The sequence below is a fragment of the Marinomonas sp. genome (assembly GCF_039940335.1).
Lineage (GTDB): Bacteria > Pseudomonadota > Gammaproteobacteria > Pseudomonadales > Marinomonadaceae > Marinomonas.
This window is the reverse complement of the sequence record NZ_JBDVGW010000012.1, coordinates 288,203-345,873: the sequence shown is the minus strand read 5'-3', so window position 1 is coordinate 345,873 and position 57,671 is coordinate 288,203. Positions and strand designations below refer to the sequence as shown.

Sequence of the window (57,671 nt, the reverse complement as noted above, 5' to 3'; positions counted from 1 at the left end):
GACCAGAAGTGTAAAAGGCAACCTGATCGGGATCCTCTTGCTGTTTCAGAGTGGTAGCGATAAGTTCGTAAGCTTTATCCCAGCGGATAGCTTCATAGTGATCAGTGTGGGCGTTGTACCACATAGGTTCAGTGAGTCGTCCTTGGTATTCTAAGAAATAGTCACTTTGGGTACGCAACCAAGACACACTGTGTTGTTCAAAAAATGCTTTGTCTACCCGTCGAGAAGTCGCTTCCCAGTTCACCGCTTTGGCGCCGTTTTCACAGAAACGGATTTTTGATGGGTCGTGTTTTTCCCCCCAAGCACAGCCTGGGCAGTCAAAACCGTGGGGCTGGTTAGTCTTGAGTAGAGTATTAATATTACGCACCGCATTATCACTTTTAAGCCAATGCTTGGTGGTACTTTGCAACGCCCCCCAGCCGCCAGCGGGTCCTTTATAAGGGCTAAAAAAGTCTAATTTTTTGCTCATGGTGATGCGTCCTTGAATGGGTCAATGGGGGCGTATAAACGCGGGCTGTCTTGCTTGGGTAAATGGATTAACACCAACCCATAATGTCGAGCCATGGTCACAGCTTGATGGCTAGGGGAGGCTAGATGAATAAGCCTTGAAAGCTTAGCCTTGACGGCTTTTTGTACCAGCTCAGTACTGCAACGGCTAGACATAATAACACTGTGATCATGGAGTTGAAGCCCATTTTCAAGAGCATAACCTATAACTTTATCCAGCGCGTTATGACGGCCAATATCTTCCATACAGACAATGACTTCACCTTGGGGAGAAAGTAACAAGGCCGCATGGATCGCACCAGTTTTATGGGCTAGCTCTTGGTGCTGATTTAGCAATGATCTTGCTTGCGATAAATCGCTCGGTGCAATGTCAGTACAAGCGCTAAGGGTGGGTAATTTAGGAAAAGCTTGCGCTAAAGATTCCGTACCGCATAGACCACAACCTGAAGCCCCCAGTCTTACCTGTTGGGATTGTTTAAACTGACGAAACATTCTCGGGCTGATGGTTAACTCAATGGTCAACTGTGTGACGAGAGCATCGTTATCGGGGGAGTGAATTTCAAGATCCCGAACATCTGTAGCGTGTTCGATAAAGCCTTCACTGAGAGCAAAGCCTAGGGCAAAAGGTTTGAGGTCATTTGGGCTGACCATCATCACCGCCGTGGCAATGCCATTAATGCTGATGGCGGCAGCGATTTCGTCAACAAGCTCGATATTAACCGCTGGCGTGCCTTGCCATGATCTCTTGTCACAGGCCAATAATTGATAAGAGTTTGTTTTGGAAGCGCTCATGTATTACCGCCAATAGAGAATTTTTGGTCAAGCTATCAACCTGAAGAAGGAAACAACAGGCTGTTATTTCGTTCAAAAAGCCGTTATTTCGTTCAAAAAACAGGGGGCTATGTTACTTGATTATTACCTTGGCAAACAAATCCGTTTGCCAAGTCTTGACGTTATTGTTTAACCCTTGGTCGTATCTGTCACTAAACAGCAAAGAAAATAGATTTACCTTTTATTGTACTATTTCGCGTAGTCAGAACGAGATATTCCTGTAAAATTGCCAGCTTTTATTAAATGAGCAAAAGTGTAAAAAGCGCCAGTAAGGGCTAGACTTTTGCGTCGAGAGATTAGTGAATGCCAAGCAAGAAAAAACATAAGCCGAAAAAGCAAAAGCCACAAAAACAGTCGAGCCCTTTGATTGGCTGGGGGCTGATTCTGACCACCTTCCTATTAATGATGGTGATTTATCAAGCCACAGTGCCCACAAGTGAGCCGCTAGAGTCTTTCCATTTGCCGCAAGTGGATACGCTAGAGAACCAAAGCGCACCAGCGGAAGATGACCGCTCTGTTGCTGAACGTGATTCTGCCAGTTTAGATGACCAAACCTTGGAAGATATTCCCTTAACCGCACCTATCGAACCGAGCCAAGCGCTTATTTCTCCAGAGGTTTCCGTTGTTGAGTACAAGATAAAATCGGGCGACACACTGGCCAAAATTTTCAAACAACAAGGCTTGTCCCTAGGTGTCATGTACCAAGTGCTGGAAGCCGACCAAGAATATTTGGCGCTGGAGCCTATCATCACGGGTAACTCTTTATTCTTTGTGATTGATGCCAACGGAGAATTGCAAAAAATCTCCCGTCAAATTGATGCCAGTAAAACCATTTCTTATCAGCGACATGAAAGTGGTGGCTACAGCTACCAAGAAGATATTAAGCCCATTACTTATTATCAAACCGCTTTCCATACCAAGATAAAGAGTAGCTTTTATCTAACGGCGAAAAAAATCGGCTTATCGGATGCTAATATTCTATCGATTCATGGCTTACTAAAAGGCTATATAAATTTCAGCAAAGACCTGCAAGCTGGAGATGCCTTCGATGTGGTCATTCAGCAAGGCGAAGTGAATGGTGAAAAGGTTGGTGGAAGTCAAATAGAGGCCATTCAGATCACAGTAAAGGGCCATACCTATCAAGCTTTTCGACACTCGGATGGGCATTATTATGATAGCCAAGGGTTAGGTTTAACCCCTTCTTTACGACGCTGGCCAACGGCCAAACATTACCGGGTTAGCTCACCGTTTAATAGCAACAGATTACACCCAATAACAGGCCGACCAGCCCCCCATAACGGGGTTGATCTAGCGACACCAATCGGTACTAAAATCTTAGCTACCGGCAATGGTGTGGTGACTCGCGTAGCGGATCATAAGTATGCGGGTAAGTATCTGGTGATAGACAACCCAGGTCCCTATAGTTCACGTTATCTTCATTTGAACAAAGTGTTGGTGAAAAAAGGTGATAAGGTTCAGAAAGGCCAAGTGATTGCTTTGTCTGGTAACACAGGGAGAACCACAGGGGCACACTTACATTATGAATTGCACATTAAGGGTAAGCCTGTGAACCCAATGACAGCCACCATACCGACATCTCAAAGTATCAAGGATGATCAGCGTGCGGTCTTCAGTGAACAGGTTGCCAAATGGCGAGCTATGCTAGAGGCCAGTTAGGGGAATGGTAGACAAAAAAAATGGCGCACCTTTAAGGTTGCGCCATTTTTGTTTGTGCTGAGATGTCGCTATTTTATGCTTGGTTCAATTCGCTCTTGTATGAACGGTTGCCGATCATAAATTGGGCTAGGAACATAGCCAAGCCTATGGCTTGTATCCATAGATCTAGCCCTGGCCATAGCATCAAGCCAGAAGCGATTACCATTGCCAGACGAGACAGAATGTTTAGCTTATTCTCAAGGTAGCCTTCCATTGCAGCCACGAGAGCATACATACCGAAGATGGCAAAAATGGTCAGCCTTAGCAGGGTTTCTGCATCGCCACCGATCAGTGGTGTATAAGCCATAAGCAAGGGCACTATATATAGACCTTTTGCTAGTTTCCACGCCATCATACCGGTTCGCATCGGCGGCGTTTTGGCAATGGCAGCGGCCGCAAACGCGGTTAAACATACTGGCGGTGTCACGTTACTGTCTTGAGATAGCCAGAAAATGATCATATGGGCTGTCACTAGGATCATGGCAACGCTTTGAGCGCCTAGAGCTTGATCCATCAACATGCCTTTAAAGTCTGCAGGCACTTGTGCTAACAAAGCCGCGGCATCGGCACTGGACATACCTTGTGCTAAGGCACCTATGGCAGCAGGATCAACCAGCATAAAGACCGCACTGGCTGCTTCAGGTAGATTGCCAGCCGCCATCATTTCGATCAGTTGGCTTTCTGCAATTAAGTTGAAAATTGCGGGTGCCGACAAGGTTCCCAAAACAATGTAGGAAGCTGTAACAGGTAAGCCCATCCCCAATACTAAAGAAGCAATCGCCACTAAAATAATGGTGAAGAATAAGCTACCGCCCGCCCAATCGGTAATTAAAAGAGAGAAGGTATTACCCACACCAGTGGTACTGATTACATTGACGACCAAACCGATACCGATCAAGAGTACCGCAGTTGTGGACATGTTTTTCGCCCCTTGCACCATGGCATCTAGGATCGCCAATGGACCCATGCGATGGCCTTTTGATAACCAAGAAGAAACGATCACCGCAATGATGCTTAAACCTGCCGCGTAGGTAGGAGTGAACCCTTGAATCAGCAGCGCCACGAGAACACCTAAAGGAATAATATGGTGCCAACCCTCTTTAAAAACTTGGGAAACGGCGATGCTATCCTCTTCGGTCGCAATTACTTTACTGCGTTTGGCTTCAACACGAACAAAGAAGCCAACAGATAGAAAGTAAAGTAGGGCTGGAATCGCAGCCACACTGATAATAGTCACGTACGAAACCTGTGTGTAGGAAGCCATGATGAAGGCACCAGCCCCCATTACCGGAGGCATTAACTGACCACCTGTAGAAGCCGCGGCTTCAATACCCGCCGCAAAACGTGCAGGGAAGCCCGCTTTACGCATCAAAGGAATGGTGATTACGCCAGTAGATACCGTGTTGGCGACCGAAGAGCCAGATACTGAACCCATTAGGCCAGAACCTAAAACAGCCACAAAGCCCGGGCCACCAATCATTTTGCTGGCTAGAGATCGAGACAGGGCGATGATGAAGTCACCCGCGCCAGATTTTACTAAGAAGGCGCCAAATAGAATGAACATGAAGACGAAGCTCCATGAAATTCGCGAGATGGAGCCAAACATACCGTCAGTACTAAAAAAGCTGCGGTAAAGTAAGGTTTCGACACTTAAGCCTGGGAAGGCGAATGCGCCCCCAAGCCAGCTGCCCCAAAGGACAACATAAGTCAGCGCCACAACGATCAAGAAAGGAATAAACCAACCACTAGTACGGCGGATCAGTTCTAAGGCTAGTAATACCGCGACACTGGATACTATCCAATCGCCAGTATTAAAAGTAACCCCTCGAGCGTAGAGAGCGTCTTCAAAGAAAACAATGTACAGCACCATAGCGATTAAGGCCGCTACAATGACGCCATCCATAATAATCGCCAGCTTACTATCACGCCATTTGGGGTGAGCAGGAATAAGGAGTGCACATAATGTACCGAAGCCTGCGAAATGGAAGGCTGAGACCCATAATTCAGGCAGCGTGCCTATGGTGTTGATGTAAATATGGGCAACCGCCAAAAAGATGGAAAGGGCAAAAACGATACGATTTAGCATTGGGCTGGAGCGATGTTTAGTCTCAAATTCTTCAAGATTAATATCGTTATCTTCAGCAGGCGTTGCTGGGGATGAAGCAGTCATAAAACAGCTACCTTACGTTGAACAGTAGAGAGTTATAGCAAAATACAGACACCGAGGAATGACGGTGCCTGTATTGGTTCGTTCTAATGCAAAGAACGAGAGGATATTATTCTGCAATCAAGTGCGCAGGAATTGTCACACCTTGCTCACGATAGTAGCGAGCAGCACCTGGGTGCAATGGTACAGGCAAGCCTGAAATCGCTTTTTCTAAAGACATAACCGCTGTCGCTTTATGGATCGCACTTAAGTAACTAAGGTTCTCATAAATAGATTTGGTTAATTGGTATACATCTTCTTCAGAAAGGTCGGCACGTGACGCTAGGAAGTTAGGCTGAGCAACCGTGTTGATCGGCTTAGTTTGGCCTGGGTAAGTGTTTGCAGGAATCACATAGCGAGTCCATAGCTTGTAGTTACCGTTAGCCGCTTTCATTTGCTCATCAGTGAAGTCCAGTACTTGTACTTTATCCCCCATAGAAGCGTATAGGCGCGTAACGGCACTCACAGGTACACCTGCAGGCGTGTTCATGCCATCGATGTTACCGTTTTGCATGGCATCTGCACTGGCACCATAGCCCATGTAAGCGAGAGTGAAGTCATCGGTTTGTACGCCAAGACCTTTAAGTAACTGACGGCCTGAGCCTTCAGTACCAGAGTTCTTTTTACCGATAGAGAACTTGTGGTTAGTGCCTTCGATGTCTTTTAAATCTTCAACTGTACCCGTTTTAGCCAGGTCAGTTTTTAACACAAAGTGCTCAACATTTTGCCAAAGCATAGAGATAGAACGTAGTTCGGTTTGCTTACCAGAACTTTCTAGAGGGCCTTCGCCGTTCCATGCCCAAGCACCGTACAAACCTTGCAAAATAGCAAGTTGCGCTTGGTTTTCACGCAATAGTTTGATGTTTTCACCAGACCCTGCTGAGCTGATCGCAGACAGTGAAAGACCAAATTTTGGCTCTAATTTCACTTTACTCAACGTTGCAATGGCTACCCCTACTGGGTAATAAGTACCACCAGTAGAAGCTGTCGCTAGAATGTAATTGCGGTTATCTGCTGCACTGGCTTGAGTGGCAGATAGTGCGATGGCTGCTGCGGTAGCAGTGGTAAGAATAGTTTTGCTGACAAATCCCAATTTCATATTATTTTTCTCCGTTAGAGGGTTTTTGATTCACAAACCTAAATAGCGAAAATCGTGCCAAAATATTAAGATATTGATTAATATAAGTTTTTTATAAAAACAAAAGATATTGCAAGAAATAAGCATGTCTATGGGCGGTTTATTGCTGATAGTGGGAAAAATGCTATCGGCAAAAAATAGCTCATGATGTAAGCTAGCAAATCTAGACCTCTATTGGGTTATTTAGAGGAAGACGGTTTTTAAATGAGCAATAATTTGCCGATAGGGCGCTAAGGGACCAGAGGAAAACAATGCAAGTAGATTCGCAGATCAGCGTGGTGTTATTCGATTTAGGAAATGTGTTGGTGGACCTTGGTGGTATCGAAGAAATGCACGCCATGCTTAACACCCAAGGGGAAGAGGCAGAGGTCTGGCTGAAATGGCTGAACTCTCCTTCCGTGGCGGCATTTGATACCGGACGTATTTCTTTTGATGAATTCGCTCAGCGTTTACCCGCAGAGGCGGGCAGTCAGTCGGACAAAGACACCTTTAAAAAAGCCTTCAAAGCTTGGCCTTTAGGGCTATTCGATGGTGCATTAGCATTAGTGGATGCCATTAAGCCTCAATACCATAGAGCCATTTTATCCAATACCAATGCGGCTCATTGGCCTCGTATCATGGGCGAAATGGGATTAGCGGGTCACTTCCATAGCTATTTTGCTTCTCACTTAATTGGCGAGGTCAAACCTGAGCCAGCCATTTATCAACATGTGTTAGACAAGCTACAAGTAGCACCAGAGTGTATTGTCTTCATTGATGATAATCAGGTGAATGTGGATGCTGCCATAGCGCTTGGCATGAAGGCTCACAGGGTAAAAGGTGTGAGCCAAGCCAGAGAGGTATTAGAGGCTTATCAGGTGTTGGCTGATAAGCCTTAGTTGATTAATAGCAACGAGGTAGGCTATTCGCCTTGAGGCTTTGATAAACGGCCAAAGGTTGGGGCATGCTTGCCCCTAATGACTCAATTCGTGTCTCGTTGGAAGGGTGAGTCGAAAGGAATTCTGGCGTATCTGAACTTCCCAGTTTGGCCATATTTTGCCAAAGGTAAGTGTCAGATGGCTAAGTCAATATTGTTTAGCTCGAAGCCCTCATTCAGTCTTTGCCGATAACGTCACGATTTTTTCAATGGCGTCTTTTACTTTGTTCATATGGGTCATGTGAATGATGTGACCTGCCTCTTCTAACCATACTACCTCCGTATGATTATTCTTAAAGAGCGTCTGAGCTACCTCAGCATTGGCAGGCTCTACCAGAGTATCTTGTTTGCCTTGCAGTATGATCAATGGGCTGTTCAATTGCATGAATTTAGAGCGAATGTCTTTTAGGCTGGCAGAGAGTTGCAGTACTTCATCATTTGAATGTTGCCATTTTTGCGACACCAGTGCATTGGGTAGCCAATCAAGCAGGGTGTTATACCAGCGTGGTGCGGCAAATTTAGGGCTGACATCGCCTGCTAACATGATGGTGCCAGCGACGATTTTAGCGTAATCCACTGCTAACAAGGGCGCTAAAGAAGCCCCCAGCGAGTGACCAATCAAGTAGATTTTTTGCTCACCGCTCTGATTCCAGATGTGCTTGAGAAGCGGGCCAATTTCATTGGATTGCAACTGTAAATGCGTGGGTAAAATTTGGCCGCTATAGCCAGACTCTCCCCAACTTGGTCTATCAATAGAAATAAGACGATATTTTTGGTTGAGTTCTGGGTCTAAAAAGTAGCGAGAGAAAGAAGACCAACTGCCTGGGGTGCCATGAATAAACACCAGTACAGGGCGTGGCTCTGCTTGGCGTTTATTACTGACGTAATGCAGCTTATGTGTACCGTCTATGCTGTCGACATAATGGTGTTCGATCAATCCTGGCGTATTGTTCACATGTTCGGTGATCGCTGTGTTTTGTTTTAGCTCATCAGGGCGGCCACAGGCGGACAATACTAGGGCCAGAAAGCTCAGCAATAGCAACTTCATCATTAGAAAACGTCTCTATACAAGGAATGATCTTATGACTGCTGCTGCTGTGCAAAGTTCCCAGATTCTTTGAGGCTTTACACAAGCTCGTGGATGGCATTGGCAAAGTTTTTCACACTTTGCCAATCGGTAAATTCAGTGTCGGAGTTAAGATCGGTCGGGCCTTTCGTCATCCACATAATGAAACGTATCATGTGGCGATCAATCAAACCGTATTTAGGGTAATTTAAACGCCCTGCAAACACCCCTTGCAAACTAGGTTGCCAAGCCAATTCCTGTAGGAATTTAATAATGTAAGGGTTGGTGTCTGGTTGGTTTTTTTCGCTTTTTCGAGCGACCAAGTTAACGGTATAGAAAACTGTCTGTTTCGATTCCAACAAGGCTTTATTTGCCTTGATCAAATCTGCCACCACGGCCTGATGTTTACCATAGCGAATACTGGCACCAATGACGATGCAGTCAAACGCTTGCAGGGTTGCTGAACTAACCTCTTCAATGGGCATCAGAGTCACATCTTGCAAGGCTTGGGTTAGGTGTTCGACCAAGGTTTGACTGATTTTTAGAGTATGACCATCAGTGGTGGAATAAATAATAAGTGTGCGTGTCATACAAGTATCAGTAAAACTGCCTCATGATAGGGATAAAAAACAGCCCTGTTATAAACACTCAAAGGGAACATGTAAAGCTTACCTCACACATAGAGCCAAGAGGCTCATATGTGTGAGGCGGATTAGCGGGGTTAGATTTGGGAGATTTTTTGCGGAACTTGTTGGGTAATACAGTGAATATTACCACCGCCCAGCAATATGTTACGGGTCGGCACACCAATCACTTTATAGTCCACAAACGCCTCTTGTAAAATAGCCAATGCTTGGGAATCTGTGCTTGAATCTAGCAAGGGTACAATCACATTTTGATTGGTGATTAAGAAGTTCGCATAGGAGGCCGCTAAACGTTCCCCTGCCTGTCGATCCATAAATTCACTGGCCTGCACACTTTGCGCTTCATCTGGCTGCACAAAAAGCGGCCCAGGCATAGGTAATTTTATGATCTCAAGTTGGCGGCCTTGGGCATCCTGACTGTTTTGCAGCACATCATAGGCTTGTTGGGAAATCTCAAATTGTGGATCACTAGGGTCTTCACAATAGGTTAACGCCACCACACCGGGTCGAATCACATGTAAAATATTATCAATATGACCGTTAGTCTCATCGTTATATAAGCCGTTCTTTAGCCAGATGATTGTGCTGACATTCAAATATTCTTTAAGTAGGTCTTCTATCTGAGCTTTGCTAAGGTTCGGGTTGCGACTTGGGTGTAATAAGCATTCTTCTGTGGTGTACAGAGTGCCTTCACCATCCACATGGATCGAACCACCTTCTAGGATAAGTGGTGCGTGATAACAGCTATCGTCAGTGATGGCTGTCATGTGGCTAGCCACTTCGTTATCCAGCTCCCAGTTATCATAAAGACCATCGAGTTCTCCGCCCCAAGCGTTAAACTGCCAACTCACCCCACGGCGTAGCCCCTTATCATTCACCACATAGGTGGCGCCGATATCACGCATCCAACTATCGTTTGATGAAATCTCCAATACTCGGATGTGATCTGGTATAGCGTGACGAGCCTGCTTGATGTGTTCAGGGCCAACGATAAAGGTTATCGGTGTTGTTTGTGCAATGGCTTTTGCGACAGCGACAAACTCATTTTGCGCAGGAATGCCTTGTTCGCGCCAATTGTCTTCACGCACCGGCCAAGCCATCCACACCTGTTCTTGTGGCTCATGTTCACCGGGCATGCGAAAGGCATCACGTTTAGGGGTAGTGCTCAATTGGGTCGTCACACTGTAATCCTCTGTGAAAGCGTTGAAGTCATAAGATTAGCCCAGCATAACTGGGCTAATGGTTTTAAGAACGAGCGGGAGTTTTGCCGTCTAGAGTCATGATTGGATCATATAAGCTAGGACGACGATCACGGTATAAGCCCCAAGCCTGACGTTGGAAAGCAATGTCCGCTAGATCAAATTCATGCACCAATACGCCTTGGCTAGTACGATCCGCTTTGGCCACTAATTGACCTGTGCTGTCAGCAATGAATGAGTTGCCGAAAAAGGTTAGGGACAAATCTCGGAATTGCGCTTGCTCAGTACCAATACGGTTAGAAGCAATTACTGGAATCTGATTCGCCGCCGCATGACCACGCATGACAGTTTCCCAATGAGGTTGGCTATCCAACTCTGGCTGGCTTGGCTCGCTACCAATAGCCGTTGGGAAGAACAACAACTCAGCGCCTTGTAAGGCCATGCTACGAGCGGTTTCTGGGAACCATTGGTCCCAACAAATGCCCACACCAATTTTCGCGTAACGCGTTTGGAAAACCTTGAACCCTGTGTCCCCAGGGCTGAAGTAGTATTTTTCTAAATAGCCGTCACTGTCTGGAATGTGGGTTTTACGATAAGTGCCCAGCAAACTGCCGTCCGCATCAATGATGGCTACAGAGTTATAACGCACGTTGCCCGCTTTTTCGAACCAACTAAACGGCAATACAACCTCTAGCTCTTTTGCCAAGGCAGAGAAGCGTTTAAAAGCGCCATTTTCTTCCAGTGTGGTCGCCATAGCATGGTAAGACTCACTGATTTCGATACAGAAATAGGGGGCTTCAAACAGCTCTTGCAACAAGATAATTTGCGCGCCTTGTTCAGCGGCTTGTCGAACGAGAGTTTCTGCCTTGTCTAGGTTTTCTTCTAGGTTCCAAGTGCAGGCCATTTGGGTCGCAGCAACGGTGACTTTTTTCACAGTAAAGGCCTCATTAAGGTCAATTTGTTGGTGATTTGCTAGTTGTAACGCGAATTAGGTTATTATGGAAATGTTAAATTCCGTTTTCAGTATGAGAAAAGCGAATAACCTATGGACATTGATATCAGTCAACTGCGATTACTGGTGGTGTTGGATAAAGAGCGCAGTTTGTCTCGAGCAGCAAAATCTTTGCACATGAGTCAATCTGCCGCAAGCCATATCCTAGCGAAGCTAAGGTTAAGATTTGATGACCCTTTATTTGTCAAAACCAAAACCGGCATGGAGCCTACGCCTACAGCCCAAGCGTTAGTGCCCGATTTACGCAAAGGTCTTAGTACTTTAGAAATAGCGTTTAATCGAATTAAGCCTTTTGATCCGAAAAAAGAGGCTAAAACCTTTTACATTGGCGCCATTGATTACTTTGAATTCTTCGCCTTACCCAAGTTGGCGGAGCGTTTTCAGCACGAGGCGCCGAATATCCGCATCGGTATTGAAATACTGCCGGAGAATCTGCGGATCGATAAAATAGAGGAAGGTCGATTAGACTTATTTGTAGGGGTGGATGACGTGCATTCCATTCCTCGCTATTACCAACGACATCATTGGTTGACAGATAGCTATGTGGCCATAGTGCGCGAATCCAGTCCATTGCCCGATACACTAGATTTTCAGCGTTTTGTCCGTACCTCACAAATTCACTTGCCCTTGGCCAATTCGGGGGCCGATTTGATTGATGCTTGGTTGTTAGAGCGACATCAATCACGACAAATCGCCATGATAGTGCAGAGTTACGCTATCGGTGGCATGGTGACAGCGAAATCCGATTATCTCATGTGTGTGCCCCGCAATATCGCTGAAAAGCTGGTGACCATGTTGCCGGTTAAAATGTTGGCGCTGCCTGAGGGCTTTCCAGATTTATCACTGAGTTTATTTTCCCACCAACTGTACGATAGCCAAGAAAGTGTGCAATGGTTGATACAGCAAATCCTCGATTGTCGCCCCGCTCATAAGGTCAGTGTTTAAGCGGCTACCCCTTAGGGGATATGGCTATTTTCATGGTTTTTTAATAGCGTGGATGTCAGTTAGATAGAATTTAAAGAAGGGCTGAGCCCAAGGGAGTTTCTATGAAAACCTACGATCAATGGCAGCAGCTCGCTGACACTGTGACAATACCCAACAACGCCTACATTAATGGACAATTTGTACCTGCGCTGAGCGGTGAAACCTTCGATTGTGTGAACCCGACAACAGAGCAATGTTTGGCGAAAGTTGCCAGTACAGATGCGGCGGATGTGGACGTTGCTGTGAGTGCCGCGAAAAAAGCCTTTAAGTCTGGGGTTTGGTCGCAAATGGCCCCCCGTGATCGCAAAAACATCATGCTGAAATGGGCCGATTTAGTCAGCCAGCACCAAGATGAGTTTGCCGTGCTGGATACCTTAGATATGGGCAAGTCCATTTCTGAAATGCTGACCATTGATGTGCCAGATTCCATTGATTGTATGCGTTGGACAGCAGAGGGCATCGATAAGCTTTATGGCGAAATCGCCCCAACGGGCGGGCCAAATTTAGCCTTGATAAGCCACGAGCCAATTGGTGTAGTAGCGGCCATTACCCCGTGGAATTACCCCCTAATGATGGCCTCTTGGAAAATTATGCCAGCTTTAGCGGCGGGTAATAGCGTCATTCTCAAGCCTTCTGAAAAGTCGCCTTTGAGTGTGCTGCGCTTAGCTGAGTTAGCGACCCAAGCGGGCATGCCGGATGGCGTGTTCAATGTCTTACCAGGATTTGGTCATACGGCAGGTAAGGCATTAGCACTGCATAACGATGTGCAAGTACTGGCGTTCACTGGCTCGACAAGGGTGGCAGGCATGCTGATGCAATACTCAGGACAATCCAATTTAAAACGAGTGTGGATTGAAGCCGGCGGTAAATCCCCTTGCTTAGTTTTTGATGACTACGAAGACATAGAAAAAGCGGCTCAAGGTGCCGCCGCTGCAATATTTACCAACCAAGGAGAAGTCTGTATTGCTTGTTCGCGTTTGTATGTACAAAGCAGTATTAAAGACGTCTTCATGGAAGCGCTTCTAAAAGCCGCTAAGAAATATGTGCCGGGCAATCCGTTGGACCCAAATACCAATATGGGACCACTGGTGGATAAAAACCAAATGGATACCATGAGTCGTTTTGTAAACAGTGCCAAACAAGAGGGCGCCCGTTTAGTGTTAGGGGGAGCGCCTAGTTATCAGGCTGGGCAGGGATTTTTTGTCGAACCGACGATTTTCGTCGATGCCGAGAATCGTATGGAGTTTGTCCGTGAGGAAATATTTGGTCCAGTACTTGCTGTATCTACCTTTGATACGGAAGAACAGGCCATTGCCTTAGCAAATGACTCCCAGTACGGCTTAGGTGCTGCTATTTGGACCAGTAACTTGTCCCGTGCGCACCGAGTTAGCCGCCGTTTAGAAAGCGGCATGGTATGGGTGAACACTTGGGGCGATGGAGATACCACTGTGCCGTTTGGTGGGGTGAAAGCTTCTGGTAATGGTCGTGATAAATCTTTGCACGCCATGGAAAAGTACACAGAATTGAAGAACGTTTGGATACGTTTATAAAAACTACCGAGTAACTGTTTGATAAAAATGCCGTTCTACCCCCTTAAGGGTATATCCCTTGATAGGGGGGAATTTTTAGAATGGCGCTCTGAATACAAAGTGGTGTTCGAAGTGCTGGGCAAACCCGAGGCTTGCCTTTTTTATTATGGCCACAAGCACCTTTCATTAGGTGTGATTGATGAGGTTGTTTATGTCAATTCCTACTCATACTAATTCCTATTATGCAGCGTCTGCAAACGACACTGTGCTCCGCCCTGAGCTAAGCGGTGAGCATAGCTGTGATGTTTGTATCGTAGGAGCAGGATTTACCGGCATTTCTTCTGCTTTACATCTGGCGGAAGCCGGCTATAAGGTCATTGTTGTTGAAGCAAGCCGGATTGGTTTTGGTGCTTCGGGTCGTAATGGCGGTCAGTTGGTAAACAGCTACAGCCGAGACATCGATTTCATCAAACGCCACTATGGCGAACAAGTGGGTGAGCAGATGGCGGCCATGGCCTTTGAAGGGCAAGCGGTGATTCGTCAGCAAGTGTCCAAATACCAAATTTCTTGTGATTTAAAACAAGGCGGTATCTTTGCCGCTTGCAATGCCAAGCAATTCGAAGAATTGAAAGCAAAAAAAGCCCTATGGGAAGCCCATGGCAACGACCAACTAGAGTTATTAAACGCAGATGACATTCAAAAACACATAGGTACCGACCGTTACGTGGGCGGTCTATTAGACGGTTTAAATGGTCATGTACACCCCTTAAATTTGGTGTTGGGAGAAGCGGCTGCCTTTGAATCTTTAGGCGGCGTGATATACGAAGCCAGCCCAGTGACAAAGGTTCAAGAAGCTAAGATTGAAGGCGAGCTTGCCACGGTAACCACAGCAAAAGGTTCCGTGAAAGCCAAGCACGTGATCGTAGCGGGCAACGCTTATATCACTGGCATTATTCCAGAGGTAGAGAAAAACTCCATGCCTTGTGGTACACAGATCATTGCCACAGAGCCTTTAAGTGAAGCAATGCAGAAGGCGATTATACCCAATGATGTCTGTGTGGAAGATTGTAACTACCTATTGGACTATTTCCGTTTATCGGGTGATGGTCGCTTATTGTATGGTGGCGGTACGACCTATGGTGCTCGTGAGCCTGAGAAAGTCGAAGCTTTGATTGTGCCAAAAATGCTTAAAACTTTCCCTATGCTCAAAGACGTAAAAATTGATCATGCGTGGACAGGAAACTTCCTGTTAACACTGATGCGTTTGCCGCAAGTGGGACGTATTGGTGCTAATGTTTATTACTCTCAAGGTTACAGTGGCCATGGGGTAACCAGTACCCACTTACTAGGTAAAGTATTGGCAGAAGCTATCCAAGGGGATACCAAACGCTTTGATGTCTTTGCTGGTTTACCTCAATATCCATTCCCTGGTGGGCGTGCATTGCGTGTGCCCTACACGGCTGTGGGAGCGGCTTACTATGCCCTTAGAGACAAACTAGGTATCTAATTGAATTTAGTTTTACTCACCCTAAAGCCGCTCTGATAGAGCGGCTTTTTTATTGGTCAGAGCTAAGGTTTGTTTTGATCGAGAGATTCTAAGTGATCCAGAAACAGGGTAAAAATCTCCGATTGGGTGGATGTGTCGAGGCGGGCATGGATGTTTTTTCTATGAACTTTAACCGTTCCTGCACTGATACCAAGGCTATCGGCTACCGCTTTCGATGAATGGCCACGAAGAATCAAACCAAGCACTTCTTGTTCTCTTTGCGTGAGTACGCCACTGGCAAAGGTTTTAAGAGCATGCTTGATTGGCCCCATAGAGGGCTGATAATCCAAATAGCCTCTAGATTGAGACAACCAAAACTGCTGGAACAAGGACTCTATCAGCGGGAAGACTTCTTTTAGCTTGTTCATTTCAACCCGCTTAATTGACCCCATCTGGCTTTTTCTACCCAATGAAATGGCGCAAGTGGTTTCACCGTCTAGCGGGATGATTAGATTTATTTCATCCACCAAATCAAATTTTCGATAACAGGTTTGATAATACTCAGTGTCTTTAAACGAGTCTGGGGCAAGGTCAATGAGACGACTAATGCCACAGGTCATGCCTTGCTGAATGCTGTTAAATAAAGGGTCTAACAGATAGGCAGAGTTCAAATAGAGATTGAGAGTAGGGCTGTGAGCAGACTTGTCTTTAGGGTGAATAATGATGGGCTTAAAGGATTTTTTATAGGTCACTATGATGAGGGTATCGAAGTGACAAAGCCGCGCCAAAAAAGTCTCTAAAACCGTTGGAAAGCTCGGTACACGTAGGTGATTCACCAGGACTGCCAGCTCCTTCAATGTGTCGGAAGAAATTCCGTCATGAGTGGGTTTGCTTGGCAACATGGAAAAGCCTCTTAAAGGGTTATCAGTAAATTTCTACCATAAGGGATAATGAGTAAATAGTAAATATTGTGATCACAAAAATGAGTGGTTAATGATGTATAAAAAATATTTTTTATTTTTTATACAAATTATTTTTGCGCAGATTGCTGAATAAATTCATGCAAAAGTTCCGATGTGCCAATAAAGGCAAAGCCTTCACGAATGTCCGCCGCGATGGCAATTTGCAGGGCGACAGCGTCCTGATTTTTTATCGCTTTTAGGGCTTCTTGATGGCGATCAATGACGTAATGTTCCCGTACTTTTTCATTTGAAAGGCGTAGAAAAGGGCCAAGCTGTAACCATAAACTTTCAATTAAAGGCATACCAATTTGGTGCGGGTTAGCCGTATAGAGTAAGCGATGGAAGGCTTGGTTGTAGGTAATGGTTGCTTCAAACTGCTGGAGTTTCATGGCCTGATCTATGTTTTTATCGAGGGATTCTAGTTGCTCTAAAATGGTGCCATTTATGTAAGGGAGCGCCCTAATAGCGGCATGAGACTCAAGCGCTATGCGTGTTTCACATAATTCTTGGAATTTCATAGCACTCATGGTTGGCACAATGATACGTCGATTTTCTTTCACTTCTAACGCCCGTTCCGCACACAATCTTTTGATGGCTTCACGAACCGGCATCGGGCTCACCCCTAAAATTTTTGCCAACTCCCGAAGCGATAAACTGCGCCCCGGTAAGATCTGACCACACATGACAGCGTGTCTTAAAACCTCATATACCCACTCGGTGATAGTTACACCGTCATTTCGGTCGGTTAATGTTATGTTTAAAGGAGCAGGCTTACTCAATTACTTATCCTTTTCGAGTTTTTTATTGTATAAAGATTCAATCTAATTCAATACAAAGTTCGGATCGGTTTACCAAAGATCGTAGTCTGATCATAGAGTGATATAAAAACATTACAACAATATAATTCTTTAAGTTGTGATCACAAAGTAAAGAATTATATTGTTTGCTTAACAACCTAAACAGCAATGCATATAAAGAGAGAGCAGGTTATGCCAGGACAGGTAATGGGTGACAAAGAGTTCGATCTGTTTATAACGGACTTGAATGGTAATCTGCGCGGTAAACGCATTCCCGCATCGGGGCTCAAAGGCGTCATGCGCGATGGCGTTAAGCTTCCACAATCCGTGATCGGTTTTGATCACTGGGGTGATGATGTTGTAGAAAATGGTTTGGTTTTTGAAACCGGTGACAGTGATGGTATCTGCATGCCTGTCCACGCCACACCTATCCCTGTGCCGTGGTCCGAAACCCCACGAGATCAAATCCTAGCCATGATGTACAACCCAGATGGCAGTGCTTTCTACCCAGACCCGCGCCAGTTGTTGGCCAGTGTGGTGGAGCGCTTTAAAGCCCTTGGCTACACCCCTGTTGTTGCAACGGAACTCGAATTTTACTTGTTAGATGGCGAGTCAGAAGCCAAACAACGTCCGCAAGAACCTTTAATGACAGAAGGCAATGGACGTCGTTTAACCGATACTGATTGTTATTCCATTGAAGAAATGGACGGTTTATCTAATTTCTTTGCGGATGTAAGAGCGGCGTGTGAAGTTCAGGGTATTCCAGCAGATACGATTATTTCTGAACTCGGCCCTGGGCAGTTCGAAATCAACATGAAGCATGTAGATGACGCTTTGTTGGCCGCAGATCACGCCAATATGTTTAAGCGTTTGGTGAAAGGCGTGGCACGTAACTATGAATACGGCGCTACCTTTATGGCCAAACCTTATGCACAAAAAAGCGGTAATGGCTTCCATGTACATTTTAGCTTGCTCGATAAAGACGGTGTGAATGTGTTTGACGATGGTGGCGAAGAAGGAACGCCGTTATTGAAACACGCGGTGGCGGGTCTGCTCGACAACATGGCCGACAGCATGCTGATTTTTGCGCCGCACCTTAATTCTTATCGTCGCTTTCAGAATGGTGCTCATGCACCGACGTTCGCAAGCTGGGGATATGAAAACCGTACCGTCGCGGTGCGCATACCTGAAAGCCCAACTGTGGCTCGTCGAATCGAGCACCGTGTGGCGGGAGCGGATGCTAACCCTTATTTAGTATTAGCGGCAGTACTTGGGGCGGCACTAGATGGCATCGAGCGACAGCTTGAGCCGACCGCACCGATTGAAGGCGACGCTTATGCAGTAAGTGATGACTTCCCTATTTTGCCTAATCGTTGGGAATATGCCACTAAAGTGTTTAAGGAAAGTGCCTTTATGCAGGAGTGTTTCGGTGAGTCTTTTGTACGAGTGCTGAATGCTGTCAAAGAGCAGGAACAAGAAAGGATCTACAGTCGTATTTCTGATGTGGAATACGAAGCCTATTTATAGCGTGTTTTGGTTATCTAAATTTTTATTTATCTGGAGAATTAATAATGCAATTGAATAAAAAACTGTTATCTGTGATGTGTTCTTTGCTGGTGTCTGGCGCAGCAGTGGCAGAAGACAAGGTGCTGAATATTTACAACTGGTCTGACTATGTCGCGCCAGATGCCATCGCGAACTTTGAAAAAGAGACTGGCATCAAGGTTAACTATGATGTCTACGACAGTAACGAAGTGCTTGAAGCTAAGTTGATGGCCGGTGGTTCAGGCTACGATCTAGTTATGCCTTCTAACTCTTTCTTTGAGCGTCAGGTACAAGCAGGCATTTATCAAGAGATTGATAAATCTAAGCTAACCAATATTGCTAACTTAGATACGCAATTAGCGGATCAATTGGCTAAACATGATGCGGGCAATAAACATAACATTCCATACGCTTGGGGTACTGTGGGCATTGGCTATAACGTAGATTTGGTAAAGGAGCGTTTGGGTGATGTGGAGATCAACTCTCTAGATATGTTGTTTAAACCTGAAATAGCCGCGAAACTGGCGGATTGTGGTATTGCAGTATTGGATTCACCGGCTGAGGTGATGGCCACTGCGAATAATTATTTGGGTGAAGACCCTAATTCAGAAAAAACGGATGTCTTGAACGCCAGTGCGAAAATGCTTTCTGAAGCGCGTCCTTACTACAAATATTTTCATTCAAGCCAATATATTTCTGACCTAGCGAATGGCGAAATTTGTGTGGCATTGGGCTATAACGGCGACATTCTTCAGGCACAGGATCGCGCTGCTGAAGCCGGTCAGGGTGTAAATGTTGGCTACGTGATTCCAAAAGAAGGTGCTTTGGTGTGGTTTGATGTGATGGCGATTCCAAAGGATGCCCCACACGCAGATGCCGCCATGAAATACATAGATTACATCTTGCGCGCAGACATTGCGGCAGGCTTATCTAATTATGTTTTCTACGCAGTACCAAATACCGCTGCTGAGCCTTTGCTCGATGCTGAAGTCGTTGAAAATAAAGGTATTTATCCAACTCAAGCGGTGAAGGATAAACTCTTTATTCAGGTCGCACATACTAAGCGATTTGATCGCTCGCTAACACGTGCTTGGTCAAACATCAAAACTGGTCGTTAATGACAAGGCCCTTCGGGAGAAATCCTGAAGGGTTGCTCATTTGCCCTTGGTTATTTTAAACCCAGTAAAAAATTTGAAGCGATCGAATTCGAGCTTATAAAAAATTAAAGGTAAACCATGTCTATATCCTCAGAAACTGAAAAAGCACATCCACAAATCATTCAATCTTGGCGTGACACCAAGGCAAAGCCTTTTGTGCAAATTGAGCAGATTACCAAGAAATTTGGCGAATTTACTGCGGTGGATTCAGTGTCATTGGATATATACAAAAATGAGCTTTTCTGTCTTTTAGGTGGTTCAGGTTCAGGTAAAAGTACCTTGTTGCGTATGCTGGCAGGGTTTGAAAAACCGACCAGTGGGCGCATCCTCATTGATGGTGTCGATATGGCCAATATCGAACCATGGGAACGTCCAGTAAACATGATGTTCCAATCCTATGCTTTGTTCCCCCATTTAAATGTTGAAGCCAACGTAGCCTTTGGTTTGCGTCGCGAAGGGGTTAAGAGTCAAGAAGTGGCACAACGCGTACAGAAGATGCTGGACATGGTGCAGTTGGGCCATTTGGCAAAACGTAAACCGCACATGCTATCCGGAGGTCAACGCCAACGTGTGGCATTAGCCCGAGCCTTAATTAAACGTCCTAAGCTTTTATTGTTAGATGAGCCGTTAGGCGCGTTGGATAAAAAGTTACGGGAAGAAACACAGTTTGAATTGATTAATCTGCAAGATGAGTTAGGCATCACCTTCGTGGTGGTAACCCATGACCAAGAAGAGGCCATGACGCTTGCGACTCGCATCGGGGTAATGGATCAGGGCAATATCGCTCAGATTGCGGAGCCTCATGAAATGTACGAATACCCAGCGAACCGTTTTGTCGCTCAGTTTATTGGTAATGTGAACCTTTTTGAAGGTTCTGTGATAACCAGCGAAAAGGACAGCGTTACCATACACTCTCCAGATATGGATCAATTGATAAAAGCTCATCATGGCATTAGTTGTGTGCCGAACCAGAGTGTTTCTGTCGCTATTCGCCCGGAAAAAATGCGCATTAGCCGCGAACGCCCTGATGCTGAGTTTAACAGTCTGCCGGGGATCATCACCGATTACGCCTACATGGGCAGTCAGTCGGTCTTCAAAGTGCGTTTGACCAGTGGTAAAGAAGTTCGTGTGACCTTGCCAAACAATGCGCGAGATATGGGGGATAGACTTACTTGGGACGAGTCGGTTTATTTGTCTTGGGACATGCCTAGCAGCGTGGTATTAACGTCATGAATCTCGCTTCTTCCAATGTTGAGACGCAGTCCTTTTTGCGTCGTCAATTAAGTCGATTGCTGGCGTTTAATATAGGTCGTTTGGCCGTTATATTGACGCCAACCCTGTGGTTAGCCGTGTTTTTCTTTATCCCATTTTTGGTGGTATTTAAAATATCCCTAGCGGAATCCATGATTGCTGTACCGCCGTATTCTCCACTAGTGGAATGGAACAGTGATGAAGCTTACGCCACCCTAAAAATCACCTTGGGTAATTATTTATTTTTATTTGAGAGCCGTTTTTATCTTGATGCTTACTTGAGTTCGATTCGCATTGCGGGCATCTCAACCTTTTTCACCTTGCTGCTGGGCTTTCCGATCGCTTACTTGATCGCAAGAAGCAGTCCAATGCAACGTACTATTTTATTATCGTTAGTTATTTTGCCTTTCTGGACGTCTTTTTTGTTGCGTGTTTACGCTTGGATGGGACTGCTTAAGAAGAATGGTGTGGTGAATGAATTCCTCATGGGGTTGGGCATTATTGATCAGCCCTTGATCATGTTACAAACCGATTTTGCGGTGTACATAGGCATCGTATATACCTATTTGCCTTTCATGATCTTGCCACTTTACACCGCGCTAGAAAAAATGGATTTAACCCTACTGGAAGCCGCTAAAGATTTAGGCGCTAAGCCTTACCAAGCGTTCTTCCTAGTGACCATTCCTCAGGCCATGCCAGGTATTATTGCGGGCTGTTTGTTAGTGTTTATTCCTGCGGTAGGGGAGTTTATTATTCCAGCGCTACTAGGGGGTTCAGATACCCTTATGATAGGACGTGTTTTGTGGGATGAGTTCTTCTTGAACCGAGATTGGCCAATGGCTTCTGCCGTGGCAACCATAATGCTGATCGTGTTGGTGGGGCCAATTATGTTTATTCGTAGCCGTAGCAAGCAGGAGGAAGTGTAATGAAAAGTGGATCTCTGTTTTTAAATGGCTCAGCTTTATTTGGTTTTGTGTTTTTATACGCGCCGATCATCTCATTGATCATTTACAGCTTTAACGAGTCCAAACTAGTGACGGTGTGGAGTGGTTGGTCAATTAAGTGGTATATCGCGCTATTTGAAAACGAACAGATTATTAATGCCGCATTATTAAGTTTTAAAATCGCCGCTATCAGTGCCACCCTTGCGGCGGTGTTGGGAACCATGGCAGGGTTTGTGCTGAGTCGAATGGGGCGCTTTCGTGGTAAGACAATTTTATCCGGCTGGGTAACGGCTCCCTTGGTGATGCCAGACGTGATTACCGGTTTGTCGCTTTTGCTGTTGTTCGTTGCCATGGAATCTATGTTTGGTTGGCCAGCTGGTCGTGGTACAGGAACAATTGTTATCGCGCATACGACTTTTTGTCTTGCCTACGTAGCGGTCGTCGTGCAGTCGCGCTTATCTTCGATGGACGAAACCTTGGAAGAAGCGGCGATGGATCTGGGTGCTAAACCTTCTTCCTTGTTTTTCTTGGTGACCTTGCCCTTGATTGCTCCAGCGATTATCTCTGGGTGGTTGTTGTCCTTTACTCTATCTTTGGATGACTTGGTTATCGCCAGCTTCGTATCTGGGCCGGGTAATAGCACTCTGCCTATGGTTATTTTTTCTAAGGTACGTTTAGGGGTGTCTCCTGAAGTCAACGCGTTGGCCAGTTTAATGATATTAGTGGTCGCCATTGCGGTCATCGCTGCGATAGTGATTATGCGTCGACAAGACAAATACAAGATGCCCTAGCAACTCAAATTAAATGATTATTTAGGCAACATGGCCACTTCCCGTTAGTAGTGGTGGCCGATTTGAATAAGGTGAAATGAATGAAAGTTGGAATCTTAGCGGCGGGTATTACACCGGATAGCTTATTGCCAGAATTTGGTTCTTATGCAGGAATGTTTGTGACCTTGTTAGGGCAACAAGCGGCAGATTTTGAATTTGAAATCTTTGATGTACGTGAAGGTGTTTTCCCAACCAGTGCGGATGTTTGTGATGCGTGGTTGATTACCGGTTCTCGGTCAAATGTGTATGAAGCATTACCTTGGATGCTAACACTCAATGACCTGATCCGTGAAATTGACGCCAACAAACAACCCTTGGTGGGCATTTGTTTTGGTCATCAAATTATTGCCGATGCGCTTGGCGGTAAAGTCGCTAAGTTCGACGGGGGCTGGGGCGTCGGCATTCATCAATATCAGACAATGCCGGGCATTGCTTCGGTAGCTGGGTTAACGGAAAAGCTTACTGAATTTTCCATCTGTGCCATGCATCAAGACCAAGTGGTAGATAAGCCAAGCAGAGCGACAAGATTTGCTCAATCGAGATTTTGTGAAAACGCTGGGCTGGTTTACGATCAGCACATTGTGACCTTGCAAGGCCACCCAGAGTTTAGCAAAGCCTACGAATCGGTTTTGATCGATACCCTTAAGGGACAAAGTTTCTCAGCTCATATTGCTGAGCAAGGAGCTGAAAGTGTGGCAAGCTGTGAGCTAGATTCTCCTGTGGTAATTGCCATGTTAGCTGACTTTATTAAAGCCGCACATCAGGCTCGTATCGCCTAGCTCTCAATACCCTAGTGAATGCTGGACATAAAAATGCCCGCTAACGTTGACGTTGCGGGCATTTTTGATGGCGCATGAAAAAGTTTAAGGCGTGATAATACGATAGCCAAGTTTGCCAGTTACTTGGCCTTGCTGATCTACTGTGTTTACCGTAAAACTGGCATCGCTCTTTTCTCGATTCGGGTCGATGGAAACAATGAGTTGGCCATTAAGTAAGACTTGGTAGCTTTCACTAAAGGTCACACTGAGTGTTTCAGACAAAGGAGGATCGATAAGAAAGTTGTTATTCAAGCGAATACTTCGTTGCTCGCCCCGCACCCATTGACCGACTAAAGGTTGGGCATTGAAACCATTGTCAGGGTGCTGAATACTAATCTCTGAAAAGAAAATCTGTACATGATCGCCTTTTACCTCACTGCTTTTACGTTGTTTGGCTCGTTCAGTGAGTGCGCCTAAGGTTGCTTTGGCTTGGCTGTTGAAGGTTTGCAATTCTAGTATTTTTTGCTGTACCAAACTGTCCGTTAGTTGCTCAGTGGTTAGGTTTCTTGGTAATTCCGGTGCTTTTTCAGGGCCCATGGCGTGGAGCAATGTTTGGTGGTTTTCTACCGCAAGCTGATGCTCAGTGTTCATTTCACTGATGAGCTTTTTATCCACTAAAAGGGCTGGAGTGGTGATTAAATTGTCAGGATTTATTTGTGACGGTGTGGTGTGTATGTGATCAGCTTCAGTTGTTGGTAGTACAACCTTAGTGTCATCTACATCAGTTTGTGTGTTCTCTGTAAAAGAGCCAGAAGTAGAGTGGTCTGCTTGATTTGTGGACTGCTGCGAAGACGGGGTGGAACAGGCAGCCAGCAAAAGAGTTAACAGCAAAAGGCCAAAACGATATGACAGCATGAAATAATCCTGAGATTAATAATAAATAATACAAACGCTAAGTATGAGGTATGCGCCTTGGCATGTCGAGGTACGACACAGGGAGATAGCCCTTATTTGTTGTAAAGCTTAGAACAAATAAAGATTCATAATTGGGCTTACTAGGTTTGTTCGAAAAGAATCTATTCGTCTAGCTTTGAAACTAGGACAGGCACCCTTACCAGCCAGATATCATGCAAGGTAAGGGGTATTGGAAAAGATGCTTAGCGAAGCTGGGTTTGGTTGAATAGAATACATTCGTCTAGAGTGACGCCGGCACCACCAAAAATATCCAATGCACTGCCAATGGTAAGATCCACTCTCCCTTGGGATAGAGTATGGACTTTATTTAGATCAGCAAGGGATCGTGCACCTCCTGCGTAAGTTACTGGGACTGGGCAGTCTTGACCAAGCAAACTGACAAGCTCTTCATCGATTCCTGCTTGTAGGCCTTCTACGTCTGCAGCATGAATTAAAAATTCATCACAGTGGTTGGCCAGCTCAACTAGATTTTCTTGGTTTACCTGTGTCGAGGTAATGGTTTGCCAGCGGTCTGTAGCGATGTACCAACCATCTTGGGTACGTCGACAGCTTAGATCTAAAACGAGACGGTCAACACCAGTTTCTCGTTTAATCTTGTCGAGCCTATCCCAAGAAAACTCACCATCTTTAAATAAGTAGGAAGTAACAATGACGTGCGAAGCGCCTGCTTGTAAGTAACTCGCGGCATTATTGGCTTTTACACCACCGCCAAATTGTAGGCCGTTAGGGTAAGTACGCAATGCGCTAATGGCTTCGTCTTGGTTACCTTTGCCTAGGGCGATAACATGACCACCGGTCAAATTATGCTCGCGATACAAAGCGGCGTAATAAGCCGCATCATAATCGCTGATAAAATTTTCTTTGGCACCTTTATCATTAAGGCTGCCACCTACAATTTGTTTTACCTTGCCTTGGTGAAGATCGATACAAGGGCGAAACTGAGTCACTAAACGCTCCAAAAAAAGATGAATACAAGAGAGTCAGTGTAACCGATCCTGATGGCTTTAACGATATCTGCAAGGTGAGAAAAAGCTGTCTAAGTCGAGAATTCAAACAATGCAAGCTCCGAATGCCCGTACTAAGGAGCTCTTTGATGGTTTACTTTGTCTTGGTGATATTCAGGTGGATTATGTATTGGATGAAAGTGTTCTTAATGATCAAGTATTTATCTATAAAGCGACAGAACGGGTAAGAATGATTGGTGGACGGGTGGAAACCATATTTATGGCATTGCTTGCACCGCCAGAGCTCTAAAGAAACAAAGCCCCGAGCCTTGGCATAATTTGTTATCATAAGGGTTGATTATTATTGGCAGCCCTTATGTTACAAATCTCCAACAACGTTTCCATCCCCGAGCATGAAATCGAACTGACGGCTATTCGTGCCCAGGGCGCTGGTGGTCAGAACGTTAATAAAGTCTCTTCGGCGATACATCTAAGATTTAATGTTCATGCCTCCAGCTTGCCTGTTTTCTATAAAGAACGACTGTTGTCGTTAAAAGATACACGCCTCACTAAAGAAGGTGACATTGTTTTAAAAGCGCAACAGCACCGGACGCAAGAGCTTAATCGAGAAGATGCTTTGAATCGTTTAAAAGACTTAATTCAAGAAGCTACTAAAATGCAAAAAGCCCGTCGTGCAACTAGGCCGACTAAATCTTCTCAGCGAAAGCGCATCGAAAAGAAAAAACAAAAAGGTCAAACCAAAAACCTACGCCAAAAAGTCAGTTACTAACTCCCTCTTATTTAACAGACAGGCACCATTCCAGCCCAGGTATGATCAACGCTCTAAACTTTACCATGATTATTTCCAAATCTTTTCTATAATTAATTGCTATTCCAAGGAAGGAGAGAGTTATGGCCGTTTCAAGGAGCAAGAAAGTCTGTTTGAAAGATACCCCTTATTATCATTGTGTCTCACGTTGTGTACGACGAGCCTTTTTATGCGGAGAGGATTCGACCACCGGAGTAAGTTACGAACATCGACGTGCTTGGGTCGAAAAGCGTTTATTGTTCCTAGCAGGTATCTTTTCTATCGATGTTTGTGCCTATGCAGTGATGAGCAACCATTTACATGTTGTTCTCCATGTAGACGAAGACGCTGTTACTAACTGGTCCACATTAGAAGTACTTAACCGTTGGCATAGGTTGCATAGAGGGACTTTCTTTACACAACAATATGTTAAGGGCGAGGTATTACCAGAGCATACACTTAAACTTGTTGAAAACCTGGCAGATACTTATCGAGCTCGTCTAATGAGTATTAGTTGGTTCATGAAAGAATTGAATGAACCCATTGCTCGCAAAGCAAATAGTGAAGACAACTGCACAGGTCATTTTTGGGAAGGTCGATTCAAATCGCAAGCTTTGTTAGACGAAGCTGCCTTAATAGCTTGCATGGCTTATGTGGATTTAAACCCAGTCCGATCTAATCTCTGTCAAACTCCTGAAGACTCAGATTATACCAGTGTAAAACAACGTGCAGGCTGTGCACAAAAGTGCTATCAGCCTAAAGTCCTTTATCCTTTTGTGGGTAATTCCAGGCAAGACATGCCCAGTGGTTTGCCTTTTAGTTTACTGGATTATCTAGAGCTTCTAGATATGACAGGGAGGATATTGAAAGATGGGAAGGCTGGATCTATCAATATTGAACTCATGCCAATTTTGACGCGACTCAACATATCATCAGAAAACTGGCTGTCGATCGCCACAAAGTTTGAAGAACGAACAGGGAGTGTGGTCGGTCAAGAAAGATCAGTTAATCATTATTGCCAATGTCACCATAAACGACGAAAGGCTAGTCCAAAGAGTTGTCAATTGTTCGCTTAGCAAAATAGAAAGCAACCTAGAATCTTAGAGCTACTTATTATTGGTAATCGATGCCAAGTCGAGCTTTTATTGCGCTTTCATTTCAGTAAATTCCTTATTAATTCTTCTTTTTCATACAAATAACTCCACTTGAGTCTTTCGTTCCATTAAGCAACTGCCTTCTTTCTGTGAGAAGAGTGTGCGTCTGAAATTTTATGTGGAAATAAAGGTGCCTGTCCTTGTTAGATGTTAGTAAGGATAGGTGGGTATAAAGGTGTGTGTCCTAGTTAATTGGATGTCGTGGAGGGCGCTATTTTGTTTGTAAGCGCTTTGTTTGATCTAGGTCAATAAACGTAAATGAGACGATGACTTTATATAAGTTGTTGATTTTTAGGGTTTTATTTATTCTTCTTGTTTGTTTGTTTTGGGGCTCAATTTTTCTTGATCTACAAAATTGACACAGGGCAATGTTCTGTTCGATGCCTTCACAGATAATCCACGCTCATAGTAGGCCTTGATGTTAAGGCTACGGTGAGGCGCTGTACAAAAAGAGCATTGTATGAAAAAGATGTCTGATGTCGCCTTTGTCTCAATCAAATGTATGGGTTGAAGTCATTATGATAAATGAAGCGGTCGTGGACCTCTCGCGGTTACAGTTTGCGTTAACGGTGATGTATCACTTTTTGTTTGTTCCTCTCACGCTAGGTATGGCGTTTTTGCTGGCGATTATGGAGTCCGTCTATGTAATCACTGGCAAGCAGGTTTACAAGGACATGGTGAAGTTCTGGGGCAAGTTGTTTGGTATTAACTTTGCGCTTGGGGTGACCACAGGCCTTACCATGGAGTTTCAGTTTGGTATGAACTGGTCGTATTTCTCGCACTATGTGGGGGATATTTTCGGCGCACCTTTGGCGATTGAAGGACTAATGGCTTTCTTCCTTGAATCAACTCTAGTGGGTTTGTTCTTCTTTGGTTGGGACAGGCTCAGCAAGGTGAAGCATCTGATGGTGACTTGGGGGGTAGCGTTAGGCTCCAATTTATCCGCCTTGTGGATTTTGATCGCCAATGGCTGGATGCAAAATCCTGTTGGCTCAGAGTTTAATTATGAAACCATGCGTATGGAGCTGGTGGATTTTGGCGCTCTGATATTGAACCCAGTGGCGCAAGTTAAGTTTGTCCATACGGTTTCAGCCGGTTACACCACAGGGGCGATGTTTGTATTGGTGGTGTCCAGCTATTATCTTCTTAAAGGTCGTGATTTGGCCTTCGCGCGTCGCTCTTTCGCCATTGCTTCGGCGTTTGGTCTGGCGTCTGTGTTAAGTGTAATTATCTTGGGCGATGAGTCTGGCTACGAGTTGGGCGAGGTGCAAAAGGTTAAGTTAGCCGCGGTTGAAGCTGAGTGGGAAACCCATGAAGCCCCTGCGCCATTCACCATCATTGGTTTCCCTAACCAAGAGTTAGAAGAAACAGAATACGCGTTACGGGTCCCAGGGCTTATGGGTCTGATCGCTACCCGTTCGTTAACAGAAGAGGTGACAGGGCTTAAAGAACTAAAAGAACATAATCGTCAACGTATCATCAACGGTATTTATGCCAATCAACTGTTGGAAAAAATACGTTCAGGTGCGGCGGATGACTTAGTGATTGCCAACTTTGAAAAAGTGAAGGGTGATCTAGGTTATGGGCTATTGGTGACGGCCTACAATACAGATTTTAATCAAATCACAGCAGAGCAAATCGATCAGGCGGTAGATTATTCTATCCCGCAAGTCGCGCCTTTGTTCTTCTCGTTCCGTGTCATGGTTGCTTGTGGCTTCATTATGCTGGTGGTGTTTGCCGCCGCCTTTTATCAAAACGCTCGCCGCCGTATCGGTCAAAATCCTTTGTTTCTTAAGGTTATTATGTTGTGTTTACCACTGCCTTGGATTGCTTGTGAAACAGGTTGGTTCGTTGCGGAATACGGTCGTCAACCTTGGGCCATTGGTGAGATCCTTCCTGTTCATGCGGCGGTTTCAAATCTCACTGCAGGTCAAATCTGGACCACCATGAGTATCATGACAGCACTTTATACCGTGTTCCTTATTGCCGAATTGTACCTAATGATACGTTTCTCTAAGCAAGGCCCATCAAGTTTGCATACGGGCCGTTACGCATTAGAAAAAGAAACTGCTCAGCTAAATGCGAAGACAGAGGTGTAACATGGATTACGAATTTTTAAAGTTAATTTGGTGGGTGCTAGTCGGGGTATTACTGATTGGCTTTGCAGTGACCGATGGCTTCGACATGGGGGTTGGTAGCCTGTTGAAAGTGATAGGTCACAGTGACCACGAGCGCCGTATAATGATCAACTCGATCGCTCCTCACTGGGATGGTAATCAGGTTTGGTTTATTACCGCAGGTGGTGCTTTGTTTGCCGCTTGGCCTATGGTGTATGCCGCATCTTTCTCTGGCTTTTATATGGCCATGATGCTGGTGTTGGCGGCACTGTTTTTCCGTCCAATTGGATTTGACTACCGTTCAAAATTAGAAGGAAGCACTTGGCGTAACGCTTGGGATTGGGGCATTGTTTTTGGCTCCGCTGTGCCACCTATCGTGTTTGGTGTCGCCTTTGGTAATTTGCTTCAAGGGGTGCCATTTGAATTCGACAATTACCTACGCATGACCTACACAGGTTCTTTCTTTGCGCTGTTGAACCCGTTCGCAATTTTATGTGGTTTGGTGAGTTTGCTAATGCTGGTGACTCAAGGGGGCGCGTGGTTGCAAATGAAAACTGAAGGGGACTTACAGCGTAAAGCTTCTAAGGCCACTTCCATCAGTGGAGGCTTAACTCTGCTGTTGTTTATTGCGGCGGGTATTTGGTTAGCAAAAGGGATCGATGGCTATGTTATTACCAGTCAAATTGATGGTAATCAGGTACTTAACCCCTTGATGAAGACGGCTGAAACGCAAGCAGGCGCTTGGTTAACCAATTATGATAAATATCCTCTGTTGATGTTAGCGCCGATCCTTGGGGTTTTAGGCATGCTTATGTCCGTGTTTGTGAAGCAAGGTGTGTTGCCATTCTTAAGCTCTTCCATTGGTATTGCTGGCATTATCGTCACTGCAGGGGGCTCAATGTTCCCATTTTTGATGCCTTCATCTACTCACCCAAGCATGAGCTTAACCATGTGGGATGCCACCTCCAGCGAAAACACTCTATCCATTATGTTTGTGGTGGCCTGTGTGTTTGTGCCGATTGTGCTGAGTTACACCCTTTGGAGCTATTTCGTGATGTATGGTCGCTTAAATAAAGCGGATATCGAAAATAACCAGCACTCACTTTATTAATCAATATGTATAGGACGCATGGTGGCTCATGGCCGCCCTGCAGGAGGAACACTATGTGGTATTTTGCTTGGATTTTAGGCATTTTGTTGGCTTGCTCATTCGGTATTATCAATGCCGTGTGGTTGGAATTTAGCGGTTATGAAGGGGAAGAAGAACAGTCCTAACTCATTCCAAAAAAAAGGTTGTCACCATGCTAAGAAAGCAACGCAGCAAAGCAACTAAGGCACGCCGAGAAAAGTCTTTAGAAGGGCAGTTTTTGTCCTCATTAGCGCTTTCTCAGCAGCGTCGTTACCTTTGGGTGAAAGTCTTTGGGGTTCTGTTTACTTTAGCTCTTATTGTACAGGCTTGGATGCTGGCTCAGGTATTTGCCGAACTTGCTCTGCAACAACGTTTTAGCATGGTGTTTTTAGGTGTGGCTTTATTGGCGATGCTGGTGCGTGGCTTGAGCGGTTTTGTCCGTGATGGGCTTAGCGCTGCCGCCAGTCGAGAGATACGCTATACGCTGCGAGCGAGACTGATAACAACACTTACGGCCCTTGGTCCTGCACGCTTAAACATTGATGAAGATGGCGGCTTATCTACTCGTATCTATGAGCAGGTCGACGCCTTAGACGATTATTTCAGCCGTTATCTGCCGCAAGTGTTTATGGTGAGCTTTATTCCATGCGCCATTTTAGTAACTGTGTTGCCCGTATCATGGGTCGCGTTTGTTATTTTTATGGTGACGGCACCACTGGTCATCGTTTTTATGATTTTTGTCGGTCATAAAGCGGCGCAAGCTAATCGTAAGCAATTTTCGGTGTTGTCCATGTTGTCCAATCAATTTATGGATTTGAATCAGGGGCTGGCCGAGCTCAAACGCCTACAACAATGTGAACAAGCTAAGCAACGCTTGTCGGTCAGTGCCAGCGCCTATCAGCACACCACAATGAAGGTGCTACGGTTAGCTTTTCTATCTACCGCCACGCTAGAGCTGTTTGCTTCTTTAGCGATTGCCATGGTGGCCTTGTATTTAGGGCTGGGTTTATTAGAAGCTTTGCCTTGGCAGTTAGGGTCATCGCCAGTCACTTTGACGCAAGCCATGTTCTTGCTGCTACTCGCCCCAGAATTTTATTTACCTTTGCGCCAATTAGGTAATGACTATCATGCCAAGCAAAAAGCCGAGGCCGCCGCTACAGACTTGATGGAAATTAGCCAATTCACTGAAAAAACAACTCTAGAACAAGCCGCCCCTTGGGCAGAAAAGTCTATGGGATATAAGCAAGCAAACCAGCAAGGGGGCGACAGCCTGATAAGTTTTGAGGGCTTTGCTTGGCAAGAGTCTAATCGAACCCGCCTCGGAGAAATAAACGCAGAGTTAGGCATAGGTGAACGAGTTTGGCTAAGTGGTGAATCTGGGGTAGGAAAGTCGAGCTTATTACATGTGCTGCTAGGATTTGAAAAAGGTTACAGCGGCCATCTAGCTGTCGCAGGAGAGGACTTTCGTCAGTTAGATCTGAAGGCTTGGCGACAGCGTTTGGCTTGGTTGCCTCAACAGCCTGAATGGGTAAACGGCAGTATTCGTCGTAACCTTCTTCTGGGCATAGAGGAGGCTTGCCAAGAGGATGTCGAACAAGCCCTAAAAGACAGTCAATGTGCTGAGTTTATTCAGACCCTACCTGATGGCTTGGACACTAAGTTAAATGAAATGGGGGGCGGCTTATCGGGTGGCCAAATGCAGCGTTTAGCCATAGCACGTGCTTTGTTGTCCAAAGCGGATGTTTGGCTACTGGACGAGCCTTGTTCTGGTTTGGATGCGGACACCGCCAAGGCTGTTTTAGCCACCTTAGAGAAAGCATCAAAAGGCAAAACCATGTTGCTGATCAGTCATGATACTCACCCAATACCTTGGGCTGATCGCCATTGGCAGCTAAACAAAGGAGGCCTGTATGAAGCAGAGCAGCAAGCTATCGCTTAAAAGCGTCATTTTGGCTCAGCCTATGAGTTTTATTGTGCCTGTCCTGCTTGGGGCCATTGCTAGTTTAGCGGCGGTGGTATTACTGGGCTTGTCTGGCTGGTTTATCAGTGCGGCAGGGCTGGCTACTGCGTTGGGGCTGGCTCTGGTGTTTAATTATCTAACCCCAGGGGCGATTGTGCGCCTTATGGCAATATTACGCACCGCTGGGCGCTATGGTGAGCAAGTTACAGCCCATAATCATCTTTTAGGCCTATTGCGAACGCTTAGATTATGGGTTTGGGAACAAAGGGTAAACCAAGCTTCGGCGGATCAAAGCCAACAAGCAAAAGGAGATCTACTTCAGCGCTTAGTAAGTGACCTTGACCTGATTATTCGTTGGCCACTGGCGGTTTTCCTACCTTGGTTATACGCCAGCTTGGCCTACCTTGGAGTAATGGTATTTGCCAGTTTGATTGATCCAATCCTTATCTGGCCTTTGTTATGCGGGGCTTTTTGTCACTTGATTGCATTGCCTTATATCGCAGGGAGGCAGGCACGTCGCGCTGTTCACATAGGGCAAATTTTGGGCACCCATAGACGCAGTCGTTTCATTAGTTTTTTCTCTGCTCTGGTGACGTTGACGATTCGTGGTCACTGGCAAGATTATGGCGCTAGGTTAAAAGAGCTCGATGTTAGACAGCAAAATATGGAGGCGAGAATCCAAAAGGCCACTACTACTGGCCGATTAGCGGCTTATATAGTAACCATCGGACTTTTATTTAGCTGTTTATATCTGCTGTCCGTTTGGCAAAATGGACGTTTCTATTTAAATGAAGGGGTTCAAGGGCCTTGGCTGGTTGGCTTTGTTTTATCCATCCTTGCTGTCAACGAATTAGTCTTGCCGCTGATTCAGTGCTTTGTTTCGCAAGGGCAGTCTCAGGTGGGCATAAAACGTTTGAATCAATTGTGCCAAGATCATGAGCTAAAAGATCAGCCCTTATCAGCAAAGGTTGAGACAATCGAACTTCAGCAGTGGCGAGGCTTCCATGACGCTACAGGCTTGGGTAATGAGCCCTTAACGATGCAAGTAAAAAGAGGCGATTGCTGGTGGCTAAAAGGAAAGAGTGGTGCAGGTAAGTCGACGTTTTTAGCAGCTTTGGCAGGTGACTGTCTGTCTAAAGGTGAAGCTTTATTAAATGGGCAGACTATCGACTTTTATCAGCACCAAGGCGCTCGCCAAGTGATCAGCTACTTACCCCAATCCCCCTACGTTTTCCAGCAAAGCATTGGAGCGAATTTATTACTGGGCAACTCTAAAGCGACAGAAGAGGAATTGTGGGCAGTATTAGACGCTGTGGCATTGGCTGATTGGGTAAAAACGTTACCCAATGGATTGAATACCCTATTAGCGCCTCAAGGTAGGGATTTATCGGGTGGTCAAGGCAGACGTTTAGTACTGGCGCGTTTATTACTGAGAAAAGCACCCGTGTTATTACTCGATGAGCCTTTTGATGGCTTGGATAAACAAACGATTGCCCATATAAGTCATCACCTCATGGGGGACTTTAAGCCAGATATCTTGTTACTCGTTAGTCATGTTTCGAGCCCTTTGGGGGAGCAAGCTAAGGTAGTAACCTTATCCAGTGACTCCTAGAGAGCACCGCCTAAGGCAGAGAGATCTAGACTGCAAAGTTTTGAAATACCTTTTGTCATTTATTTTCTCTACAATACAGCCTGTTTGATTTTTTAGGACATGGCATGGCTCACAAAGAAATTGTTTATGTGAAGGTAGCAAATCCTGGCAGTACTGCAGGCGGAATAGCGAGTTTATTTGCTGTCTTAGGCATTTTTACCCTTGGGGTGGTGTTTGTTCCATTGGCCGCCGTGATTGCTTTAGTGGGCAGCGTGATGGCGATAATGCATCTAAATATTACTGGTATGGCGATGAACGCTCTAGCATGGTTTTTAGTCATTATCGGTATTCTTACCTCTCCAATGCTGCTGGCTTTTTTCTTCGCCATACTCAGTGCTCTGCATATCCAATACACCTAACAGAACAGGAGCTACTATGAAGTTTCTATTATTTTTGGGCAGTGTGCGTGACAGTACGCCTCCGCGTCCAGCTCGATTAGGCTTAAGAGTTGCTCTGGCCTGTATGGCGGCTTTTAAACACTATTACCCCGATCATGAAATTGAACTTATTGATGTGCTGGACTTTCCTGTGGAACCTGTCTTTAAACCTCATTTTGCTTACCCGAAAGATCGAGCCCCAGTCAAACTGAGTGACCTAGCGCAGAAAATTGCCGACAGTGATGGTTATTTGATGGTGAGCCCAGAATACAATCACACTATGAGCCCTGCATTGGCGAATTTGCTGAACCATTTTGGCAGCTCCCTGTTTTCTTATAAACCAAGCGCGATCGTTAGTTACTCTGCGGGCCAGTGGGGAGGGATGCGTGCGGCCGTCACGATGCGAACCTTCTTAGCAGAGTTAGGCTGCTTGCCTGTTTCCGCCATGATCCATGTGCCTAAAGCTCAGCAAGTCTTTAATGAACAAGGTGAGATGATGCCAGGAGAAGAACAAGCAGATTGGTACGAGTATTTTGCCCGTACTATTCATCAGTTAGAATGGTGGGCTCAAGCAACACATAGCCATAGAGGCAACGTTGACCCGCTTTCAAAAACGGCCATTTTTAAGCAAAATCCAGTACAACGCAACGCCCCTTAAAGGTGGGCGGAGGGCAAAATTGTGATTTTTGTCACTCAACGATTGCCATAATATAAACAGATGTATATTCTGTACGCCTTGCTAATAATATAATAATACAATTACACCTTTTAGGAGTTAAATATGTCTAAGCCAGTTATTGGTTTTATCGGCCTTGGTCTTATGGGCGGCAACATGGTTGAAAATCTGCAAACACGCGGTTTTCAAGTAAATGTTATGGACCTTAACAAAGACGCTGTTGCAGCTGTTATTGCTCGTGGTAACGCAACAGAAGCGTCATCTGCGAAAGAACTTGCTGAAAACAGCGACATCGTGATGTTGGCTCTTACGACATCTGCGGTTGTTGAAAAAGTTGTTTACGCAGAAGACGGCATCCTAGCTGGTATTAAAGAAGGTTCTGTTCTAATCGATTTCGGTACTTCTATCCCGGCTTCTACTCGTAAAATTGGTGCAGACCTTGCTGCGAAAGGTGCTGGTATGATTGATGCACCTCTAGGTCGTACCCCTGCTCATGCTAAAGATGGTTTGCTAAACATCATGGCTGCTGGCGACCTTGAAACGTTCAACAAAGTTAAGCCTGTGTTAGATGAGCAAGGCGAAAACGTTTTCCATCTAGGTGCTCTAGGTGCAGGCCACACAACTAAATTGATCAACAACTTCATGGGTATGACAACCGTTACGGCTATGTCGCAAGCCTTTGCAGTTGCAGACAAAGCAGGCGTAGATCGTCAGCAATTGTTTGACATCATGTCTACGGGTCCTTCTAACTCTCCATTCATGGGCTTTTGTAAAAACTACGCTGTAGATGGCGTAAGTGACCTTGGTTTCTCTATTGCAAACGCTAATAAAGACCTTGGCTACTTCCTAGAAATGGTTAACGATCTAGGTACAGAGTCTAAAATTGCAGAAGGTACTTCTGCAAACCTACAAGCTGCGGTTGCAGCGGATATGGGTAACGGAAACGTTCCAGAGATCTTTGATTACTTTCTTAAACTAGCTAAGTAATCTCACGCTCTGTAAATAAGGCCGGATGACGCAAATCTCGCATCATCCGGCCTTATTACTTCACAATTCTTCCATTCTGTTCATCCTAAAAAAACCTCTATATTCATGCTTTTTCAGCATTCTCTTTTACATATCCGCTTTTTTTGAATTTTTTCGCCTAAAAGGCTTTTAAACCCTGCTATTTAGTCACTTTTTACAGTTTTTTTAAGTTGTTTTCATTATCTGAATTTTACCAATTTGCTTGCACCTTTGACCCTAGAAGGATGTGGTCTTGGGCACTATCATAGCCTGCATACGATAGATAAGGCCTCCACTGGAGAGTAACGCATCGGGGCGTTAGAGAATTCAGCAAAGGAGTTGCCTGAGTCATCGATATGGCAAACCGATCAAGGTTTTTGTCAATATCAACTGCAGAGTATGCATGAGAGCATACCGGGATATAGGTTTTAAAATGATTAGAATGATTTTTATGTGCGATGCAGACCGAGTAATTGGTGCATCGGATGCCGCGACCAACGCAAAACGCTGTGATTTACTGCCCACTTCAATGATGGGGGAGATGTGTAAACTCTACCATACGCGCCATGCGGTACTAACGGATGAGCAACATATGATGGGACTGCATGCCAAAGGTTTTGCGGGAGCGACAAAGTATGTGGTGACTTATAAAGATAAGTTTAACCAACCAAAAGACTTAACGCATGTAGTACCTGTGGCGGACCTTGCTAGTCTTGCGAAGCAATACCAAGAAAGTGGCGAGGAACTATTAGTGATCGGCGGACTGGCAGTTTTTAAACAACTTTTGCCTTACACCTCACAATTAGAAGTTCTGGAAACCGAAGATCTTGTGCCTGGAGATCTGGTCTTCAGTGAATGGGATAACGGTAATTTTGCGGTTAATGGCGAAGAGCGTTGGGAAGGCGGGCGAACCCTGCACCTAGTTCGTCATTAACACATGGTTTCTGCTGAGTATAAAAAAAGCGGGTCACTTCAGAAGTGCCCCGCTTTTTTGTGTCTGCTGAATAGGACTTAGAAGTCGTAGGCAGCGCTTAGGTAAACACGGCGAGGTTCGCCCACATAAGAACCGATGGTTTCAGTGAAGCCGCTGACAGCGTATTCCTTGTCAAATAGATTCTTCACGTTAACTTGGAATTTCCAGTCTTCCCAGTTGGTCTGCCAAGACAAGTCGTAAACTGTGAAAGGCTTAACAATTTGATCATCACGGTTTTTCTGTTGACTAACATAGTCCGCACCCAGGGCAATGGATGAGGAAAGGCTAGGGAAGTCGTAGCGAGTCCAAACACCTAGCTGGTGATATGGAGAGTTGGCTAGGTTGCGACCGTCGTTGCTGGTTTCATTAACCTTTAAGTCGTTGTAAGCGTAGTTAACATTGGCAACCCAGCGAGGCGTGATGTCGACTAACGCATCCAGCTCAAAACCTTTACTGCGAATTTCCCCAATGGAAATTAGGTAATCTTCTTCATCTTCGTCCGGGTCATCGGTCAGCATGTTGTTACGGATGATGCGATACAAGGCGAAGTTAAGGTTTAGACGGTTGTTGAACAAGTAACTGCGTACACCTACTTCCACTTGCTGACTTTTTTCTGGATCAAATAAACTGCCATCGGCAGAGTATTGTTGATCGTCTGCACTTTGTGGCGTGAAGCCTGTGGAGTAAGAAGCGTAAGGCTTCAGTTGCTTGCTCAATTCATAAGTCGCACCTAAACGGGTAGAGTAGCCGATATCATCGTAAGACAAGTTGTTTGTGCTATCGGTATTATCTGTGTAATCCTCGCTCATGTAGTCCACTCGACCACCGGCTACCAGACTAAGTTTATCTGATGCACGCCATTGATCTTGTAAATAAGCACCGCCTCGATTCAGCACCGTACGCTCATCATTACGTAGGTCGAGATCGTACTCGCTAACATCCGTTTGTCCATAAACTGGGTCAGTGAAACTTAGGTTCGAAACGCCATCACTTTCCCCAGTGGCACGATAATAAAGCATGTCGTTGACTTCATGGTATAGGTCAACTCCCGCTAGGATCGTGTGGTCATCCAGTTCCGCCACTAGGCTGGAAGCCAGAGTTAAACCTTTGGTTTCTTCTTGGCGGTCACGGTATTGGCGAACCGTTTCGTCATAGTTACCATCGCCATCAGTATCGACTAATGAGTTGAGCTCATGGTAGTTTTGTACTTCTTTATTTTCGAAATAACGCGCACTGAAACGGCTGTCTAACCAGCTGTTAATGTTGTGATCCAGAGTCGCTTGGAAAACCTGAGCGTCCAGTTCTTGGAAGTCAGACTTTTCATTATTATTCCAGGAAATGTCGGTTAAGAAGTTACCATCATCGTCGGTTGGAATACCACGAATTCGCGCCCCAGTAATATATTGCTTAATATCCGTGTATTGCAGGTTTAGCGTGTTTTTAGCGTCTAAATCCCAAGCATAGCCTAGGTCGATAATACGGTTTTCTTCTTCCACATTATTTCGGTAAGAGTCTTCACCACTTGAATAAATACCCACTCTGTAGCGCTGAGAAGCGTCTTCGTTAACAGGGCCTGAAGACTCAACACTACCACTTAGAAAATCTTCATTACCTGCAGTGACTTCAAGGCGATTTTGCTGCTCATAGCTAGGTTTCTTGGTGACATAGTTAATCACACCACCTGCGTCCCCTGCGCCATAAATGGCACCAGCAGGCCCTTTTAGGACTTGAATTTCACTGATGTTGAATAGTTGCGGAATGCTAAAGCCGCTAAAAGGGTCGCCTTTTAGACCATCATAAAGAATGACGTCTTGCTCAAAGCCTCGCATAGTGACCACAGAGAAGTTGTTATAGGAAACGCCAGATATCGAGCGGTAAAGGTCGCTTATTTGTCTGGCAGCTTGATCTTCAATCAAGGTTTCAGTAAGTACCTGAACAGACTGTGGTGTTTCATCAATTGGGGTCGCCGTTCCTGTGGCAACAGAAGTTTCATCTTCCTTGTAATACGACAACGCGCGACCTTCAATTTGGATGGCTTCAAGCTGAACATTGCTGTCATCTTGAGTAACACTGACAGAAGTATTGTCGTTAGCGAGTGTAGTGCTAGCAAACAATATTGCACTGCAGGTAGGCGCTAATATAAGGGAAAACTTTACATTCATGATTACAATTTACACCGGGGATGAGAATTAAGTGCGCATTGTAATGGTGTTGATAATCACTATCAATAAAGTCGTTTGAAAACTTACAAACTGTTTACAGAGCGTGGTGTGATGTGCCGCTTACCAATGGCTTAGTTAAAAGTTCAATTCCACCCTCGGGGTTCCATCACGACTTAAATCAAGTTCTGGTGAGCATAATAGAACCCTAGAAGACTTGATTCCTGCGTTTACCAAGTGCTCTTTTAAGGCATCTGCTCTTAATTCTGCAAGCTGTTTAAGTTGGTTGGTTTGCTCGTTGGTGATAGCTGATTCTGATTGTGTTTCTAGCATCAGGTCTTGGTAAGTGGCTACTCCACAAGCTTTTAACTGGCTGTCTTCTTTACTCACCATCAAATTGTACAGCTCTTCGAGAAAAGCGTTCTGCTCCTCTGCTAACGTTTCTTGGCCTGGGGCGAAGTTAAGAGGCTTCACACGAATCTTTAGAATCTGTTCACTGGCTAACTGCGCAATACTGATGACGTTGGCATAGGGCACAAAGGTTTGCATCAGGTAGCTACTCGAGGCGGAAAATAATGCTTTACGCAATGGCAACATAAGCAGGCTACGTAAACCAAACTCAGGGTTATCCACATTACCGGTGAGAGGGAAATCCAGCTCAATGTTGTCCTGGCTGTCTTTTAATGCACCAACTGCAATATTAAGAGGGACGGCGCCAGCCTTCACCACAGAGCTACTTTCATGGCGCCCACCTAGGTTAAATTGGCGCAGTGTAATATGGGATTCCCCATCTAGCTCGCCATTTAAAGAGTCCAAATCCAGGTCTAGATCAAGCTGTCCAGAATCGATTTGATAACCAAGGGTGTCAGCTATGTAAGCGGAATAGGGCGGCAGTTCCGCTTCGCGTACCTTGAGCTTACTTTGCATGGTGAGCTCATCTGCTAACGGCCAAAGGTTAACATCCGCCTCTAGGGTCGCATATTTACCGTGTCTGGCTCGAAGTACAAGCTGGGTAGCTTGTTCTTTATCCTGAGTATTAAGATTGCGCACTGACAGATTGTTGATGTTCAAATCACGATCCAAAGGAGGGGACTGGCTAAAGTCTTGTAAGCGTACCTTTGAATCGCCCTGCACATCAAAACTGTCTACAACAAGATAATAAGGCGGTTTAAATTCTACCTCTTCAACGGGCTGAGTTTCATCGGCTGTTGTTTCAGCTGTCTCTGCAGTCTTAGGCACTGTGGGAGAAGTTTCTTCAATAAAGACGAGGTTCTGCAACTGCTTATCTTTATTCAATACTAAGTTTGCGATGAGGGAATTGACCTCAATTTGCTTGATGTTTGCCCCGTCTTGATCCGCCTTAACGTCTGCAATTTTCAATGATGCAATGCTAGCTAAAGCAGGCAGTTCTGTTTTAGGGGCTAGGTCTTTTGATGCGCTAATATCAAGAATTTCAAGACTCTCTAGCGAGGCGCTAAAGTCTTCTCCTTGGTACTGCACGTTAAGGTTTTCAAAACCTCCTTGTTGCCAAGCAAGGGCGCGTTTGTTGGCTGATAACCTAGTGTCTAAGCCTTGGCTGGCAAGGCTCAATGCTTCGCCTTTAAGAGCGAGAGGTTGCTGTTCGTTTTGTGCTACCTCAAGTTGTGCCGCATTAAAAATAAGCTGCTGAAGGTCTAGCTGTTCACGCTCTCCTTGTGCGGCGGCAAGGCCATTAAGTTGGACGGATAAAGCTGTGTTCGTCAGCGTTAGTCCTTGCGAATGTTGTTGCAAAGATAAGGTGTCTTGAATGGTTAGGTCTTGGTAATTTGCTTGCAAGTCTTCTTGTTGAGCAACAAGGTTACGGCTATTAATTTGACTGCCGAGGCTAATACCCAAAGTGTCTGGACTTTGGGTTGCCATAATGTCCGTTAGCGTTATCTCGGTCGCGTCATTGGTTAAGCTGAGTGCATTGCTAAGAAGGTTCAAACCTTCAGTTTGAAGTGTTAGTTCAGTACTAGCGAATGACAAACGCTCTGTGGCTTGCTCGAAGGACAACGGGGTATTTAAAGACAGTTTAGCCATGTCTACTTGCTGGTTTGATGAGTCAGATTGAGAGTCATCCATCGGAGCTTGAATAAGAACAAGCTGCTCTGCAGTGAGTTTGGTCAAAGGGCTGTCAATGTTAAGTAACGCTGCATTTTGCTGAACTTGTACAGGTAGGGAAAGTTCTAGATTACCAACGTTTAAGCTTTGTTGAAGTGGCGAGGTTAACTCCTCTTGCGAAGGGTTGGCTTCTGTTACTGAGCGGTCCGATTCTGGTTGAACCAACGAAAGTGCCAGCCCTTGAAGGGACAATTTTGTCGCTGGGGCAGATAGCTGAGTGGCTTGTTCACTAAATGCTAACGTAAAAGGCCAGTTGAGTTGTAAGCCTTCTAGCTGTATTTGTTGCTGGGCTTGAGTTTGCCCTTCAAGACTTGTCAGCTCGAAAGTGTTAGCTTTAGTGTTAACGTTAAGTTGCCCTTGGCTTTTCTGAGCATCAACTTGCGTTATCCATTGCAGTCTATCCAAATCAAGCTGTTGTTGCGTATCTTGGTAGTGGCTAGCTTCCAAAATAACGTCTACCTGACCTTGAAAGTTAGCGTCTTCGTTGCTTATAAAGTTAAGCATCGCATCCTTGATAGCAAGCGTACTAAGGTCGTTGCTCATTTTTGTATGTGCATCCAAGGCTAATTCTAGCCCATTGATACGAGTATCTAGGTTTAACTTGCTAAGCTGATAGCTGTCTTGCTCCCCGTGCATTTCAAGCCTTGCCTGAGTTTCGCCGTTAATCTGTATAGTACCTTGTGCTTGGTTGTAAGGGGCGGGTAGGAAGTTGCTTAAAGACGACAAAGGTAGATCAAACTGAGTAATCGTAAGATCAGCAGTACTTTGCAGCAAGGAGTAATCAAACTGACTATTAATATCTAGCTTAGCGGCATTCAGCCCAGCGTTAATCGACACCTTTCCTTGCCAGTCTGTTCCTTGCCCTATTAATGACGCCACAACAAGTTCGTTAATGGCGATAGTGTCCAGTTGAGGTGTACTGTCGGCAGTGGCTTGGCGGCTAAGATTTATCTGGCTGTTGGTGAAACTAAATAAAGGTAATTTAATTCCCCAAGGTGAGGCTTGCTCTTGTTCGTCTGGGGTTACTTCTGGTTGAGCGGATGTTTGACTCTCGGTGCTAGGCTGAGTGTATTGGTCAAGGTTAATACCCGCTATGGTTAAGCGGTCATCTTGCTGAGAAATAGACAATTCCAGGCCATCGATTTGTGCCTTTGATATCCGTAACGTTTTTTGGAGAACAGGGAGCCATTCAATTTCAAAATCGGCTTTGTTGAGCGTTAGAGTCTCTCGTTGATCTTGACTGACCACTAGCTGGTTGACCACCACTCGGGGGGGGAAGAAATCGATGCGAAGGGATTCTAGCTGAACTGTCTCGCCCTGTTGCTGAAAGTAGTCGTTTAAATAATGCTTGGCCAGCAAGGGGGTGGTCAGCCAGAGAATAACGATAAGCCCTGCGATAACAATGGCAGGAAAAAATACCCAGTTACGAAAATGTCGACGTGTCATAATAAAACGCATCAAATCCTATTGAGCTGATGTTGCAGTGAATTAGTGGTTGTCCTCATTACTTTCGCTACGTAACGGCATACGTAATAAATAGATACTGACACAAATGCCAATGCATACTAGCCCAACCGTTGCCCAAAAACGACCGACCATTAAAATGGAAATAGCCATGCCCAACCACATGAAAATAATGGCGCGGTTGCGAGATCTTCTAGGGATACCGTCGTTAGATTGCCAGTCACTGACAATGGGACCAAAAAATTTATGGTTAAGGAGCCAAGTGTGAAAACGTTCGGAAGATTTTGAAAAGCACCAAGCCGCCAGCAAGACCAAAGGTGTTGTGGGCAATAGGGGCAGGAAGATACCAATGATGCCTGTGATCAGAGAAAACCAGCCTAATAGTAAATAGAAAATTCGTTTTCCTTGCATAGGGCCGCTCTTATTCATGGTCTATGTCGCTATTCTAAGTCAGTGTGACTTTGCAAGCTAGCATCGAAAGTTTGAAGATTAAGAACTTGGCTTGCACTTTCGGGCTCAGCCAAGTTCTATTCGACCTTAATGGGAAGCGTTAAACAAAGCTTCCATGGAATCTTCTTGATCATTATCTTCTTGAATAAGCGGCCAGCCGCCAAGTTGTTTCCAACGGTTCACCATTTCACAAAATAGCTCTGCGGTTTTTTCCGTATCGTATTTTGCGGAGTGAGCTTCAGAATTACTGAATGGAATGGCCGCTGCTTCGCAGGCTTTCGCTAATACCGTTTGGCCAAATACCAAACCCGCAAGGCTTGCCGTATCAAAGCTAGAAAACGGGTGGAAAGGGTTGCGCTTGATTTCAGCCCGTTCAATCGCCGCGTTCAAGAAACCATGGTCGAAGGCTGAATTATGGCCAACAAGAATGGCACGCTTACAACCTGTCGACTTGAGCTCTTTACGAACTTTTGCGAACATCTGAGTCAGGGCTTCTTGCTCAGGAATATCTTGGCGTTCTGGGTCAAATGGGTCGATTCCAGTGAAGTCTAACGCGGCTTTTTCAAGGTTCGCACCTTCAAAAGGCTTGATTAAAAACTCCATAGTTTCATGGATATAGAAGTCACCATTCTCATCCATTCTAAGGATGCTGGCAGCCATTTCTAACAATGCATCGGTTTTTTGATTAAAGCCTGCGGTTTCTACGTCGATAACAATCGGTAGGAATCCTCGGAAACGATCTTTGATTTCATGGTTAGACAAAAGAAGGTCCTTAACTCTGCTTATTGCTAGAGGGTGAAGAAATTAATTGGGCCAAATGATAACATAATTGATAATACTAGAACGAGATGTCTCAATGGGAATTACCCGACAGAAAATAATTCGCTGTGTTTTTGTTTTAATGGCCCTATCTGTCCATCAGGCCAGTGCACTTATTTATTACCAATCCAGCATTGCCAATTCTGAATGGCTTTTATCTGGGGATATTTTTTCCTGTAGCTTAACACATCCTGTACCGAATTACGGCGAAGGACACTTTATTAAAGAAGCCGGTGAGCCAATGAAATTCGTATTGCAGCCGCAAAATGAAAAACTTGGACCAGGGCAGGTGTACATTATTTCCCAGGCACCCGAGTGGTCGCCTGGTTTGAAACCCGAAACGCTAGAAATTTTGCCATATCCAGGTTATGGCCTGACTGTCGAAGTGGGTGGGCAAGTCGCTGAACGTATGTTGACTAGCTTAGATCGTGGTCGACATCCAATTGTTGCCGGTCGCGCTTGGGAAAATCAGCGTGAAACGGTAGAGGTAGGGTTGTCGAACATTAACTTTGCCCCAGCTTATAATGAATTTCGTCGTTGTTTAGCAACTTTACTGCCAGTGAATTACGACCAAATTGCCAAAACAGCCGCCTTATTCCCAACTAATGGGGTTGAGCTAACACCAAGTGTGAAAGCGCGCTTGGATCTTGTTGCCTTGTATGTGTCTTCTGACCCAAGTGTGGAATACATCTATATTGATGGCCACACGGACAACATTGGTCCGCGTCGTGATAATCGACAACTATCGAAAACTCGTGCTGAAATTGTGACCGCCTATTTATTGGATAAAGGCGTACCGGCGACCAAGATAGTATCTCGTTATCATGGTGAGCGTTATCCTGTCACCAAAAACAATTCCTATACCGGCCGAGAGCGTAACCGACGGGTAACCATACGTCTGGAAAAACAATAGCAGGCAGAATGGATAGGTAACAAAATACAATTAATTACCGACGCTAAATGACTGTTATGAAGCCTCTGTTTTGGTGCAATTATCTACCAAAGCAGGGGCTTTTTACTTGCTAAGATTGGGGTGAAAACTTACACTTAGCGCTTCCCTTTTTTAATCATTTGCGCGGCCATATTGAAAATGGCATGGGAGCGTAATCTCGTTGAGGAGAATAGAAAGAATGTCTGACGTGAAGAAGGTAGTGCTAGCCTATTCAGGTGGCCTTGATACTTCCGTAATCGTGAAGTGGCTTCAAGAAGAGTATAACTGTGAAGTGGTGACTTTTACCGCTGACTTGGGTCAGGGTGAAGAAGTTGAACCCGCTCGCGCAAAAGCTCAAGCGTTGGGTATTAAGGAAATCTTCATCGAAGATTTGCGTGAAGAGTTTGTACGTGATTTCGTCTTCCCTATGTTCCGTGCTAACACAATTTATGAAGGCGAATACCTACTAGGTACGTCTATTGCGCGTCCTTTGATCGCTAAGCGTTTGATTGAAATTGCAAACCAAACAGGTGCGGATGCTATATCTCACGGCGCGACAGGTAAGGGTAACGACCAAGTACGTTTCGAATTGGGCGCTTATGCCCTTAAGCCAGGCGTTAAAGTAATTGCTCCATGGCGTGAGTGGGATCTAACGTCCCGCGAAACGTTGATGGCTTACTGTGAAGAACACAAAATTCCAGTGGACTTCTCGACTAAGAAGAAGAAATCTCCTTACTCTATGGATGCGAACCTTCTGCACATCTCTTATGAAGGTGATCAATTAGAAGATCCTTGGACAGAAGCTGAAGCAGACATGTGGCGTTGGTCTGTCTCTCCTGAAGAGGCACCGAATGAAGCCACTTATATCGAAATTGGTTACGAAAAAGGTGATCCAGTTTCCTTAAACGGTGAAGTGCTGTCACCTGCGACCATGTTGGAAACCTTGAACAAAATTGGTGGCGCCAACGGTATCGGCCGTGTAGACATCGTTGAAAACCGTTTTGTTGGTATGAAAGCTCGTGGTTGTTATGAAACACCTGGTGGCACCATCATGATGAAAGCGCACCGTGCTATTGAGTCTATTACCTTAGACCGTGAAGCGGCTCACTTGAAAGATGAAATGATGCCTCGTTATGCCAAAATCATTTACAACGGTTTCTGGTGGTCAGAAGAGCGTCGTATGATGCAAGCTTTGATTGATACGTCACAAAAATATGTTAACGGTACGGTTCGCCTTAAATTGTACAAAGGCAACGTAGAAGTTGTTGGTCGCCAATCGCCAAACAGCTTATTTGATAGCTCTATTGCAACATTTGAAGACGATGCGGGTGCATACGATCAAAAAGATGCAGCAGGCTTTATTAAATTGAATGCTTTGCGTATGCGCATCGCCGCTCAAAAAGGCCGTGGTTTCCTAGACAGCGACAAGTAATTTTCCACTGGTTTGAAAAACGCCCCATTCTTAAAGAATCGGGGCGTTTTTTATTTTTGTACACTTGGTCAAGATTTTATATAGTATGTACAGATTATAGACTAGGTTCAGTATTGGTTTGCTAGCTGTCTTGCACAGTTAGGTGAACACTTAAGATATTTGGGGACAGTCTAAGTGACAATGTTTATCCTGAAGGAAGGGTGCAAATGACAATTTACAACTTCGGCTCGATTAATCTCGACCACCTTTATCAGCTTGACCATTTTGTTCGACCAGGTGAAACCATGGCTTCGGATAGCTACCAATGTCTGCTTGGCGGTAAAGGTGCAAATCAGTCAGTGGCTTTAGCGCAAGCGGGTGGCGGAGTGAAACACGTCGGGGCGATCCACAGTGTCGATACTATGATCTTGACCCAGCTTGAAGAGTTAAAGGTTGACGTGTCCTTGATCGAAACCCTAGATACCCCCACAGGCCATGCCATTATTCAGCTTACCAAGGCGGCCGAAAATTCGATAATCCTGTACCCCGGTGCCAATCATTGCCTTAGTAAAGTAAGAGTCGATGAAATCCTATCTGCGGCTCAGCAGGGCGATTGGGTATTGCTGCAAAATGAAACCAATTTAGTGGACTACATTATTGAAAGTGCCCACAGTAAAGGTTTAAAAGTGGCTTTCAACCCTGCGCCAATGGATGCTGAATTGACGAAAGCGGTATTGCCTTTCGTGCATTTATTAATCGTTAATGAAGTCGAAGCGATGGACTTGGTTGGCGTCGACACAATTGATGCGGCGGCGCAATTGTTGCCTGAGCGCTACCCAGAATTGGCGGTGCTCATGACACTTGGTCAAGACGGCGTGCGTTACTTTGATGGTGAAGAGAACCTGCATGTGCCTGCTTTTCGTGTCGACGCTGTGGATACCACGGCCGCTGGGGATACCTTTATTGGCTATACTTTATCGGCGATCCTATCCGGTACTCCTATAGCAGAGGCTATGCGTCGTGGTTGCGCCGCTTCCGCCATATGTGTGACGCGTCTCGGGGCAATGGCTGCGATACCTTCCCAACACGAAGTCGAACAATTTCTTTTAGAGAATTAAAAAATATTAAGGATGTCTTTCATGGCTCGTAAAATAATTATTGATACAGATCCGGGTATAGATGATGCAATGGCCATTTTCTTTGCCTTTCAAGCACCAGAAATTGAAGTGCTAGGGCTGACCACCACCTTTGGTAACGTTCCAGTAGCATTAGCTACCCAGAACGCAATCACCCTAACCGAAATTGCCAAGGTTGACGTACCTGTTGCGCAAGGGGTGGCTGTACCTTTTGAAATCGCACCACGTCCTCATCCTGATTTTGTTCACGGCGCAGATGGCTTTGGTAACATCAACTGGCCTGCTCCAAAAGGCAAGGCGATTGACAAAGATGCCGCACAATTTATTGTCGACACAGTACGTAAATACCCAGGCGAAGTAACCATTGTTGCCCTTGGACCATTAGGTAACTTGGCGAAAGCCCTAGAGCTGGACCCAGAAGTGGCAAGCCTAGTGGACGAAGTGGTATTGATGGGTGGCACAGCCATTGAATATGGTAATGTTTCCCCAGTGGCAGAAGCCAACATTATGAATGACCCTCATGCCGCCGATGCCGTGTTCACAGCGCCATGGCAAGTGACTATGATAGGTCTAGATGTGACTCATCAGGTGTTACTAGACAATAGTGTTTTGGATCGTATTCGTCAGAAGAACCCTGAGGAAGGTGGCTTTTTGTATGACTGCGCCCAGCATTACATTAATTTTTACAGCAGCCGCTTTGATATGGACGGTTGTTACTTCCACGATGCTTCCACCATAGCGTATGTCATGGACCCAAGTATCTTTGGCGTCGAGCTAGGAGCGGTTCGTGTTGCCTGTGAAGGGATTGGTATTGGCCAAACTATTTTTGCGCCACAAGGCATGGAGTTTCCAACACCCTATTGGAACGATGTACCCATGACTCAGGTATGTATGGAAGTGGACAGTGAAAAATTGCTTAACCTATTTGAGACGACCTTGTCTTAATTATTACCCTAAGTAATAGGTTAAAACCACAAGGCATGAGAACATGTAGTTCTTGTGCCTTTTTTTATGGCGCAGGCTCTAGATATGAGCCTGCGCCTTTATTCAATGTCTTCTTAGAAGACATTGCCAAAGAGAAAAATGAAATGAAACTATTAGTAAGAAACCTTGCCCGCAACACCACCCAAGAAGAACTCAGTGCCGCCTTTGCTAAGTTTGGCAGCATCCAATCTTGCACCCTAGTGATGGATAAAGAAACGGGCGAATCAAAAGGTTTTGGCTTTGTTGAAATGCCAAAAGTGGGCGATGCTAAATTAGCGATTAAATCGTTAAACGGCGCAGAAATTGATGGCGCAAAAATACGAGTGAAAAAAGCAGAAGAGGCGGGTGCTGCACCACAGGAATAGCGACTAGTAAGGAGGGAAGCAATGATAGATGCGGTGAGTATCGAGCAATTGGTGATTCTTATAGTGATAGCCGTGGTGTATTTGCTACCACTCTTCTTACTCTTGTTTTCCCGCCGAGTCACTGGGCTGACTAAATTTGCTTGGTTGGTGGTGATATTTTTTACCAACTGGCTTGGTTATTGCGTCTTTCACTGGCGAACCAAGCCTAGGCTTACCTAAGTAAAGCTTAACTGTGACCGAGAATAAAGTGCTCAATAAATAACTTATCTTGATCCGAAATAGTATGAAAGCTTAATCGAATATAGTGCTTATCGTGCTCATTGATAATGTCTTCAAGTGGGTCGCAAAGTATTTTTAATTGCGCATTAGCGCCTTGATGGCTGGCGTTCAGTTCCAGAAACACCAATTTGGAACGATGGATGTCACTAGGGGCTTCTATCTCTGTCATGGTTTTAGATATGTGGGTACAACGGACAGGCAAGATGGTGCCGTCGATCAAATGTAATGCCCCTGGCCAAAAACAGCGAATATAAGGGTTAGAGGAAATCGTCACTTAGGCATCCTAACTCAGCTCTATGATGGAAACCTGAGTATATCTTGCTTTAGCCTAAGCCTGTAGTGCCGTCGGAAATTATCAAAGCAGGCTATGAATGACTAGCCTGCTTTGTGTGCTTTATAGCCTTAAGAAACTTCGTTGATGGTTTCACCTAGGGCGTTTATTAAACTATCAATTTCCGATGCTTCAGTGGTGAAAGGTGGGGCCAATTGAATGGTGTCAGCACCATATCTTACATAGTAGCCCTTATCCCACATGGCCATGGCAATTTGGTAAGGACGTTTGGCGGGTTCTCCATTGATTGGAGCAATCGTCAAACCTGCTGCTAGGCCATAATTACGAATATCACTAATGTTGGTGCAGACATCTTTAAGTTGATGAACCTTATCTTCAAAAATAGGACTCAAACTCTGCACTTGGGCGATCATGCCTTGTTGTTCTATCTCTGCAAGAGAGGCTAATGCCGCAGCACAGGCAATGGGATGGGCTGAGTAAGTATAGCCATGGGGGAGTTCCAGCATGTATTCAGCACCGCCATGTTCCATAAAGGTGTCATAAATTTCTTGTTTGAACGCCACGGCCCCCATAGGGATAACGCCATTGGTGACCTGTTTTGCCATAGTAATGGCATCAGGTGTGACGCCAAAGGCTTCAGAACCAGTGCGAGCGCCCATGCGACCAAAAGCGGTAATCACTTCGTCAAATATCAGCAGAATGTTGTGCTGATCACATATCTCTCTTAAACGCTTTAAGTAACCTTTTGGTGGCACAATAACCCCACCAGAACCTGACATAGGCTCTACAATTACGGCGGCAATATTTGAGGCGTCATGCAGATTGATCAGATTTAATAAATCCTCTGCGCGCTCTTGGCCTTGTTCTGCCATCCCCTTGCTAAATTCTGTACCAGGAACTTGGGTGTGAGGTAGGTGATAGGACTCTAAGCCTTGTCCATAAAGTGTGCGGTTAGCCGGAATGCCGCCCACACTGAAACCAGAAATGCCCGCTCCGTGGTAGCCCTTAGCGCGGCCAATAAACTTAGTTTTTGTGCCCAAGCCTTTTTTGCGCCAATAAGCACGGGCAATTTTAAGCGCCGTATCCACTGACTCAGAGCCTGAACCTGTGAAGAAGATGCGGTTTAGGCCTTGAGGCATAAACTCGCCAATTTTTTCCGCCAGAATGAAAGATTGTTCATGGCCAAATTGAAAGGCAGGTGAGTAGTCTAGGGTTTTCACCTGATTGGCCACCGCTTCATTGATGCTAGGTACACTATGTCCTAAACCACAGGTCCATAGACCTGAAAGGCCATCAAAGATTTTTCGACCATCAATGTCTGTGTAGTAATTGCCCTGTGCTGAGGCGATTAAGCGAGGGTCTTTTTTAAACTCACGGTTGCCTGAATAAGACATCCAATGGGCATCAAGCTGAGCTTGGGTAAGGCGAGATTTAGAAATATGACTCATGGCATCCTCTGCAATATAGTGAGTATTGAATAGGTCAAGAATGCCGAGCTTGAAAGGTTTAATAAATGTTATGTTATTTAAATTTAGTTTACTGTTTGGTTAACTAATGGTGCACAAGATTAGAAATCTAATGGCGTTGAATGGAGATGGACAATTTGGCGCTTGAAGAGGACTCGATTAGTCGCAAGTTTTCTCTTTAAATTCGCATAAATCTTCGATGACACAGGCACCGCACTTTGGCTTGCGAGCCACACAGATGTAGCGACCGTGAAGTATCATCCAATGGTGAGCATCCAATAAAAACTCCTTAGGTACAAACTTAAGCAGCTTCATTTCCACTTCCAGTACGTTTTTACCCGGTGCGACTTTGGTTCGGTTGCTAAAGCGAAAGATATGGGTATCTACGGCCATGGCCACCTGACGAAAGGCGGTATTCAGCACCACATTAGCCGTTTTGCGGCCGACGCCGGGCAGGGCTTCCAGTTCTTCTCGGGTTTGCGGGACAACACTGTTGTGCTGTTCCACCAAGATTTTGCAGGTCTTAATGGCGTTTTCCGCTTTGGCGTTAAAAAGCCCTATGGTTTTTATGTAGCTCTTGAGGCCATCAACCCCCAAATCCAACATGCTTTGAGGAGTGTTGGCCACAGGGAACAATTTGCGGGTGGCTTTATTGACGCTCACGTCGGTGGCTTGTGCCGAAAAAAGAACGGCAATGAGCAGCTCGAAAGGAGAGCTGTACTCCAACTCCGTTACCGGATTGGGGTTTTCAGCTCGTAAACGAGAGAAGATCTGATGACGCTTGTCTTTATTCACGTTACTTTTCCTATGCCGATTGTGCTCGTCTTGGATTAGCCTGCTTGACCGGTTACGCGGACACGCTTGGATGCGCTCGGGCCAGCTTTGGCTTTTTCTGCAGCTAGACGTTTTTTCTCACGCTCATCCAAATAGTTTTTACCCGCGATGAGTAAGCCAAGTCCAATGAACGCACCTGGCGGCAATACAGCAAACAAAACGCTTTGGTAATCACTAAAGACCACCCATTTCCAGTGTACGGCAGACTCGCCAAACAACAGCTGCATATCGCTAAATAGAGTGCCTTGACCAATCAGTTCACGCATGGCACCTAGTAGCACTAGGATAAACATAAAGCCTAACCCCATCATGAAACCATCGAGGGCAGAAGGCAGCACAGGGTTGCGGCTAGCAAAAGCATCTGCACGGCCAAGGATCGCACAGTTGGTTACGATCAAGGGAATGAAAATCCCTAGAATTTGATACAGCTCGTAGGTATAAGCCTGCATGATCAATTCAATACAGGTAGTAAATGAAGCGATGATCATTACGAAAGCAGGCAAGCGCACCGCATCGGCTACATAGTTACGGATCAGTGAAACCGCGATGTTAGAGCCCACTAGTACCACTAAAGTGGCTAATCCCAAGCCAATGGCGTTCACCACTGTGCTGGTTACCGCCAACATAGGACACAAGCCTAGCAGCTGTACCAGCGCTGGGTTGTTTTTCCAAATGCCGTTGTAAATAATTTCGGCATAGTTAGCGCTAGGTTTGTCAGCAGGAGCTGTGTCTTCGACTAATGTATCGTCTGTACTCATCTTAGTATCCTATTGTGCTAGCAAGCTGGCTTTGTTTTGTTCAAAGTAGATAAGCGTGTTCTTAACCGCTCGCACCACGGCTCTTGGGGTAATGGTCGCCCCAGTAAATTGGTCAAATTGACCACCGTCTTTCTTCACGCCCCAGTCTTTCTCTAAAGGGTTGCTTAGGGACGTGTTAGCAAAGCTTAAAATCCAGTTAGACTTTTTCAAATCTACTTTATCACCTAAGCCGGGGGTTTCTTTGTGGCTGATGACACGACTGCCTGTAACCGTGCCGTTTCTATCAATGGCCACTAATAAATACAGATTGCCGTTATAACCACTTGGCGCAATGGTCTCGAAAATAATGCCTGAGACGTCACCTTGCTTACGAGCAATATGGATTTTTACTGGTTCTTTAGAGCCTAATAAATCATCTGGCGCCAATAGGGCAGAATCTTGAGTTAGATCGTTGTCGTACAGTTGCGCCGGTAAAATTTCATTAAAGGCCGCCACTTGTGCGGCAATAATATTGTTTTCAATTGTCTTTTTTGTGTAGAGCTGAGTAAGGGCGATTAAGCCCGCAGTGAAGACCGCGAAAATACCCAAGCCAATACTGTTACGACGGATAGATGAGAGCAATTCCATTAGTTATCCTCCCCAACTTTTAGGCCTTTTTTCGCCTTCTTATGGCCGTAGGTACGTGGTTGCGTGTAGTAATCGATAAGCGGTGCCGCGAAGTTCATGAGCAATACACCAAAGGCGATACCATCTGGGTAGCCGCCCCAAGCGCGGATGATATAGACCAGAATACCAATGCCCGCACCGTACACCAATTTGCCACGATTACTGGTACAAGAAGACACCGGGTCGGTAGCAATGAAGAAAGCGCCAAACATGGCGGCACCTGTTGTTAGGTGGAACAGAGGGCTTGCGGCATCTTCAGGGTTCAACAAATAGAAGAAGCCCGCCATCACGAATAGAGCACCCAACAAAGCTGCTGGTGTGTGCCAAGTGATCACGCGAATATAGAGCAACCATAAACCACCCACTAGGTAGGCAAGGTTTACCCACATCCAACTGTTAAGGCTGGCTGCTTGTAGGGCAGGTACGCTGGCAAAAGCCGCTTGGCTATCTAGGACATCTTTATTTTTAAAGCCATCTAAAGGCGTGGCCATGGTGTAAGCATCAATGGCAGGCAGATGGCTAAAAATCGCTTGGGCACTTTGACTAAATGACAGGCTGTCGGCGGCGGCTACCAGATCCGCAGCGCCAAGCCATTGGCTCATAGGCACAGGGAAAGACACCAAAACAATGGCGTAACCCACCATAGCAGGGTTGAAGGGGTTGTTACCCAAGCCACCATAAAGCTGTTTCGCAAAAATGATCGCAAAGCCTACCGCCGTAACAGTCACCCACCAAGGTACAGTCGGCGGTAGGGCAATACCCAGCAACACTGCCGTTAGTAACGCACTGTAGTCCTTTAGGAAAAAACTCACATTTCGACGACGCACGGATAAAATTGCCGCTTCGCAAACCAGAGCGGTAAGTCCTGCTACCGCAATATTCATTAAGGTGCCCCAGCCAAACAGCCAGGTTTGCAGTAATATCCCTGGCAGGGTCGCTAAAATGACCATCTGCATTACCCAAGAGGTGCGTTGTCCTGCACGTTGTGTATGGGGAGAAGTGATTCTTAATAATGCCATTTAACGACTCTCTTGAGCGTGTGTAAGTTGTTCGAGTTTAGCTTGTGCTTCTTGTAGCTTTTGTGGCCATTCAGACGCTGCAATTTCGCTGTCGTCCTTGCCTTGTTCTTTTAATAGTGCAATGTTCTTTTCAGCCTTTTTAATGCCAGCTTTGGCAATGGCGAGATCAACCTTACGCTTTTTCTGAGCATCGGCATCCGCACTGGTTGCCGCACTAGGGGCAGGGGCAGTACTGGCGCTTGCTGCTGGGTTGTTCAACGCCTGCTCAAGCTCATCGGCTCTTTGCTGAGCATCTTTCAATTGCTGGCGTAGGGTTTCAAGTCCTGGCGATTGAATTTCTTCGGCTTTCTTTAATGCCTTCTCGACTTTTTTAACCGCCGCCTTGGCAATGGCAGTGTCGATTTTTAGTTTCTTCGCTTCATCGGATAAACCGGTCTTGCTCGGCGCCGCCTCAGCTGGCGCTGGGCTTGCTTCACTGGCAGAGAGTTTTGTCACCAAGGCTTGAGCGGCTTCAAGGTCGCTATTGAATCCCTTGATCTTATCTTGCAGTTCAGTGTTATCCGGTTCGCTGTCGAGTTGTTTTTGAAGTTTCTTCAACTTAACGCCAATCAGTGCCACATCCACTTTTGCCTTTTTCAGCTCGTCGCTGACAGGGGCTTTGGTCGCAGGCGCAGGTTTGGTGGCCACCACAGGTGCAGGCGCAAGTTTAGCCAGTTCAGCTTCTTGTTTTGCCAGTGTTCCTTCAAGATCCGTGACCTGCAATTGCAGGGCAGTAATCTCTTCAAGGTGCTCGCTTTCTTGGGCGGCAAGTAATTGTTTCTGCAATTTCTTCAGCTTGGTTTTACCAATCGCCACATCAATTTTTAGCTTCTTAGCATCGTCACTGATAGGGGCAGCTGGGCTGGCTGCTGCCTTACTTGGTGCTGCCGCTGTCGGGGCAGGTTTATCCGTTGTTTTCTTCGTGCTGGCTTGTTGACGAGCCAAACGTTTGGCTTCTTTCTCTGCAATCTCGGCTTCTTGGCGCGCTTTACGAGCTTCAAAGCGTTGCTTAGCAATATCCGACTTAATCGCCGCTTCGCGATTTTCACGAATAGTGCTCTTACTGTGACGGTAATATTGCACCAAAGGAATGCTGCTTGGGCACACATAAGAACAAGCACCACATTCAATACAGTCGAATAGGTTGTAATGTTCGGCTTTTTCTAATTCTTGGCTTTTACTAAACCACAATAATTGTTGCGGTAATAAGCTGGCTGGGCAGGCTTGCTCACACATACCACAACGTATGCAGGCTTGCTCTGGCTCAGGCGTTGGTAATTCTTGAGCGGTAGCGGCTAAAATACAGTTACTGGTTTTAACGATAGGCACTTCTGTGGCATTTAGGGTGAACCCCATCATTGGGCCGCCCATCACTAGGCGCTGAATACGCTTTTGGTCCGCTTGCGCGTAATCCAAAAGGTGCTCAATCGGTGTGCCAAGCAACACCTCTACGTTTTGTGGTGCGCCTAGGGCATCTCCCGTTAAGGTGGTGAAGCGTGAAATCAGCGGTTGACCAAGATAAATAGCATCATGAACGGCGACACAAGTCCCGACGTTTTGGCACAAAACGCCAATATCAGCTGGGTATTGACCACTTGGTACTTCTTTACCCGTCAGCAATTGAATCAGCTGCTTTTCGCCACCCGATGGGTACTTAGTCGGCACAACCGCTACTTGAATCGCGCTATTTCGAGCTTGAATCGCCTGTTTTAGCGCAGCAATCGCCGTAGGCTTATTATCCTCGATACCGATTAACACTTGTTCTGCTTGTACCAAGTGCTGAAGCACTTCAATACCTTGAATAAGGGCGTCGGTCTTTTCGCGGATTAGCATGTCGTCGGCTGTGATATAAGGCTCACATTCGGCTGCATTAATAATGAAATGCTTAATGGCATGCTTGTGGGCACCTTGCAATTTTACTTGCGTAGGAAAGCCCGCGCCGCCCATACCCACAATGCCCATTTCGCCTAAAAAGGTTAGGGTGTCTAGGTGAGGGATGCTTTGCCAATCCAGCAAAGGGGTTCTGTCTTGCCAGGTGTCTTGTCCGTCTGGTGTCAGCACAATACACAAATCGCTTAAGCCAGAAGGGTGAGCAATTAAGCGTGGCTCAATTGCCTCTATGGTGCCAGAAGTCGGAGCGTGTAAAAAACTGCTCAGAAAACCATTGTTTATAGCAATGGGTTGGCCTTTTAAAACCTTAGTGCCTACTTCCACGATAGGGCGAGAAGACTGACCTATATGCTGGCCCAGAGGCAAAATTAACTCAGCAGGCAGACTTGGTCGACCAAGCGGTAATTGCAAAGATTGAGTTTTGTTTTCCGGTGGGTGTATACCGCCGTGAAAAGAAAAAATATTAACCGCTGTTTGCATTAGTGAACTACCTCAGCCTGACGATCTGTAGCAATAATATTGCCAGCAACCGCTGTGATACCTTGGGGTTTATCCCATGACCAATTTTTCGAGGTAACACCCACTTCTACCATATCAATACAATCTACCGGACAAGGTTCAACACATAAATCACAACCAGTACACTCGTCGGCAATGACGGTGTGCATTTGTTTGGCCGCACCCAAAATCGCATCAACAGGGCAGGCCTGTATGCATTTAGTACAACCAATACATTCGTCTTCACGGATCACTGCTACACGTTTGGCGGTTTCTGTGCCGTGGTCACCGTCTAGAGGAATCGCTTCCACATCAAGAAGGTCTGCAAGGGCTTGGATGGTGGCTTGGCCACCTGGTGGGCAATGGTTGATGGCCTCACCGTTAGCAATGGCTTCGGCATAAGGACGACAGCCCGGGTGACCACATTGGCCACACTGAGTTTGCGGGAGTAACGCGTCGATCTGCTCAACAATCGGGTCGCCTTCCACATGGAAACGTACATTGGCGTAACCAAGAATGGCACCGAAAATAAGCGAAAGAATGAGTAGGATCCCAATGGCAATCAATACAGTTAACATGGGAACTCCTATATTTGCACTAGGGCGGTGAAGCCCATGAAGGCCAGTGCCATCAGGCCTGCGGTAATCATACCGATAGCAGAACCTTTAAATGCAACAGGAACGTCGGCTACGTTAATTCGTTCACGCATGGCGGCAAACAGCACCAATACGAACGAGAAACCGACTGCCGCGCCAAAGCCGTAAAGGATGGATTCGACAAAACCGTTTTGTTTGCTGATATTTTGTAAGGCCACACCCAATA

54 protein-coding genes (2 of these 54 running past the window's edge) are annotated in these 57,671 nt (G+C 45.6%); 29 read left to right on the top strand and 25 right to left on the bottom strand.

Going from position 1 to position 57,671, the window contains the following annotated elements; genetic code table 11:
* Positions 1-469 carry the start of an FdhF/YdeP family oxidoreductase gene (locus ABJF92_RS09020; RefSeq protein WP_446815459.1) on the bottom strand. It extends 1,856 nt beyond the left edge of the window, so only the first 469 of its 2,325 coding nucleotides appear in the window; it begins with the start codon at positions 467-469; its stop codon lies off the left edge, out of view.
* The gene (gene fdhD / locus ABJF92_RS09015; protein WP_446815458.1) at positions 466-1,299 is read right to left on the bottom strand and encodes a formate dehydrogenase accessory sulfurtransferase FdhD; all 834 of its coding nucleotides are present in this window, start codon (positions 1,297-1,299) and stop codon (positions 466-468) included. The genes ABJF92_RS09020 and fdhD overlap by 4 nt, the downstream gene beginning before the upstream one ends.
* 342 nt (positions 1,300-1,641) lie before the next feature.
* Here fdhD and ABJF92_RS09010 point away from each other — a divergent pair, with 342 nt between their 5' ends.
* The gene (locus ABJF92_RS09010) at positions 1,642-3,015 is read left to right on the top strand and encodes a peptidoglycan DD-metalloendopeptidase family protein (RefSeq protein ID WP_446815457.1); all 1,374 of its coding nucleotides are present in this window, start codon (positions 1,642-1,644) and stop codon (positions 3,013-3,015) included.
* A 73-nt stretch (positions 3,016-3,088) separates the two neighbouring features.
* Here the strand turns inward: ABJF92_RS09010 and ABJF92_RS09005 are convergent, their stop codons facing one another.
* Together ABJF92_RS09005 and ABJF92_RS09000 are read right to left on the bottom strand one after the other, a co-directional pair.
* Positions 3,089-5,224, bottom strand: a complete 2,136-nt coding sequence (locus tag ABJF92_RS09005) for a TRAP transporter permease (protein ID WP_446815456.1) — start codon at positions 5,222-5,224, stop codon at positions 3,089-3,091.
* A 106-nt stretch (positions 5,225-5,330) separates the two neighbouring features.
* Positions 5,331-6,359, bottom strand: a complete 1,029-nt coding sequence (locus tag ABJF92_RS09000) for a TAXI family TRAP transporter solute-binding subunit (protein WP_446815455.1) — start codon at positions 6,357-6,359, stop codon at positions 5,331-5,333.
* 290 nt (positions 6,360-6,649) lie between these two features.
* On the opposite strand from ABJF92_RS09000, the gene ABJF92_RS08995 reads away from it, so the two are divergent.
* A complete protein-coding gene (locus ABJF92_RS08995; RefSeq protein WP_446815454.1) occupies positions 6,650-7,276 on the top strand; it encodes an HAD family hydrolase in 627 nt (208 codons plus the stop codon).
* A gap of 210 nt (positions 7,277-7,486) precedes the next feature.
* Here ABJF92_RS08995 and ABJF92_RS08990 read toward each other — a convergent pair whose 3' ends face one another.
* From ABJF92_RS08990 to aguB, 4 genes are all read right to left on the bottom strand, one after another.
* The gene (locus ABJF92_RS08990; RefSeq protein WP_446815453.1) at positions 7,487-8,365 is read right to left on the bottom strand and encodes an alpha/beta fold hydrolase; all 879 of its coding nucleotides are present in this window, start codon (positions 8,363-8,365) and stop codon (positions 7,487-7,489) included.
* Between the two features lie 74 nt (positions 8,366-8,439).
* Positions 8,440-8,970: a menaquinone-dependent protoporphyrinogen IX dehydrogenase gene (hemG, locus tag ABJF92_RS08985; RefSeq protein ID WP_446815452.1), complete on the bottom strand. Its 531-nt coding sequence runs from the start codon at positions 8,968-8,970 to the stop codon at positions 8,440-8,442.
* A gap of 131 nt (positions 8,971-9,101) precedes the next feature.
* A complete protein-coding gene (gene aguA / locus ABJF92_RS08980; protein WP_446815451.1) occupies positions 9,102-10,205 on the bottom strand; it encodes an agmatine deiminase in 1,104 nt (367 codons plus the stop codon).
* 64 nt (positions 10,206-10,269) lie between these two features.
* Positions 10,270-11,157 carry an N-carbamoylputrescine amidase gene (aguB, locus tag ABJF92_RS08975; protein ID WP_445975828.1) on the bottom strand — a complete coding sequence of 296 codons (888 nt, stop codon included), beginning with the start codon at positions 11,155-11,157 and terminating at the stop codon, positions 10,270-10,272.
* A 111-nt stretch (positions 11,158-11,268) separates the two neighbouring features.
* On the opposite strand from aguB, the gene ABJF92_RS08970 reads away from it, so the two are divergent.
* The 3 genes from ABJF92_RS08970 to ABJF92_RS08960 all read left to right on the top strand — a co-directional run bounded on the left by ABJF92_RS08970 (position 11,269) and on the right by ABJF92_RS08960 (position 15,255).
* Positions 11,269-12,180, top strand: a complete 912-nt coding sequence (locus ABJF92_RS08970; RefSeq protein WP_446815450.1) for a LysR family transcriptional regulator — start codon at positions 11,269-11,271, stop codon at positions 12,178-12,180.
* Positions 12,181-12,281: 101 nt separating this feature from the next.
* Positions 12,282-13,769, top strand: coding sequence for an aldehyde dehydrogenase (locus ABJF92_RS08965; RefSeq protein WP_446815449.1), 1,488 nt, complete (start codon positions 12,282-12,284; stop codon positions 13,767-13,769).
* A 190-nt stretch (positions 13,770-13,959) separates the two neighbouring features.
* Positions 13,960-15,255, top strand: coding sequence for an NAD(P)/FAD-dependent oxidoreductase (locus ABJF92_RS08960; protein ID WP_446815448.1), 1,296 nt, complete (start codon positions 13,960-13,962; stop codon positions 15,253-15,255).
* A 62-nt stretch (positions 15,256-15,317) separates the two neighbouring features.
* Here the strand turns inward: ABJF92_RS08960 and ABJF92_RS08955 are convergent, their stop codons facing one another.
* Entirely contained in the window at positions 15,318-16,136 is an 819-nt protein-coding gene (locus ABJF92_RS08955) for a response regulator transcription factor (RefSeq protein ID WP_446815447.1), read from the bottom strand.
* 128 nt (positions 16,137-16,264) lie between these two features.
* Positions 16,265-16,975 carry a GntR family transcriptional regulator gene (locus ABJF92_RS08950; protein ID WP_446815446.1) on the bottom strand — a complete coding sequence of 237 codons (711 nt, stop codon included), beginning with the start codon at positions 16,973-16,975 and terminating at the stop codon, positions 16,265-16,267.
* A 210-nt stretch (positions 16,976-17,185) separates the two neighbouring features.
* On the opposite strand from ABJF92_RS08950, the gene ABJF92_RS08945 reads away from it, so the two are divergent.
* The 6 genes from ABJF92_RS08945 to ABJF92_RS08920 all read left to right on the top strand — a co-directional run bounded on the left by ABJF92_RS08945 (position 17,186) and on the right by ABJF92_RS08920 (position 23,499).
* Positions 17,186-18,520 carry a glutamine synthetase family protein gene (locus tag ABJF92_RS08945; protein WP_446815445.1) on the top strand — a complete coding sequence of 445 codons (1,335 nt, stop codon included), beginning with the start codon at positions 17,186-17,188 and terminating at the stop codon, positions 18,518-18,520.
* A 44-nt stretch (positions 18,521-18,564) separates the two neighbouring features.
* Positions 18,565-19,656, top strand: coding sequence for a polyamine ABC transporter substrate-binding protein (locus tag ABJF92_RS08940; protein WP_446815444.1), 1,092 nt, complete (start codon positions 18,565-18,567; stop codon positions 19,654-19,656).
* A 117-nt stretch (positions 19,657-19,773) separates the two neighbouring features.
* Positions 19,774-20,928 carry an ABC transporter ATP-binding protein gene (locus ABJF92_RS08935; RefSeq protein ID WP_446815443.1) on the top strand — a complete coding sequence of 385 codons (1,155 nt, stop codon included), beginning with the start codon at positions 19,774-19,776 and terminating at the stop codon, positions 20,926-20,928.
* A complete protein-coding gene (locus ABJF92_RS08930; protein ID WP_446815442.1) occupies positions 20,925-21,872 on the top strand; it encodes an ABC transporter permease subunit in 948 nt (315 codons plus the stop codon). Before ABJF92_RS08935 ends, ABJF92_RS08930 begins: the two co-directional genes overlap by 4 nt.
* Positions 21,872-22,681 carry an ABC transporter permease subunit gene (locus ABJF92_RS08925; protein ID WP_446815441.1) on the top strand — a complete coding sequence of 270 codons (810 nt, stop codon included), beginning with the start codon at positions 21,872-21,874 and terminating at the stop codon, positions 22,679-22,681. The genes ABJF92_RS08930 and ABJF92_RS08925 overlap by 1 nt, the downstream gene beginning before the upstream one ends.
* Positions 22,682-22,761: 80 nt before the next feature.
* On the top strand, positions 22,762-23,499 hold the full coding sequence (locus tag ABJF92_RS08920) for a glutamine amidotransferase-related protein (protein WP_446815440.1): 738 nt from the start codon (positions 22,762-22,764) through the stop codon (positions 23,497-23,499).
* A gap of 84 nt (positions 23,500-23,583) precedes the next feature.
* Here the strand turns inward: ABJF92_RS08920 and ABJF92_RS08915 are convergent, their stop codons facing one another.
* Positions 23,584-24,393, bottom strand: a complete 810-nt coding sequence (locus tag ABJF92_RS08915) for a hypothetical protein (protein ID WP_446815439.1) — start codon at positions 24,391-24,393, stop codon at positions 23,584-23,586.
* Positions 24,394-24,635: 242 nt separating this feature from the next.
* On the bottom strand, positions 24,636-25,400 hold the full coding sequence (hisA, locus tag ABJF92_RS08910; RefSeq protein WP_446815438.1) for a phosphoribosylformimino-5-aminoimidazole carboxamide ribotide isomerase: 765 nt from the start codon (positions 25,398-25,400) through the stop codon (positions 24,636-24,638).
* 109 nt (positions 25,401-25,509) lie between these two features.
* On the opposite strand from hisA, the gene ABJF92_RS08905 reads away from it, so the two are divergent.
* The 12 genes from ABJF92_RS08905 to ABJF92_RS08850 all read left to right on the top strand — a co-directional run bounded on the left by ABJF92_RS08905 (position 25,510) and on the right by ABJF92_RS08850 (position 37,208).
* Positions 25,510-25,707 carry a hypothetical protein gene (locus ABJF92_RS08905; protein ID WP_446815437.1) on the top strand — a complete coding sequence of 66 codons (198 nt, stop codon included), beginning with the start codon at positions 25,510-25,512 and terminating at the stop codon, positions 25,705-25,707.
* 66 nt (positions 25,708-25,773) lie between these two features.
* Positions 25,774-26,187: an alternative ribosome rescue aminoacyl-tRNA hydrolase ArfB gene (gene arfB / locus ABJF92_RS08900; protein ID WP_446815436.1), complete on the top strand. Its 414-nt coding sequence runs from the start codon at positions 25,774-25,776 to the stop codon at positions 26,185-26,187.
* Between the two features lie 122 nt (positions 26,188-26,309).
* On the top strand, positions 26,310-27,281 hold the full coding sequence (locus tag ABJF92_RS08895; RefSeq protein WP_446815435.1) for a transposase: 972 nt from the start codon (positions 26,310-26,312) through the stop codon (positions 27,279-27,281).
* Positions 27,282-27,877: 596 nt separating this feature from the next.
* Complete coding sequence (locus tag ABJF92_RS08890; RefSeq protein WP_446815592.1) at positions 27,878-29,458, top strand: cytochrome ubiquinol oxidase subunit I; 1,581 nt, start codon at positions 27,878-27,880, stop codon at positions 29,456-29,458.
* Between the two features lies 1 nt (position 29,459).
* Positions 29,460-30,587, top strand: a complete 1,128-nt coding sequence (gene cydB, locus ABJF92_RS08885) for a cytochrome d ubiquinol oxidase subunit II (protein ID WP_446815434.1) — start codon at positions 29,460-29,462, stop codon at positions 30,585-30,587.
* 53 nt (positions 30,588-30,640) lie between these two features.
* On the top strand, positions 30,641-30,751 hold the full coding sequence (gene cydX / locus ABJF92_RS08880) for a cytochrome bd-I oxidase subunit CydX (protein WP_446815433.1): 111 nt from the start codon (positions 30,641-30,643) through the stop codon (positions 30,749-30,751).
* A gap of 26 nt (positions 30,752-30,777) precedes the next feature.
* Positions 30,778-32,544 carry a thiol reductant ABC exporter subunit CydD gene (gene cydD, locus ABJF92_RS08875; protein WP_446815432.1) on the top strand — a complete coding sequence of 589 codons (1,767 nt, stop codon included), beginning with the start codon at positions 30,778-30,780 and terminating at the stop codon, positions 32,542-32,544.
* Positions 32,516-34,177, top strand: coding sequence for an amino acid ABC transporter ATP-binding/permease protein (locus tag ABJF92_RS08870; RefSeq protein ID WP_446815431.1), 1,662 nt, complete (start codon positions 32,516-32,518; stop codon positions 34,175-34,177). The genes cydD and ABJF92_RS08870 overlap by 29 nt, the downstream gene beginning before the upstream one ends.
* A 104-nt stretch (positions 34,178-34,281) precedes the next feature.
* On the top strand, positions 34,282-34,575 hold the full coding sequence (locus ABJF92_RS08865) for a hypothetical protein (RefSeq protein ID WP_446815430.1): 294 nt from the start codon (positions 34,282-34,284) through the stop codon (positions 34,573-34,575).
* A 16-nt stretch (positions 34,576-34,591) separates the two neighbouring features.
* Positions 34,592-35,251, top strand: a complete 660-nt coding sequence (locus tag ABJF92_RS08860) for an NADPH-dependent FMN reductase (protein WP_446815429.1) — start codon at positions 34,592-34,594, stop codon at positions 35,249-35,251.
* A gap of 123 nt (positions 35,252-35,374) precedes the next feature.
* Entirely contained in the window at positions 35,375-36,256 is an 882-nt protein-coding gene (locus ABJF92_RS08855; RefSeq protein WP_446815428.1) for an NAD(P)-dependent oxidoreductase, read from the top strand.
* Between the two features lie 451 nt (positions 36,257-36,707).
* Entirely contained in the window at positions 36,708-37,208 is a 501-nt protein-coding gene (locus ABJF92_RS08850; RefSeq protein WP_446815427.1) for a dihydrofolate reductase, read from the top strand.
* A gap of 77 nt (positions 37,209-37,285) precedes the next feature.
* Here the strand turns inward: ABJF92_RS08850 and ABJF92_RS08845 are convergent, their stop codons facing one another.
* The 4 genes from ABJF92_RS08845 to rnt form a co-directional block, all read right to left on the bottom strand.
* Entirely contained in the window at positions 37,286-39,409 is a 2,124-nt protein-coding gene (locus ABJF92_RS08845) for a TonB-dependent siderophore receptor (protein WP_446815426.1), read from the bottom strand.
* A 135-nt stretch (positions 39,410-39,544) separates the two neighbouring features.
* On the bottom strand, positions 39,545-42,994 hold the full coding sequence (locus ABJF92_RS08840) for a DUF748 domain-containing protein (RefSeq protein WP_446815425.1): 3,450 nt from the start codon (positions 42,992-42,994) through the stop codon (positions 39,545-39,547).
* Between the two features lie 42 nt (positions 42,995-43,036).
* A complete protein-coding gene (locus tag ABJF92_RS08835; RefSeq protein ID WP_446815424.1) occupies positions 43,037-43,423 on the bottom strand; it encodes a YbaN family protein in 387 nt (128 codons plus the stop codon).
* A gap of 126 nt (positions 43,424-43,549) precedes the next feature.
* Positions 43,550-44,224, bottom strand: coding sequence for a ribonuclease T (gene rnt, locus ABJF92_RS08830; RefSeq protein ID WP_446815423.1), 675 nt, complete (start codon positions 44,222-44,224; stop codon positions 43,550-43,552).
* A gap of 94 nt (positions 44,225-44,318) precedes the next feature.
* Between rnt and ABJF92_RS08825 the strand changes: the two genes are divergently transcribed.
* From ABJF92_RS08825 to ABJF92_RS08800, 6 genes are all read left to right on the top strand, one after another.
* Positions 44,319-45,194, top strand: a complete 876-nt coding sequence (locus tag ABJF92_RS08825) for a flagellar protein MotY (RefSeq protein ID WP_446815422.1) — start codon at positions 44,319-44,321, stop codon at positions 45,192-45,194.
* A gap of 217 nt (positions 45,195-45,411) precedes the next feature.
* A complete protein-coding gene (locus tag ABJF92_RS08820) occupies positions 45,412-46,644 on the top strand; it encodes an argininosuccinate synthase (protein WP_446815421.1) in 1,233 nt (410 codons plus the stop codon).
* 206 nt (positions 46,645-46,850) lie between these two features.
* Complete coding sequence (locus ABJF92_RS08815) at positions 46,851-47,741, top strand: ribokinase (protein WP_446815420.1); 891 nt, start codon at positions 46,851-46,853, stop codon at positions 47,739-47,741.
* Between the two features lie 21 nt (positions 47,742-47,762).
* Positions 47,763-48,704, top strand: a complete 942-nt coding sequence (locus tag ABJF92_RS08810) for a nucleoside hydrolase (protein ID WP_446815419.1) — start codon at positions 47,763-47,765, stop codon at positions 48,702-48,704.
* Positions 48,705-48,739: 35 nt separating this feature from the next.
* Positions 48,740-49,108: an RNA recognition motif domain-containing protein gene (locus ABJF92_RS08805; RefSeq protein WP_446815418.1), complete on the top strand. Its 369-nt coding sequence runs from the start codon at positions 48,740-48,742 to the stop codon at positions 49,106-49,108.
* 21 nt (positions 49,109-49,129) lie between these two features.
* Positions 49,130-49,327 carry a hypothetical protein gene (locus tag ABJF92_RS08800; RefSeq protein ID WP_446815417.1) on the top strand — a complete coding sequence of 66 codons (198 nt, stop codon included), beginning with the start codon at positions 49,130-49,132 and terminating at the stop codon, positions 49,325-49,327.
* A 7-nt stretch (positions 49,328-49,334) separates the two neighbouring features.
* Here the strand turns inward: ABJF92_RS08800 and ABJF92_RS08795 are convergent, their stop codons facing one another.
* The 9 genes from ABJF92_RS08795 to rsxA form a co-directional block, all read right to left on the bottom strand.
* Positions 49,335-49,661 carry a hypothetical protein gene (locus ABJF92_RS08795; RefSeq protein ID WP_446815416.1) on the bottom strand — a complete coding sequence of 109 codons (327 nt, stop codon included), beginning with the start codon at positions 49,659-49,661 and terminating at the stop codon, positions 49,335-49,337.
* Between the two features lie 128 nt (positions 49,662-49,789).
* Entirely contained in the window at positions 49,790-51,127 is a 1,338-nt protein-coding gene (locus ABJF92_RS08790; protein WP_446815415.1) for an aminotransferase class III-fold pyridoxal phosphate-dependent enzyme, read from the bottom strand.
* Positions 51,128-51,304: 177 nt separating this feature from the next.
* On the bottom strand, positions 51,305-51,940 hold the full coding sequence (gene nth, locus ABJF92_RS08785) for an endonuclease III (RefSeq protein ID WP_446815414.1): 636 nt from the start codon (positions 51,938-51,940) through the stop codon (positions 51,305-51,307).
* A gap of 35 nt (positions 51,941-51,975) precedes the next feature.
* Entirely contained in the window at positions 51,976-52,737 is a 762-nt protein-coding gene (locus ABJF92_RS08780) for an electron transport complex subunit E (RefSeq protein WP_445975867.1), read from the bottom strand.
* Between the two features lie 9 nt (positions 52,738-52,746).
* Positions 52,747-53,364: an electron transport complex subunit RsxG gene (rsxG, locus tag ABJF92_RS08775; RefSeq protein WP_446815413.1), complete on the bottom strand. Its 618-nt coding sequence runs from the start codon at positions 53,362-53,364 to the stop codon at positions 52,747-52,749.
* Complete coding sequence (gene rsxD, locus ABJF92_RS08770; protein WP_446815412.1) at positions 53,364-54,422, bottom strand: electron transport complex subunit RsxD; 1,059 nt, start codon at positions 54,420-54,422, stop codon at positions 53,364-53,366. The genes rsxG and rsxD overlap by 1 nt, the downstream gene beginning before the upstream one ends.
* Positions 54,423-56,831, bottom strand: coding sequence for an electron transport complex subunit RsxC (gene rsxC / locus ABJF92_RS08765; RefSeq protein WP_446815411.1), 2,409 nt, complete (start codon positions 56,829-56,831; stop codon positions 54,423-54,425).
* Complete coding sequence (gene rsxB / locus ABJF92_RS08760) at positions 56,831-57,427, bottom strand: electron transport complex subunit RsxB (protein WP_446815410.1); 597 nt, start codon at positions 57,425-57,427, stop codon at positions 56,831-56,833. Before rsxB ends, rsxC begins: the two co-directional genes overlap by 1 nt.
* A gap of 8 nt (positions 57,428-57,435) precedes the next feature.
* A protein-coding gene (gene rsxA / locus ABJF92_RS08755; RefSeq protein WP_445975872.1) for an electron transport complex subunit RsxA crosses the window boundary here: on the bottom strand, positions 57,436-57,671 show its end. The gene runs 346 nt beyond the window's last position; 236 of the gene's 582 nt are visible here — the last part of the coding sequence; its start codon lies beyond the right edge, outside the window; its stop codon occupies positions 57,436-57,438.

Bases quoted from the DNA above. Each gene is read 5' to 3' on its own strand.
- ABJF92_RS08865 (WP_446815430.1), top strand. From the start codon at position 34,282: ATGGCTCACAAAGAAATTGTTTATGTGAAGGTAGCAAATCCTGGCAGT.
- ABJF92_RS08935 (WP_446815443.1), top strand. From the start codon at position 19,774: ATGTCTATATCCTCAGAAACTGAAAAAGCACATCCACAAATCATTCAA.
- rsxB (WP_446815410.1), bottom strand. From the start codon at position 57,427: ATGTTAACTGTATTGATTGCCATTGGGATCCTACTCATTCTTTCGCTT.
- ABJF92_RS08930 (WP_446815442.1), top strand. From the start codon at position 20,925: ATGAATCTCGCTTCTTCCAATGTTGAGACGCAGTCCTTTTTGCGTCGT.
- cydB (WP_446815434.1), top strand. From the start codon at position 29,460: ATGGATTACGAATTTTTAAAGTTAATTTGGTGGGTGCTAGTCGGGGTA.
- ABJF92_RS08915 (WP_446815439.1), bottom strand. From the start codon at position 24,393: ATGCTGTCATATCGTTTTGGCCTTTTGCTGTTAACTCTTTTGCTGGCT.
- ABJF92_RS08805 (WP_446815418.1), top strand. From the start codon at position 48,740: ATGAGAACATGTAGTTCTTGTGCCTTTTTTTATGGCGCAGGCTCTAGA.
- cydX (WP_446815433.1), top strand. From the start codon at position 30,641: ATGTGGTATTTTGCTTGGATTTTAGGCATTTTGTTGGCTTGCTCATTC.
- arfB (WP_446815436.1), top strand. From the start codon at position 25,774: ATGTTACAAATCTCCAACAACGTTTCCATCCCCGAGCATGAAATCGAA.
- ABJF92_RS09000 (WP_446815455.1), bottom strand. From the start codon at position 6,359: ATGAAATTGGGATTTGTCAGCAAAACTATTCTTACCACTGCTACCGCA.
- ABJF92_RS08855 (WP_446815428.1), top strand. From the start codon at position 35,375: ATGTCTAAGCCAGTTATTGGTTTTATCGGCCTTGGTCTTATGGGCGGC.
- ABJF92_RS08905 (WP_446815437.1), top strand. From the start codon at position 25,510: ATGCAAGCTCCGAATGCCCGTACTAAGGAGCTCTTTGATGGTTTACTT.
- ABJF92_RS08965 (WP_446815449.1), top strand. From the start codon at position 12,282: ATGAAAACCTACGATCAATGGCAGCAGCTCGCTGACACTGTGACAATA.
- ABJF92_RS08820 (WP_446815421.1), top strand. From the start codon at position 45,412: ATGTCTGACGTGAAGAAGGTAGTGCTAGCCTATTCAGGTGGCCTTGAT.
- ABJF92_RS08860 (WP_446815429.1), top strand. From the start codon at position 34,592: ATGAAGTTTCTATTATTTTTGGGCAGTGTGCGTGACAGTACGCCTCCG.
- rsxC (WP_446815411.1), bottom strand. From the start codon at position 56,831: ATGCAAACAGCGGTTAATATTTTTTCTTTTCACGGCGGTATACACCCA.
- ABJF92_RS08845 (WP_446815426.1), bottom strand. From the start codon at position 39,409: ATGAATGTAAAGTTTTCCCTTATATTAGCGCCTACCTGCAGTGCAATA.
- ABJF92_RS08920 (WP_446815440.1), top strand. From the start codon at position 22,762: ATGAAAGTTGGAATCTTAGCGGCGGGTATTACACCGGATAGCTTATTG.
- rsxD (WP_446815412.1), bottom strand. From the start codon at position 54,422: ATGGCATTATTAAGAATCACTTCTCCCCATACACAACGTGCAGGACAA.
- fdhD (WP_446815458.1), bottom strand. From the start codon at position 1,299: ATGAGCGCTTCCAAAACAAACTCTTATCAATTATTGGCCTGTGACAAG.
- ABJF92_RS08970 (WP_446815450.1), top strand. From the start codon at position 11,269: ATGGACATTGATATCAGTCAACTGCGATTACTGGTGGTGTTGGATAAA.
- ABJF92_RS09005 (WP_446815456.1), bottom strand. From the start codon at position 5,224: ATGACTGCTTCATCCCCAGCAACGCCTGCTGAAGATAACGATATTAAT.
- ABJF92_RS08960 (WP_446815448.1), top strand. From the start codon at position 13,960: ATGTCAATTCCTACTCATACTAATTCCTATTATGCAGCGTCTGCAAAC.
- ABJF92_RS08995 (WP_446815454.1), top strand. From the start codon at position 6,650: ATGCAAGTAGATTCGCAGATCAGCGTGGTGTTATTCGATTTAGGAAAT.
- ABJF92_RS08850 (WP_446815427.1), top strand. From the start codon at position 36,708: ATGATTAGAATGATTTTTATGTGCGATGCAGACCGAGTAATTGGTGCA.
- ABJF92_RS08925 (WP_446815441.1), top strand. From the start codon at position 21,872: ATGAAAAGTGGATCTCTGTTTTTAAATGGCTCAGCTTTATTTGGTTTT.
- ABJF92_RS08810 (WP_446815419.1), top strand. From the start codon at position 47,763: ATGGCTCGTAAAATAATTATTGATACAGATCCGGGTATAGATGATGCA.
- ABJF92_RS09010 (WP_446815457.1), top strand. From the start codon at position 1,642: ATGCCAAGCAAGAAAAAACATAAGCCGAAAAAGCAAAAGCCACAAAAA.
- ABJF92_RS08800 (WP_446815417.1), top strand. From the start codon at position 49,130: ATGATAGATGCGGTGAGTATCGAGCAATTGGTGATTCTTATAGTGATA.
- ABJF92_RS08780 (WP_445975867.1), bottom strand. From the start codon at position 52,737: ATGAGTACAGACGATACATTAGTCGAAGACACAGCTCCTGCTGACAAA.
- cydD (WP_446815432.1), top strand. From the start codon at position 30,778: ATGCTAAGAAAGCAACGCAGCAAAGCAACTAAGGCACGCCGAGAAAAG.
- ABJF92_RS08835 (WP_446815424.1), bottom strand. From the start codon at position 43,423: ATGCAAGGAAAACGAATTTTCTATTTACTATTAGGCTGGTTTTCTCTG.
- rsxG (WP_446815413.1), bottom strand. From the start codon at position 53,364: ATGGAATTGCTCTCATCTATCCGTCGTAACAGTATTGGCTTGGGTATT.
- ABJF92_RS08790 (WP_446815415.1), bottom strand. From the start codon at position 51,127: ATGAGTCATATTTCTAAATCTCGCCTTACCCAAGCTCAGCTTGATGCC.
- ABJF92_RS08815 (WP_446815420.1), top strand. From the start codon at position 46,851: ATGACAATTTACAACTTCGGCTCGATTAATCTCGACCACCTTTATCAG.
- ABJF92_RS08940 (WP_446815444.1), top strand. From the start codon at position 18,565: ATGCAATTGAATAAAAAACTGTTATCTGTGATGTGTTCTTTGCTGGTG.
- hemG (WP_446815452.1), bottom strand. From the start codon at position 8,970: ATGACACGCACACTTATTATTTATTCCACCACTGATGGTCATACTCTA.
- ABJF92_RS08955 (WP_446815447.1), bottom strand. From the start codon at position 16,136: ATGTTGCCAAGCAAACCCACTCATGACGGAATTTCTTCCGACACATTG.
- ABJF92_RS08945 (WP_446815445.1), top strand. From the start codon at position 17,186: ATGCCAGGACAGGTAATGGGTGACAAAGAGTTCGATCTGTTTATAACG.
- ABJF92_RS08895 (WP_446815435.1), top strand. From the start codon at position 26,310: ATGGCCGTTTCAAGGAGCAAGAAAGTCTGTTTGAAAGATACCCCTTAT.
- ABJF92_RS08990 (WP_446815453.1), bottom strand. From the start codon at position 8,365: ATGATGAAGTTGCTATTGCTGAGCTTTCTGGCCCTAGTATTGTCCGCC.
- ABJF92_RS08825 (WP_446815422.1), top strand. From the start codon at position 44,319: ATGGGAATTACCCGACAGAAAATAATTCGCTGTGTTTTTGTTTTAATG.
- ABJF92_RS08890 (WP_446815592.1), top strand. From the start codon at position 27,878: ATGATAAATGAAGCGGTCGTGGACCTCTCGCGGTTACAGTTTGCGTTA.
- ABJF92_RS08840 (WP_446815425.1), bottom strand. From the start codon at position 42,994: ATGACACGTCGACATTTTCGTAACTGGGTATTTTTTCCTGCCATTGTT.
- ABJF92_RS08870 (WP_446815431.1), top strand. From the start codon at position 32,516: ATGAAGCAGAGCAGCAAGCTATCGCTTAAAAGCGTCATTTTGGCTCAG.